Raw genomic sequence first — 56,822 nt, 5'->3', positions numbered from 1 at the left:
CCTCGACGCCGTGCGCCCAGTCGTCGCCCAGCAGCTGGGTGAAGCTGTGGCGGCGCAGCTGGTCCATCACCTCGTCGTCGCGGCCCAGCTCGATGGCCGCGGAGACGTCGCGGTGGCGGATGATCCGCCCGACCCGGCGCACCATGTCCTCGGCGGTCTCGGCCATCTTGGTCATCGTGTCGATGATGCCCTCGGGCACCGCCACGTTGGGCACCCGCAGCCGCGCGATCTTGGCGACGTGCACCGACAGGTCGCCCATCCGCTCGAGCTCGGTGACCATCCGCAGCGCCGCGATGATGACGCGCAGGTCGCCGGCCACCGGCTGCTGCAGGCTCAGCAGCTCGAAGGCGGACTCCTCGACCTTCTCGCGGGCCCGGTCGATCTCGACGTCGTCGGTGATCACCTGCTCCGCGACCGCGGCATCGCCGCTCATCAGTGCCTCGGTGGATCGACGGACCGCGACCTCGACCTGGCCGCAGATGGCGGTCAGGTCGTCGAAGACGGCGTCGAGCTGCTCATGGAAGACGTCACGCATGGGGCAGAGCCTAGGCAATGGAAGGGGCGAGCGGGTGTCCGGCCGTCGCGGCGCGGTGAACGCGGGATGAACGTTGCGAACGCAGGGCTCGCCGAAGGGGCCCCCGGTGACCGGCTGCGTACGATCCTGCACGTGGACCCGACGCTGCAGGCCTTCCTCGCCGCCGTCGTGGGGGCGTTCGTCGCCGGCGCGGCCGTGCTGGCCTGGCACGTCAGCGACCGGCAGCAGCACACCGTGCCCGCGGCGCCCGAGCCGGTGCTGCCCTACGGGATCGGCTCGGTGCTCTCGGTGCTGCGCAGCTCGGCGGTCGTGGTCGACGAGGCCGACGTGGTGCTCAAGGCCAGCGCGCCGGCGTACGCGCTCGGGCTGGTGCGGGGCTCGCGCCTGGTCTCCGAGGCGCTCGCCGAGCAGGTCAGCGCCGTACGCCGCGACGGGCAGATCCGCGAGACCGAGATCTCGATGACCCGCCCCGGGGCCCCGGCGCGCCACGTCACCGCGCGGGTCGCGCCGCTGGGCTCGCGCCTGGTGCTGGCGCTGGTCGAGGACCGCACCCGTGAGCGGCGGATCGAGGAGGTCCGCCGCGACTTCGTCGCCAACGTCTCCCACGAGCTGAAGACCCCGGTCGGCGCGATCCGGCTGCTCTCGGAGGCGATGGTCGACGCCGCCGAGGACCCGGAGGCGGTCAAGCGGTTCGCGGGCCGGATGGGCACCGAGAGCGACCGGCTCTCCAAGCTGGTGCAGCAGATCATCGAGCTGTCGCGGCTGCAGGCCGACGACCCGCTGGACGCGCCGGTCGCGGTGCACCTCGACGACGTGATCCGCTCGGCGGTCGACGCCTCGGCCATCGACGCGGCCGCCAAGCGGATCCAGGTCGCGATCGGCGGCACCAGCGACGTGCAGGTCTTCGGCAACGAGAAGCAGGTGACCGCCGCGGTCTCCAACCTGGTCTCGAACGCCGTCTCCTACTCCGACCCCGACTCGACGGTGCTGGTCACCACGCGCGTCGACGACGGGTCGGTCGAGGTCTCGGTGGTCGACCAGGGCATCGGCATCCCCGCCGACGAGCTGGACCGCATCTTCGAGCGCTTCTACCGCGTCGACCCCGCCCGCCACCGCTCCACCGGCGGCACCGGGCTCGGCCTGTCCATCGTCAAGCACGTCGCCGCCACCCATGGCGGCGAGGTCCGGGTCTGGTCGGCGGAGGGGCAGGGGTCTACGTTCACCCTGACCCTGCCCCAGCACTTCGGGTCCGAGAGGAAAGAGCAGGAGGACAGCCCGTGACACGGGTACTGGTCGTCGAGGACGAAGAGAGCTACAGCGACGCGCTCGCCTACATGCTGCGCAAGGAGGGCTACGAGGTCGCGATCGCAGCCGACGGCAACGCCGCGCTGGTCGAGTTCGACCGCAACGGCGCCGACATCGTGCTGCTCGACCTGATGCTGCCGGGCATCCCGGGCACCGAGGTGTGCCGCACCATCCGGCAGACCTCGAGCGTGCCGGTGATCATGGTCAGCGCCAAGGACGACGAGGTCGACAAGGTGGTCGGCCTCGAGCTCGGCGCCGACGACTACGTCACCAAGCCCTACTCGCCGCGCGAGCTGGTGGCGCGCATCCGCGCGGTGCTGCGCCGCGGCACCGAGCCCGAGGCGGCCCCGGCCACCCTCGAGGCCGGCCCGGTGCGGATGGACGTCGAGCGGCACGTGGTGACCGTCGACGGCAACGAGCAGCGGCTGCCGCTCAAGGAGTTCGAGCTGCTCGAGATGTTCCTGCGCAACCCCGGCCGGGTGCTGACCCGCGGCCAGCTCATCGACCGGGTCTGGGGCTCCGACTACGTCGGCGACACCAAGACCCTCGACGTGCACGTCAAGCGGCTGCGCGCCAAGCTCGAGCCCGACCCGGGCGAGCCGAAGTACCTGGTCACGGTGCGGGGGCTGGGCTACAAGCTCGACCTGTGAGGTGGAGCGGGGCCTCGTGCAGGACCCCGTGCGGTTTCCCCGGGTACCCGGGGAACCCGTAACCCGCGTGACCTGGCGTCATGGGTCATCGTAGGCTTCGGTCGTGACGACGACCCGCGCCGAGAGCACCCCGGTTTTCCCGCCCGCCCCCGACGCCGATGCGGGTACGCCGCGCTGGCTGCCGCTGGTGGCCGTCGCGGTGACGCTGGTGTTCTGGGCCTCGGCGTTCGTGGCGATCCGCCACCTCGGCGCCGACTTCTCCGCCGGCCCGCTCAGCCTGGGCCGGCTGCTCGTCGGCGCGCTGTGCCTGGGCGTGGTCGCCACCGCCACCCGCGGCGTACCCCGCCCGACCCGGCGCGAGTGGGTCTCGCTGGTGGCGATCGGGGTGCTGTGGTTCGGCATCTACAACGTCGCGCTCAACGAGGGCGAGCAGCGCGTCGACGCCGGCACCGCCGCGATGCTGATCCAGCTCTCGCCGGTGCTGGTGGCGCTGCTGGCTGCGGTCTTCCTCGACGAGCGGTTCACCGCCTACCTCGGCATCGGCCTGGCCCTGGCCTTCGGCGGCGTCGCGCTGATCGGGCTCTCGACCTCCCAGAGCCAGGGCCGCGACCTGCTCGGCGTCTTCCTGGTGCTGCTCGCCGCCGTCGTGTACGCCGTCAGCCTGATCCTGCAGAAGCCGCTGATGAAGCGCCTGGCCGCCGTGCACGTGACCTGGCTGGCCTGCACCGTCGGTGCGATCGTCTGCCTGCCGTTCCTGCCCACCCTGGTCGAGGAGCTGCGGGTCGCGCCGACCTCGTCGGTGCTGTGGGTGGTCTACCTGGGCATCTTCCCCACCGCGATCGCCTTCACCACCTACGCCTACGCGCTGACCCACATGAGCGCCGGCAGCCTCAGCGTCACGACCTACCTCGTGCCGCCGATCACGATCCTGCTCGGCTGGGCACTGCTCGGCGAGACCCCCGCGGTCGCGGCGTACGCCGGTGGGGTGCTGGCGCTGATCGGTGTCGCGGTCGCGCGGCGCAAGCCACGGCGGGTCGAGCACCCGCCGGCGCCGGCCTGAGCCGGGCGGGCGCGGGCACGTCCCTGACCTCACAAACCGCCCACCCGCGTGTCGCGGTGTCGAAGGTCGGGGACTATCCCCGCGGGGCGAGCTCCACGACCCAGCCGTCCTGGCCCTCGGTGACCTCGCCGTCCACGATCCCGGCGCTGCCGGGCACCGGGGCGACCGGGCGCTGCTGCACCCGCTGCGACCACTCGACGTACAGCTCGTCGACGACCAGGGCGCGGCGCCCGTCGATGCGCAGGCTCACCCGGGCGCGGCGCGGCGAGAGCCGCTCGAGGTCGTGCAGCACCCGGCCGGGCCGCTCGTCGGCCGACGGCTTCTCGTTGCGCGAGCCGACGGCGCGCAGGCGGGCGTCGCGGGGCACCCGCACGACCGCGGACAGCTCGGCGTACGACGTCTGCGTGCCGCGGCACACGAGGGCCACCCGCGCCTCGCCGGCCCCGGTGGCGCAGGCGCCGTGGGCGCTGCGCTCGGCCCGCACGGCCGGCACGCTGCGCACGGTGCGGCGGGTGATGGTGCGCCGGGCGATCTCGGTCGACCCGATCACCGCCACCGAGTGCCCGCTGACCGGGTCGATGGCGACGGCCGCCAGCAGGTAGCGCCCGGTGGGCAGGCTGGCGCGGCGCCGGTTGCCCTTGCCGCCGTCCCAGGCCCAGGTGGCCGGCCCGGCGCCGAGCACGGCGCGCCGCTCGGTGACCACGCGGTTGCGGGCGACGTCCCAGGCCAGCAGCACGACGTCGGTGGGCGCGGAGAGGCGGAAGACCAGCTCGGCGGAGTCGGCGAACCCGTCGCGCACCGTGGGGTAGAAGACCGGGCTGACCCGGGCGGCGGTGAACGCGACGCGGTGCCAGGCCGAGAAGCCGACGCTGGCGCTCGGGCCCGCCGCTGCGGGGCCCTGCGCCGGTTCGTCGAAGGGGCCGTCCCCGGGACCGCCGAAGGGGTCGTCGGGCCCGTCGCCGGGCTGCTCCTCGACGGGGTCGGCGACGGGCTCAGCGTCGGCACCGGCGGTCGGGTCGAGCTCGGCCGTGGCGGTGCAGTCGGTGGCCGGCGCCTCGAGTGGCGCGACCTCGACCTCGACGCGGCCGCTCGGGGCGCTGAAGGTGATGTGGTGCTCGTACCCGCTGGAGGGGCACACGACGCTGAGTCGTCCGTCGTGGCCGGCCGCGCCGCGCGAGACCTCCACCACGACCGGTCCGCTCCAGCCGGTGGCGACGCGCTGTCCGTCACCGGGGGCGCTGATGGCCACCTCGGGGGCGGAAGGCGTCTCTCCCGCGGCCCCCACCACGGGAGAGACGCTCAGGAGGAGAGCGGCCACGGCGAGCCGGGACATCGAACTCGCACGCACCTGCATCCTCCCCGCCGACGCGACTGGAAGCGTCGTCGGGACGATGGTGCTGGTCGGCGAGGGTCCGCGTCATACCCCACATCAGGTATGTCGCTCCCGGGGGTCAGTCGGCGGCGGTCTCCCGGTCCGGATCCTGCTCCGACTCGGCCTCGAGCCAGCCCCGGAACGCGTCGAGGTTGCGGGTCGACTCACCGCGCAGGGTGCGCCACTCCCACTCCTTGCGGATGGAGGAGGCGAAGCCGAGCTCGAGGATCGCGTTGAACGACTCGTCGGCGTAGGTCAGCACCGAGCCCAGCAGCCGGTCGAGCTCGCCCTCGTCGACCACCGACAGCGGCAGCCGCGCGTCGAGGTAGATGTCGCCGGTGCGGTCCACGGCGAAGGCGACGGCGTACAGGCGCAGGTTCTTCTCCAGCAGCCAGCGCCACACGCGCTCGTGGTTCTCGTCGGGGTTACGGCACACGAAGGCGTGCACGCCCAGCGCGTGGGCGCCGACGTCGAGGCGCACGGGGGTCTGCAGCTTCTTCTCGCCGGGCAGCGCGAAGGAGAACAGGCCCGGGCTGGGCTCCTGCGCCTCGATCTCGTTGGTGGCCAGCCACGCGCGCACCACCTCGGCGGCGCGCTCCTGGTCCTGGCTGGTCGGGGTCTGCATCTGCTCGTCGCTCATGCGAGGGCCTCCTGGCGCATCATCCAGCGGGCACGTTCGTAGCCACCGAGCATGGCCTGGGCGGTGGCCTCCCACGAGAACCCCTTGGCCTGCAGCACCGCGCCCGAGCGCAGCCGCTGGGCCAGCACCGGCTCGGTGAGCACCCGGGCGATCGCGTCGGCCCAGTCGCCCGCCTCGTGGCCCTCGACGAGCAGGCCGCTGTGGCCGTCGCGCACCACCGTGGTCAGCCCGCCGACGGCCGCGGCCACCACGGGGGTGCCGGTGGCCTGCGCCTCGGCGGCGACCAGCCCGAAGGACTCGTTGTAGGACGGCACGGCCACCAGCGTGGCGGCGGCGTACCAGCGCGCGAGATCGGCCTGGGCGACCGGCGGCACGAAGCGCACCACGTCGGCCAGGCCCAGCTCGTGGGCCAGCGTGGCCAGCGCGTCGGGGTGCTCGAGGCCGCTGCCGGAGGGGCCTCCGACGACGGGCACGACCAGCCGCTCGCGCCGGCCGGGGTCGCGGCGCAGCAGCTCGGCGACCGCGCGCAGCAGCACGTCGGGGCCCTTGAGCGGCTGGATGCGACCGGCGAAGAGCAGCACGTCGGCGTCGACGGGCAGCCCGAGCTCGCGGCGTACGTCGGCACGCTCGCGGGGGCGGAAGACGTCGAGGTCGACGCCGGGGTGGACCACCTCGACCCGCCCGGCGTGGGCGTCGTAGAGGTTGATCAGCTGCTTGGCCTCGAGGTCGGTGTTGGCGACCAGCAGGTCGGCGGCGTCGACGACCTGCTCCTCGCCGATGACGCGGGCCTGCGGCTCGGGGGTGTCGCCCTCGGCGAGCGCCTCGTTCTTGACCTTGGCCATCGTGTGCATCGAGTGCACCAGCGGCACGCCCCACCGGTCGCGGGCCAGCGCGCCGACCTGCCCGGAGAGCCAGTAGTGGCTGTGCACGGCGTCGTAGTGGCCCACCGGGTGCGCGGCCTCGGTGCGCAGCACCTCGCGGGCGAAGACGCACAGCTGGCCGGGCAGCTCGGTCTTGGTCAGCCCCTCGAACGGGCCGGCGTGGATGTGGCGCACCCGCACCCCGTCGTGGGCCTCGACGACCGGCTCGAGCGCGGAGGAGGTGGCGCGCGTGAAGATGTCGACCTCGGTGCCCTGGGCGGCCAGGCGGCGGGCGAGCTCGATGACGTAGACGTTCATCCCGCCGGCGTCGCCGGTGCCGGGCTGGTCGAGGGGGCTGGTGTGCAGGCTGATCATCGCGAGGCGCCGCACGGGGCGCTCGCTTCGGTGCTGGCTGCTCACGCAGTCCTCCGTCCGTGTGTCTGCCGGTCCCGTCACCGGGCCCTCGTCGCTCAACCCCTCCGGCCGCCCGATGATTCCCCCAGGTCGGGTAGGTGGGGTGCGGGGTGGGTCTGCGGGCGCAGTGGTGGTCGGGCTGGCGGGAGTTTCATCGGCCGGCCGACGGAACTGGCGGGTGGCCGATGAAGTTTCATCGGCCCGCCGGGAGCTTCATCGGTCGGCCGATGAAACTCTGACAGGCGTCAGCCCGCGTGCGCCCCACCCGTACGGCGTCGCCCCGGCGCCGGTCGGGCCGCCCGGTTCGGCCGGCCCCGGCCGGGGGCGGGCAGCTCGGGGTCGTCGCCCGAGCTGTCGTCGCGGCGACGACGCCGCACCTCGCGGGCCAGCAGCAGCGCGCCGAGCACCGCGGCCACTGCGCCCACGACACCGTCGACCGCCTCGGAGCCGCCGGCGCCGGCGAGCCCGCCGACGACGGCGAGCAGCGCCACGCACAGCACGGCCAGGCACACGCCGACGACCAGGCGCAGCGGGGTCGCGCCCCGGTCGACCAGGCCCGCACCGACGGCGACGGCCGCCAGGCCCAGCAGCACCGCGCCCGGCCACCATGCGAAGGGGCCCAGCCCGGCCCAGGCGAGCAGCCACAGTGCCCCGCCCACCAGCGCCGCGAGCGCACCGCTGACGGCGGCGGGCGTCGTACCCCTGTCCACAGCAGACCCCTCTCAACTGGTCGGCGCCCATCGTCCCAGGCCCGCGGGGGCTGCGCCACAATGTGGCCCATGAGCAGCCCCCTCGCCGTCGTGACCGGAGCCAGCAGCGGGATCGGGGCCGCGACCGCGCGGCGTCTGGGCGCGGAGGGCTTCCACGTGGTCTGCGCGGCCCGGCGGGCCGAGCGCGTCGAGGCGCTGGCCACCGAGATCGGCGGCACCGCCGTCGTCTGCGACGTCACCGACGCCGAGTCGGTCTCCGCCCTCGCTGCGCGGGTCGACGAGCTGGCCGGCGAGATCGGGCGCTCGGGCCTCGACGTGGTGGTCAACAACGCCGGCGGCGCGTTCGGCTCGGCGCCGGTCGCCGAGGGCGACGCCGAGCAGTGGCGCGCGATGTACGACGTCAACGTGATCGGTCTGATGCAGGTCACCAAGGCGCTGCTGCCGTCGTTGATCGCCTCGGGTGCCGGCGTGATCTGCAACGTCGGCTCGACCGCGGGCCGCATCGCCTACGAGGGCGGCGCCGGCTACACCGCCGCCAAGCACGGCACGCAGGTCGTCACCGAGACGCTGCGCCTGGAGCTCTTCGACCAGCCGGTGCGGGTCTGCGAGGTCGCGCCGGGCATGGTGCGCACCGACGAGTTCGCGCTGGTGCGCTTCGAGGGCGACCAGGAGAAGGCCGACGCCGTGTACGCCGGCGTCGCCGAGCCGCTGGTCGCCGAGGACGTCGCCGACGCCATCGCCTGGGTCGTCACCCGCCCCCCGCACGTCAACATCGACGAGCTGGTCATCCGCCCCCGCGCCCAAGCCGCCCAGCACAAGGTCCACCGCCAGACGTGAGCTTGCGAACGTCTGGTGCGGTGGAGATCGAGCGAGCCCACGGCCGAGGAACGAGGCCGTGACAGGCGTGTCGAGATCCACCGCCAGCGCAAGAGATCGACCGGTAGGCGGTGCAGGACTGACCGGTGGGTGGTGCAGAACTGACCGCTCGTCCGGCCGTGAGAGACTGCGCCGGTGCAGACCATCGGACTGATCGGCGGGATGAGCTGGGAGAGCAGCGCCGCCTACTACGAAGCCCTCAACACCGGTGTGGAGAAGCGCCTCGGCAACCTCCACTCGGCCCGCACCGTGATGACCTCGGTCGACTTCGCGGAGGTCACGGCCCTGCAGGAGGCCGAGGACTGGGACGCCGTCGCCGCGATCCTGGTCGAGGCCGCGCAGGGCGTCGAGCGCGCCGGCGCCGACTTCCTGATGCTGTGCACCACGACCTTCCACCGGGTCGCCGACCAGGTCGCCGCGGCCGTCGACATCCCGCTGCTGCACCTGGCCGACGTGCTCGCCGACGCCTGCGTGGCCAACGACGTCAAGGAGGTCGGCTTCCTCGGCACCACCTTCGCGATGGAGCGCTCCTTCTTCACCGACCGGCTGCGCGAGCGCGGGCTGACGGTGCACGTGCCCGACCCCGACCACCACGAGACCGTCAACCGGATCATCTACGACGAGCTGTGCCACGGCCGCGTGGTCACCAAGTCGCGCCGCACCGTGGTCGGGCTGATCGACGAGCTGTGGGACGCCGGCGCCGGCGCGGTCATCCTGGGCTGCACCGAGCTCGAGCTCCTCGTGCACCAGTCGGACGCCAACATCCCGATCCTTGGTTCCACCAGCCTGCACGTCGAGGCCGCCCTGGCCCGCGCCCTGGCCTGACCTCCGTCTGACCGGAGGTTCGGGCCGACTCGGCGGGAAGTTCGGGCCGGGTCAGCGGGAAGTTGGGGCCGGGTCAGCGGTGGCCCAGGTCGAGCACGAGCTCGACGAGGCGGGCCAGGTCGGGGGTGAGCGCCTGCTCGCCGACCTGGGCGCAGTCGCCGCAGACGTCGAGGTCGTAGACGAAGCGGTCGGGCTGCGGTGCCGGCTGGTGGGCCGCGACCGCGGTGACGTCGACGCGCGCGGCGAGGCCGCGCAGCTCGGGCACCCGCGGGTCGTCGGAGGCGAGGTCGACGTCGGCCTCGGCCGGCACGCCCACGAACCCCCCGGTACGCCGCACCCGCACCACCCCGGTCGCGGGCGGTGCACCCGGCCCACCCTCACCCGGCTCGGTGCCGCCCGAGGTCCCCTGCGTCCCGGCGCCGGTCGGCGCGACAGCCCGTGGCTCGACCCCGACCGCGTCCCAGGCCGCGGCGACCGCCTCGGCGTGCGCGCCGGCAGTCGCGAGGGTCGCGGCCGCGAAGCCGGCGAAGTCGGTGCGGGGGCCGACGAGCCCGCCGGTCAGCGCGTCGTACCAGACCTGGCCGGCCCCGGCCCAGGTCGTGCCCCGGGGCCCGGGGTCTGCGGCACCGATGGCGAGCGCGGCGAGGTGGAACGCGCGGTTGGGGATGCCGGAGTTGAGGTGCACCCCGCCGTGGTCGTCGGTGGTGACGACGAAGTCGTCCATGTGCCCGGGCTGCGGGTCGCGACCCAGCCGCGGGTCGTCGTAGGCGGAGCCGGGCTGGGCCATGTCGCGCAGCCCGCGGGCCTGCACGCCGGGCAGGAAGAGGCCCTCGCCGACCAGCCAGTCGCCCTGGTCGGGGCGCTGGTCGAGCATCCGCTGCTTGAGGCAGGCCGCGACCATGTCGGAGACGTGCTCGTTGAGCGCACCGGGCTGGTCGGCGTACACGAGTCCGGCGGTGTGCTCGGTCAGCGCGTGCGCGAGCTCGTGGCCCAGCACGTCGACGGGCTTGGTGAACCGGTCGAAGACGACGCCGTCGCCGTCGCCGAAGACCAGCTGGGTGCCGTCCCAGAAGGCGTTGGCGTAGTCGCGGCCGTAGTGCACCGTCAGCGAGACCGGCGCCCCGGCGCCGTCGTAGGAGTCGCGGCCCCACGCCTCGGCGAGCAGCGCCAGCGAGGCGGCGATGCCGGTGGCGGCCTCGTCGACCGCGGCGTCCCCGACCGCGGGCACGCCGGCCGCGCGGACCGGGCGGCCGGGCAGCGTGGTGGTCGACCCGGCGTCGTGCACGGTCCAGGCCGGCAGGCCCGGGGTGGTGATCAGCGCCGCGGCCGGCGAGGGCCCGGCCAACCGGGCCGCGCGCAGCGCCTCGTCGACGGCGAGGGTGGCGTCGTACCCCAGCGCCCGCTGCAGGTAGGGCGGGACGAAGCAGTGGCGGGGCTCGCGCGGGGGTCCGAGAGTCATATGCCCAGCCAACACCCGGGCGCCGACACTGGGAAGACCCTCACGAGGAGGTCCGGGGGGACCCTCAGGCGGGCGCCCGCTCCGGCGGGAAGCCGCCGGTGGCGACGGGACCCCACGAGACGGGGGTGATCCGCAGCAGCGACTTGCCCTGGCGGCGCATCGCGGCGCGGTACTCCTCCCAGTCGGGGTGCTCGCCCGAGATGCAGCGGAAGTACTCGACCAGCGCGTCCTCGGCTTCCCGGGAGGGCATGTCGAGCACCTCGGCGGTGCCGTCGACCTGTACGTAGGGCCCGTCCCAGTCGTCGGAGTGCACGAGCACCGTGGCCTCGGGGCGCCGGCGCAGGTTGGCGGCCTTCGCGCGCTGCGGGTACGTCGAGATGACCAGGCGCCCGTCGGCGTCGACCCCGCCGGTCACGGGCGAGACCTGCGGGCGGCCGTCGGCGCGCAGCGTCATCAAGGTCATCTTGTGGCGGGGCCGCACGAACTCCAGCAGCCCGTCGAGGTCGACACGGTCGGTGGTCGCGATGGAGGCCATGCCCGCGACGATAGCCATGCCCCGCCCACCCGCAAGGGGCTCGGGGCGAACCGCCGCGCCTACCTGCAGCGATGCCCCACACGTGGGTCGTGGGGCCATGCTGGGAGCCATCGGTGGCGACGCCACCGAGGTAGCGATGGACGGCAAGGAGCTGGTGGTCCGATGACGCACGCGAAGCACGTCTCGCCCGAGCGGGAGCGGCCGGTGGCCAGCGGCGTCACCGACGAGGCCCTAGCCTCCCTCAAGCGCTGGAACATCGGCCTCACCGTGCTGCACGCCGCCCAGGCGGTGGCGGTGCTGGTGCTGGCCAGCGGCTTCGCGATCAGCGTCACCTCCTCGTTCCCGCAGGGCCCGCCCGGTACGCCGCCGCCGGCGCCCGAGGCGCTCTTCGACGTGCGCATCGGCTGGGCGATCGCGGCGTTCCTGCTGCTCGCCGCGCTCGACCACGGACTGACCGGCACGGTGCTGCGCGGGCGCTACGAACAGGATCTGCACAACGGCATCAACCGGTTCCGCTGGGTGGAGTACTCGGTCAGCGCAACGCTGATGATCATCCTGATCGCCTTCTACAACGGCATCACCGGCATCGAGGCGCTGATCGCGATCATCGGTGCCAACGTCTCGATGATCCTCTTCGGCTGGGTCCAGGAGGTGATGAACCCGCCCGGGCGCGAGCACACGACGATGCTGCCCTTCTGGTTCGGCACCCTGGCCGGCATCGCCCCGTGGGTCGCGATCGTGGTCAACACCGTCGGCGCCGACACCGTGCCCGGGTTCGTCTACGGCATCGTCGGCTCGCTGTTCGTCTTCTTCATGAGCTTCGGCGTCAACCAGTGGCTGCAGTACAAGCAGGTCGGCCCGTGGCGCTCCTACGCCTTCGGCGAGAAGGCCTACCTGGTGCTCAGCCTGGTCGCCAAGAGCCTGCTGGCCTGGCAGATCTTCGGCGGCTCGCTGGCCGGCTGAGGCGGTTTGACACGCGTGACGGAGTCCCCGGCCAGCCGGGTACTCCTGCGCTTGTCAGGGGTTGCAACACCCCACAAGTGACGGAGTCCCCGGTCGGCCGGGGACTCCTGCAGGTCGCACGAATCGGCGTACGACGCCGCCGTCGGTAGAATCGTCGAGGCCGGAACCGGCCGTTTCGTCAATCGAAAGCGACGCCGCTCCCGCATGACTGGACAGACCACTCGTATAGATCTCCGCAACGTCGCCATCGTGGCGCACGTCGACCACGGCAAGACCACGCTGGTCGACGCCATGCTCCGCCAGGGCGGCGCGTTCACCGAGCACCAGGCCGAGGGTGTGGCCGAGCGCGTCATGGACTCCGGTGACCTCGAGCGCGAGAAGGGCATCACCATCCTCGCGAAGAACACCGCGATCCACTACGCCGGCCCGGCCGCCGGCGGGAAGCCGATGACGATCAACATCATCGACACCCCCGGCCACGCCGACTTCGGTGGCGAGGTCGAGCGCGGGCTGTCGATGGTCGACGGCATCGTGCTGCTGGTCGACGCCTCGGAGGGTCCGCTGCCGCAGACCCGCTTCGTGCTGCGCAAGGCGCTCAACGCCGACATGCCGGTGATCCTGGTGGTCAACAAGACCGACCGTGGCGACGCGCGCATCGCCGAGGTCGTCGACGAGACCTACGAGCTGTTCATGGACCTGCTCGACGAGAGCCACAGCCAGGACGCGCTCGACTTCCCGGTCGTCTACGCCTCGGGCCGCGCCGGTGTCGCGGGCACCGACCAGCCCGCCAACGGCGAGCTGCCCGACTCCCCCGACCTCGAGCCGCTCTTCCAGACGATCCTCGACACGATCCCCGCGCCGACCTACACCGAGGGCGCGCCGCTGCAGGCGCACGTCACCAACCTCGACTCCTCGCCGTTCCTGGGTCGTCTCGCGCTGGTGCGCGTGCACGAGGGCACCCTGAAGAAGGGCCAGACCGTCGCGTGGATGAAGCGCGACGGCGAGACCAAGAACGTGAGGATCACCGAGCTGCTGGTCACCGAGGGCCTCGAGCGCAAGCCCGGCGAGTCCGCGGGCCCCGGCGACATCGTCGCGATCGCGGGCATCCCCGACATCACCATCGGCGAGACCCTGGCCGACCCGGAGAACCCGGTCGCGCTGCCGCTCATCCACGTCGACGAGCCGGCCATCTCGATGACGATCGGCACCAACACCAGCCCGCTGGTGGGCCGCGTCAAGGGCGCCAAGGTCACCGCCCGCCTGGTCAAGGACCGCCTCGACCAGGAGCTGATCGGCAACGTCTCGCTGCGCGTGCTGCCCACCGAGCGCCCCGACGCCTGGGAGGTACAGGGCCGCGGCGAGCTGGCCCTGGCGATCCTGGTCGAGCAGATGCGCCGCGAGGGCTTCGAGCTGACCGTCGGCAAGCCGCAGGTGGTCACCAAGGAGGTCAACGGCAAGGTCCACGAGCCCGTGGAGCGCCTGACCATCGACGCGCCCGAGGAGTACCTCGGCACGATCACCGAGCTGCTGGCCTCCCGCAAGGGCCGCATGGAGCAGATGACCAACCACGGCACCGGCTGGGTGCGCATGGAGTTCCTGGTCCCCGCCCGTGGCCTGATCGGCTTCCGCACCGAGTTCCTCACCGACACCCGCGGCACCGGCATCGCCCACCACATCTCCGAGGGCTACGAGCCGTGGGCCGGCGAGATCCGCTCGCGCAACAACGGCTCGCTGGTCGCCGACCGCAAGGGTGCCGCGACGGCGTACGCCATGACGTCGCTGCAGGAGCGTGGCGTGCTGTTCGTCGAGCCGACCACCGAGGTCTACGAGGGCATGATCGTCGGCGAGAACTCGCGCGCCGACGACATGGACGTCAACATCACCAAGGAGAAGCAGCAGACCAACATCCGCTCCGCGACCTCCGACAACTTCGAGAAGCTCATCCCGCCGAAGAAGCTGTCGCTCGAGCAGTGCCTGGAGTTCTGCCGCGACGACGAGTGCGTCGAGGTGACCTCCGAGCAGGTCCGCATCCGCAAGGTGGTGCTCGACGCCAACTCGCGCGCCAAGACCGCCTCGCAGGCGCGCAAGGCCAACAAGTCCTGACCCCAGGAACGGCCCGGCACTGACGCCGTACGCCGCAGCGCCCCGCTCCCCTCGTGGGAGCGGGGCGCTCGCCGTTGCGGCGTGCGTGGCAAGGTGCGGGCCATGGCTGGTGACTTCTTCCTCGAGGCCTCCCTCCCCCTGCTCGTCGAGACCGTGGTGGCGCTGGGCGTCCTGGTGCTCGGCCTGGTGGCGTTGCGCCGCGGCCGCGCTGGTGCGTGGTTCCTCGTCGCGAGCGGAGTGCTGTGGGGCGCGGTGCAGGTCGTCTACGCCGTCGAGCTGGTCGCGGTCGAGCTCGGCACGCAGGGGCTGGGGCGCCTGCTCTACGAGCACGGCCTGCTGGTGCCGCTGCGCTACCTGCGGCTGCTGGGCGTGGTGCTGCTGCTGCCGGCGCTGGCCGCCGCCGTCGCGAGCGGCCGACCCGGGGGCCGGTCGGCAACCACCGACCAGGGACGATCGGGGGCGTGAGCACCGCACCCTCCCCCGCCTCCCACATGGGCCCAGACATCGCGCCCGACCTGCTGAACCTGCGCGACGTCGGCGGGCTGCGCACCACCGACGGCCGCACGGTGCGGCCCGGGGTGCTGCTGCGCTGCGCGACGCCGGCGTTCGTCGACGAGGAGCAGGTGGCGCGGCTGGTCGACGAGCTCGGGGTCGCGACCCGGGTCGATCTGCGCAGCGAGAAGGAGGCGGCCGAGGCCACCAGCGCAGCCTTCGACGCGGTCGCGGTCGAGCACCTCGAGGTGCACGCGGGCGAGGCCCGCTGGGACTTCGACTCCGCCCATCAGAGCGAGTGGGTGGCCGCGCACTACCTGCGCTTCACCGAGCACTCCCCCGAATCGCTGGTCGCCTTCGCGCGGCTGGTGGGCGACCCGGGGCGCAGCGCGGTGCTCGCGCACTGCACCGCCGGCAAGGACCGCACCGGCACCGCGGTCGCGCTGACCCTGGCCGCGGTGGGGGTGCACGAGGACGACGTGGTCGCCGACTACGCCCGCACCGAGCAGGCGATGCCGCTGCTGCGCGAGCAGTTCACGCGGCTGCCGTCCTACCAGGAGCGGCTGGCGGCGCTGCCCGCCGAAGCGTTCGGCTCCACGCCCGAGACGATGCGGCGCTTCCTGCGCCTGGTCGAGCAGACGTACGGCGGGGCGCGGGCCTACCTGCGCGCCCACGGGCTCACCGACGCCGAGCTGGCGGGTCTCGAGCGGCACCTGCTGGGGCCGGACCGGGGATAGTCCCAGGCGTTCCACACATCCGACCCGCGTGTCGCGGTGCGCAAGGTCAGGGACTATCCCGGACCGTCTGTGCCCAGCAGCTCCTGACGCCGCCCCACCAGCACCGCCTCACGCGACTCGGCCTGCAGCAGCCGGTCGACCAGTCGGCGGCGCACCTCGCCGACGGCTCCGCGCGCCTCGGCGACCCGGGCGGCGGCCTCGCCGATCCGCTCGCGCACGGCCCAGTCGCTGAAGATGTTGTCGAACCAGACGTCGAAGGCCCGCACCAGCTGGGTGATCTCGACGCCACCGACCGGCTCCATGCCGACGTCGGCGAGCTCGACGCCCAGGTCGGAGAGGGCGTCGTCGGCGCGGCGCATCAGCGCCTGCGCCTGGTCCATCCGGTCGTACTTGACCATGTCGGTGAGCAGCCCGCCATCGAAGAACGTGTCGGCGGTCGACCAGCCGCGCGCCGAGCTGAGCAGGTTGTCGGCCTGGGCCAGGGTGTCGAGGGCGATGTCGCAGGCCTCAAGCGCCTCGCCCAGCTCGGTCGTGGTGGAGCGGATCGCGCCGAGGTCGGCGGCCACCTGGGCCAGCTCCTCGGCCTGGGGCGCGCCGGTCGCGAGCAGCCACGCCTGCTTGGCGTCGAGGGCCGCGCTGCGGCGTGCGGCCACGTCGCCCAGCGCGTCGTACGCCGCTCGCAGCGACGCACACGCCTCACGGGCCCGGTCGCGGCGCAGCTCGACCACCGCGACGGTGTACTCGGCCTGCTGCTGCTCGGCGCGCTCGCGGTCGAGGTCGGACTCGCGGCTGCCGCGCAGCCCGGCCCAGATGCGGGTGGGGCTGAAGGTCTCCAGGCGCTCCACGTCGGCGCTCTCGTCGGCCAACCGCGAGCGGGCCTCGGCCACCTGCGCCTCGGCGTCGGCGAGCTCGGCGTCGGCGGCCGCCAGCCGGTGGGTCAGCCGGGCGTGCTCGGCCGCGGCCTCGAGGGCCGCCTCGAGCTCGGCCTGGACGCGGTGCGGGTCGAGCGCGGGGTCCGACGTGGGCTGGCTCACCCGACCACCCTAGTGAGCCCTGATGAGGGAGCGACCGCCTAGGTTCGGGTGGTGAGCCCCCGCACCGTCCCGCAGGTCGGCGCCGTCCCGTCGCGGGCGCTGCTGCCGACGCTGGCGCTGCTGACGACGATCACCGCGGTGGTCAGCAGCCTGGGCGCGCCGCTGGTGCCCAGCGTCGCGGCGGCGTACGACGTCAGGCTGGGCACCGCGCAGTGGTCGCTGACCGCGGCGCTGCTGGCCGGGGCGGTGGCGACCCCGGTGGTGGGCCGGTTCGCGAGCGGGCGGCTGCGCCGGCCCACGATCCTGGTCGGCCTGGGCGTGGTGACGCTCGGCACGGTGGTCTCGGCGGTCTCGGCCGCGCTGGGCGAGGGCTTCGGGGTGCTGGTCGCGGGGCGGGCGCTGCAGGGCGTCGGGATGGCGCTGCTGCCGCTGGCGATCGCGGTGGCCCGCGACGCGCTGCGCACCGAGCGGCAGGACCGGGCGATAGCGCTGCTGTCGGTGACGACGGTGGCGGGTGCCGGGCTGGGCTACCCGCTGACCGCGCTGGTGGCGCAGCTCGGTGGGCTGGGGGCGGCGTACGCACTGGGCACGCTGATGACCGGGCTGACCTGGTTGCTGGCGTGGCGCCACCTGCCCGGCAGCGCCGACGAGACCCCGGCGCGGGTGGACTGGTGGGGAGCGCTGCTGCTGAGCGTGGCGATGCTCGCGGTGCTGCTCGCGGTCACCGAGGGCGAGGTGTGGGGCTGGACGTCCGCGCGGGTGCTGGGCCTGGCCGTGGTCGGGGTGCTCGGCCTGGCGGTGTGGGTGCGCGCGACGCTGCGCAGCCCGACCCCGCTGGTCGACCTGCGCCTGGCGACCCGACCGGGCATCGCCGCGCCCAACCTGGTGGCGGCGGTCGCGGGGCTGGGCATGTACGCGCTGCTGACGCTGGTGGTGGTGCTGGTGCGCGCCGACGAGCCGGGCTTCGGGCTCGACCGCTCGGTGCTGGTCGCGGGGCTGATCCTGGTGCCCTACTCCCTGATGAGCGTGCTCGGCAACCAGCTCGCCACCCAGGTCCGCCGCCGGCTGGGGCCGCGCTGGCTGCTGCCCATCGGCTGCTCCATGTTCCTGGCCGCGACGCTGGGCCTGGGCCTCTTCCACGACCACCTGTGGCAGGCGCTGGTGGTGATGGCCCTCGGCGGCGCCGGATCGGGGTTCACCTTCTCCAGCCTAGCGGTGCTGATGGTGCCGCACGTGCCGCGCGCCGAGACCGGCTCGGCGGTGGCGTTCAACCAGGTGCTGCGCTACCTGGGCTTCACCGTCGGCAGCGCGCTGAGCATCGCGCTGGTCGCGGCGTACGGCGGTGGCGCGGGCGGGTTCCGGGCCGCGCTGCTGACCCTGGCCTCAGTGTGGGTGGTGGCCGGGGTGGGCGCGGTGGTGCTGGACCGGGCCACTCCTCGTCCACAGGTCACCCTCGACGAGCCGCTCTCCACAGGCTGAACGTGCCCCCCGCCACCGGGCCCGCGGGGCGAGCAGGGTCGGGCCATGAGCCGATGCCCGAAGCCCACCCGCCCCTACCGGTCCATCGCGAGCCAGATGTCGCCGGAGCACCACGAGGCGTTCGCCGCCTCCCAGGCCGCCGAGCGCCGCGGCGACTGGGCCGCGGCGCTGCGCCACTACCGGCAGGTGCCGATGTTCCGCGACTCCACCTACGGCGATCAGCTGGAGGTGCTGGCCGCGCTCGGCGACGACGCACCGGGCTGGCTGGTGGCACGCTGGCTGACCGTGGTGGCGCGTCGCCACAGCGTCGACCAGCACCGCTCGAAGCTCGCCCTCGAGGCCGGCATGGCCCTGGCGCACCCGCACGGGGTCGACCTCGAGGCGCTCGACCTCACCTACCCGGAGCAGGCGACCTCCCAGCTGTGGGGCCGCGACTGGATGGTGCGCCAGCTCGAGGTCTACGAGCTCCGCGGGCTCCACGACCTGCTCCTGCCCATCCCGCCACCCGTCGGCCTCGCCCCTGGGCTCGTGGAGCGCGCCGGGCCGGTGACCCGGTGGAGCCATGCCGCGATGGGCGGCTACCGGGTCGGTGGGGTCGACGACGAGGTGCGCACCCTGCACGACGCGCGCACCGGGGCGCCCCGCGAGGTCCTCGACCTGGGGCTCGGCGAGCAGGTGCCCGAGGGCGCCTACGTGCTGGGCCGGCTGGTGCCGATCGACGACGAGCCCGGTCTGGTGCTCGAAGGCCGACCGCTCGTGGTCGACAAGCCGACCGCTGCCGCGGTCGCTGGCAGGCCTCCGGGGTGGGCGGAGATCCTCGGCACCCGCATCGCCAGTGGTCGCCTGCCCGCGGGGTGCACGCTGCAGCCCGACGCGTCGCTCACCGCCGACCTGCCGCACCGCTCGTGGGTCTCGCTGCTCGGCCTGCCGATGGGCGAGCGGCCGGACCAGCGACCCGACACCCTCGTCGGCCAGGCCGTCGCCACGGCCCTGCGGATGGCCCGCGACCACCCCGAGCGGGTGCTCGACCACCGGCACCGCATCGCCGAGCTGATGCTCGACCCGCTGCTCAATCACGAGCGGCTGGCGCGGTTCGCGACGCCACAGCACCTGCTCGCCTGGGACGACCTGGCCGCCGCCGTGCCCCCGCTGGCCCGCGCCCGCTGCCAGGAGATGGCGGTCTGGTGCGACGCCGCGGGCGAGGCGGCCGGCTGAGCGCGTCCCGAGCACAGCGCGTCGCTCAGGACGGTGGCATGACGTCGACACGGAGCGGGGCGCAGAGGTCCACCAACCAGTTGAAGTCCGTGCCGACTGCGAGCACCCGGCCGTACGTCGGGTCCTGGGCGAGGGCGTCGCCCGCCCGGTCCCCGAAGATGACCTGGGCCTGCGTGTCGTTGCACCGGCTCGACATCCACTCGAGCCCGTCGTAACCGGCCGCGTGCGCCGCGCGCGCCCAGTGGACGGTCTGGGCGTAGACCCCCGGACCGTGCACGTCGACCACATCGGTGTCGGTGACACCGAGCCGTCGCAGCCCCAGTCCGTGGAGGGCCGCCAGGCGCAGGTCGCGCTGCACCGTCAGGCGACCCATGACCCGGCGTGCGTAGTCGTCGTGGCTCAGCACGCCTCCGGTGGCCGGCACGTCGCGCAGCAGGGTCTCCGCGACCGCCGCCTCCTCGCTCATCGCGGTGTAGAGGACCGGCACCACCGGGTCGCCGAAGAAGGCGAACCGGGACGGCCCTCCGACACCGGGGTTGAACTGCGCCACGGTGAACGCATTGTCGTGGACCCGGTAGAGACGTGTCCCGGCGCGCAGCACGGACACCGCGGGCGTGAACGGGTCGGGCGGTCGGGGCAGGGATCGGCGAGCAGCCCTCACCAGGCGGTTCCGAACGCGGAACTGGCCGCCTCCGCCACCGCGGTCGGGTCGTCAGCGAGGTAGGCAGCAGGCGGGACCCCGTCGAAGAAGCTGCTCGGGCTGCCGAGCCACTCGACCAGGCCACGCTCGGAGCGGCCCGCCGCCGCGGCCGTCTGGACGAGGTCGCCGATCACCGCGAGCGGGCGACCGTCCGCGTCGAACTGGAAACCGGGGAAGTAGAGGCGGGCACCACGCTTGAGAGCCACCAGCCTCCCCTCGGCACGCGCCTGGAGGGCGGCGTTGCCGGGGCGCCCGGCGCTCGAGCCGAGTCGCCGCCCCGCGGCTGCCGAGTCGAGGAGCCCGAACTGCGCATCGATGCGGTCGTACAGGTTCTCCTGTGCCTGGGTGGCACGCGCCAGCTGGGGCGACGCCCCGCGGGCGACGGCGTGCATCGCAGGACCCAGGGCAGCCACGGACGCCAGCATCTCCTCGTGGACCCGCGCCAGTCGGTCGGCCTCACCCCTGAACTCGACGAGATCGTCGTCGGCCGTGCGTGCGTGCGTCGCCATCGCCCACCTCCAGAGCATCTAGTGTAGCCATGCGTTTCGTGCAGCACCACAGCATGCACGGAACGCATGCGCGATGACGCCGCGGCGGCCCGGTCCGCCGCTCTCAGCCGGCTGTGCCGTCCGGCCAGCGCTCGAGCGCCCACGCCCAGTCGATGCGCTCCTGCTCCAGTCGCACCCGGTCGGCGTACCGGTCGCCGACCAGGTCCTCGTACGTCGCCTGCTCGGCGTCGGTGAGCCGCGTCAGCGCCGCGGTGGTCGGGCTCGGCTCGCTCCCCCACCGCTCGCGGTGGGCCAGCAGGGTGTCGCGGTCCATCAGGAACGAGGTGGTCTGCGGCAACCAGGCCCGCAGCCGGTCGAGGATCGCGAACCCGTGGGTGTCGAGGTCGCCCCAGTAGTGCACCGGCACGTCGCGCAACCAGGGCAGCGACCCCAGGCGCGAGACCCGGAAGCCCTCACCGAAGACCGCGACGCCGCGCGGTGGCAGGGGGGCGGCGAGGAACGTCGTCTCGTTCTCGAGCACCACCGCTGCGGCGGGCGCGACCGGGAGCGCAGCCAGCTGTTCGACCGGCGCGGTGACGTCGCGCAGCGCGGCCCACGACGACCCCGGGAGCAGCGCCTCGCCGAGCCGCAGCCGCACCCGCGCGGATCGCACCCGCAGGCCCAGCGCCTCGACGAACTCGTCGGCCGCGCCCGGCACCCCCAGCACCGCGGCCAGGAGACCCCGGTGGCGCTCGACGAGCTTGGTGTCCACCCCGGGGGCGCTGACCTCGCGCAGGAAGCGCCCCGATCCGCGCGCCGCGCGCAGCCACTCGAGCGCCGCCAGCAGCCCCGGCCAGTGCGCCTCCTCGACGCCGAGCGCCGCGTGCGGCTGCGCGAGCGCCCAGGAGCGCAGGTCCGGATCTCCGGCGAGCAGGCCGACCAGCCGCGCGTGGCGTCCGGCCTCGTCGGCCACGTCCAGCAGTCGCCACGCCTGCTCGTAGCCGGTGACGACCGCCCGCGCCGGGAGCTCGTTGCGACCCACCGTGCGCACCCCGACGGGCTCGCGGACGAGCTCGTAGCGACCGGGCGCCGCCCGCTCCAGGCGCTCGGCCCAGCGGCGTACCCGCTCGAGGTCGGCGCCCAGCTCGCGAGCGCGAGGACCGCGCAGCCGCACCTCGACCGGCTCGAAGGGCCGACCCTCGGCACGGGCGCGCAGCAGCTCGCCCGAGCGCCACCGCGGCCGCAGCCGCGCGGCCACGTCGTCGGGCGTCGACCACTCAGCCACGCGCTGCCCACCCGCCGCCGGCCTCCCGGCGGGCGCGGTACTCCTCGATGCTCAGCGTCTGCACCCGCGACTCGCGGCCGTCGCGGTTGTCGACGAAGCCGATCGAGCGCACGTACGGCTCGATGACGTGCACCTTCTGCAGCGGGGTGACGATCAGCAGCTGGAGCCCGAGGCGGCCGAAGAGCGACAGTGCGTAGCGGGTGGAGAGGTCGGAGCCGCGCCCGAACGCCTCGTCGATGACCGCGAAGCGGAAGGCGCGCGAGCTCGTGGTGCCCCACTCGAGACGGAACTGGTAGGCCAGCGAGGCGGCCAGGATCGTGTAGGCCAGCTTCTCCTTCTGCCCGCCGGACTTGCCGTCGGAGTCGCGGTAGTGCTCCCACTCCTGCCCGCTCTCGCGGTCGAGCTCGGCCGCCGAGAACGTGTGCCAGCTGCGCACGTCGGTGACCCGCCGGGTCCAGGCCCGGTCGGCCTCGGCGTGGCCCTCGCGACCGCGGAAGCGGTCGATGATCCGCTTGACGTCGACGAAGCGCTGCTCGGAGTACTGGTCGCTGTCGCCCTCGAGGACTCCGCGGGTCACCGCGCGCAGGTCGTCGCGGAACTGGCGGACGTCGGTGTTGACGGTCGGCTCGACCACCAGCCGGATGAAGCGGCCCGGGGAGTAGTCGATGGCGCCGAGCGAGTCGTTGATCTGCTCGACACGGTCGCGGATGTCGTCGGCCTGGCGGCGCAGCCAGGTGGCGAAGCCGGCCAGCTCGCGGATCGTGTTGGTGTTGAGCTGGTGCTTGAACTCCTGCTCGAAGCGCGGCAGGTCGTCGCGCCGGACCCGGTCGCGGAACGCCCGGAACTCCGACGCGGCCTCGATCGAGGCGTCCATCTCGGTCGTCACCGCCGGCCACTGGTGCTTGATCGCCGTCATCTGCTGCTGCGCGGTCGTCGCGATGCCGTTCATCTGCTGCTGTAGCCGGTCCATCGAGCGGGTCAGCCCCTCGGCCGCGTCGCGGGCGGCCCGGTCGCAGTCGTCGGGGTCGACGACCGGCGCGCCCAGGCGCGCGGCGAGGCCGGCGTACTGCTCGCGCGCGGCGACCAGCACCCCACCGGCGTCCTCGACCTGGCCCCGCGCTGCCTCCAGCCGGCGCACGGTGCGCGCGAGCTGCGACTCCAGGCCGCCGAGCCGGTTCTCGAGCGTGGAGCGCTCCTTCTCCGCCTGCGCGATCTGGGCATCGACGGCCACGAGCGCCCGGTCGATCTCGGCGAGCCGCGACGAGCCGGCCAGCAGCCGCTCGCGCTGGCGGTCGGCCTCCCCGGCCTGCCCCGCGGGGGTGGCGGCGTCGAGCTCGGCCCAGGAGTCGAACTGGGTCAGGCTGCTGAGCGCCTCGGCCGCGCGGCGTACGTCGTCGCGGCGGGCCTCGACCGTCTCGACGTCCCGGTCGAGACCGGCGAGGCGGGCCCGCACCTCGTCGAGCGCGGCCTCCAGCGCCTCGACCTTGCGGGCGTTGGAGCGGCCGAGGATCCACGAGCGCGGGTCGTCGACGCGCGAGCGGTCGTCCTTCTCGTGCCGGCTGCCCTGGCGCACCTGTCCCTCGACGGTGACGGCCTTGTCGGCCTCGAGCAGCTCGGCCAGCGAGTCGACGCAGCGGTGGTCGGCGCGACGGACCAGCTCGCGCTCCAGGAACGTCTCGAAGCGGCCGGGCTCGACCTCGAGGGTGTCGACGAGCCGCAGGTGCGCCACGGGCGGCTCGGGCTGCAGGCGCACCTGCCGCTCGGGCACGCGGTGGTAGACGACCCGGGTGCGCAGGTGGTGGGCGTTGACCCAGGCCGCGACCTCGCGGTAGTGCTGCTGGGGCACGAGCAGCGAGAGCCCGAACCCGCGCAGCACCCGCTCGGCCGCGCCGCGCCACACCGCGTGCTCGTCGCGGACCTCGACCAGCTCACCGACGAAGGGCACCTGCTCGGCCTCGATCCCGAGCTCGGCGCACATCCGCTGGCGCAGCTCGAGGCTGGCGCGCGGCAGGTTGGTGTGCCGCCCGGCCAGGCTGGCCAGGTCGGCCTCGACCTCGCCCGCCTCCTCGCGTGCCCGCGAGCGGTGGCCCATCACCTCGGCCAGCTCGACGTCGAGGGCGCGCTGCCCCGGCCTGGTCGCGTCGTACGCCGCGGCCACCTCGTCGCGCCGCTCGGCGAAGGAGGCGGGTCCGTCGACGCCCGCGAGCCCGACGGCCTCCAGCAGCCGGTGGTGGCGCTCGGCACGCTGGCGGCGCGCCTCGGCGAGGGTGCGCAGCTCCTCGGCCTCCCGCTCGAGCTCGCTGACACGGTCGCCGCCGGCGGAGGCGCGCTCCCCGATCAGGCGGCCCTGCTGGCGGCGCGCCTCCTCGAGCCGGCCCCGCACGTCCTCGGCGTCGCGACGACACCCCACCAGCGTGCTCTCGAGGTCGGCACCGGTCGCCTCGAGGAGCTCGGCCTTGCGCTCGGTGAAGTAGAGGCCGACGGCGTCGCGCTGGCGACCGGCGGCCCGCCGCTCGGTCTCGAGCGCGGCGTGCTTGTCGCAGTTGACCAGCAGCGGGTCGAGGGCGGCGAGCTGGTCCTCGGCGCGGCGTACGGCGTCGTGGGCGCGGGTGAGGTCCTCGAAGTGCGCGACCACCGTGGCGATCCGGTCGCCGGCGTCGGAGGGCTCGAGCATGTGGGTGCGCACGAAGTCGTTGAGGTTTCCGACCGACTTCATCGACACCGTCTGGTGGAACAGCTCCAGCGCCTGCTCGGAGGCGATCCCCAGCAGTCGGCGGACCTGGCGCCCGTAGGCCGGGAAGTCCTTGTCGACCTGGGCGCCGCCGTCGCGCAGCCGCTTGCGCAGCGCGTTGAGGTCGCTGCCGAAGCCGGCGAAGTCGGTCTCGATGCCCAGCCCGGCCTCGGCGGTGACGAAGAAGCGCTCGGGCTGGCCGGTGCGCTCGCGCTGGGTGAAGACCTGGGCCAGGGTCACCGGGTGCTCGACGTCGTCGTTGGCGAAGACACCCAGCACCACCGAGTAGGAGCGGTGGTCGCGCAGCCCCACCGGACGCGAGGTGCCGCTGCTCTCCACCCGCTCGGACTTGTAGTGGCCCTCGACGTAGCTGCGCAGCGAGCGCTCCCGCGCCTCGGCACCGGCGGCCTTGTTGTAGGCGATGCGGTGCGCCGGCATCAGCAGCGTCGTCACCGCGTCGACCAGGGTGGACTTGCCGCTGCCGATGTCGCCGGTGAGCAGCGTGTTCTCGCCGTCGAGGCGCAGCCTCCAGACCCGCCCGTCGAAGGTGCCCCAGTTGAGCACCTCGAGCCGGTGCAGCCGCCAGCCGGCCCGCTGCTCGCCCCCACCGAGCTCGACGGCGGAGAACAGTGCCTCGCTCATCGCCCGCACCTGCTCACGACACGCCCCCGCGGTACTCCTCGAGCCGGCCCGCGAAGTCGGCCAGGGTCTGCGCGTCGACGTACGCCTTGAGGATCCGTCGTACCTCGAAGACGTCGCGCTGCCCGCGCAACCGACGCAGGAACCCCAGGTCGACGACCTTGGTGATGGTGGCGTCGACCTGGTCGAGCTGGCGGGCCTGGTTGGGGCTGTCGGCCAGGAACAGCGAGACCATCTCGGCGATCTGCTCGCGGCTCATGATCAGCCGCGCCTCCTGGCTGGTCGACTCCCACTCGACCATCCGCTTGCGCAGCAGCACCAGCAGCAGGCTGACCGGGTAGGACAGGCTGCGGCGCTGCACGAGGCGGGGAAGTGCGTCCTCCTCGTCGCGCGAGCGCAGGTAGGCGTAGCCCTCGGTCTCGTCGAGCACGACGTCGACGCCGATCGTCGCGAAGTGGTCGCGCACGGGTGCGCCGTGGCGCAGCAGGCCCTGCCACACCGCCTCGTGGCTCTCGCGGTAGACCACGCCGCGCATCAGCGTGATCACGGCGGTGGAGACCGCCAGCTCCGACTCGCTCCTCATGGCCTCATCCTCGCCTCACCGTCGCTGCACCGTCGCCTCCGGCATCCGTACGCCGCGCTCGCCGAGCTCGTCGTCGTGCCAGGTCACGGTGACCTCGCGCCGCTCGTCGAGCTCGACGGCCAGGTCCTCCTCGGACAGGGCGAGGTAGCCCATGAGCTCGGCGAGCCCGTCGCGCAGCGGGTAGAGCTCGATGATCTCGTGCAGCAGCGCCGAGCTGCGCGGGGGGACCACGGTGCGCACCTGCTCGGCGAGGCGCGCGGTGTCCACGAAGGTCTGGTCGTAGAGCGCGGTGGTGTCGAGGTCGTCGACCTCGGCGGCCGGCAGCTCGGAGTCGACCTGGCTGGGCGGGCGCACGTCGTAGAGCGGGCGCTCGAAGGGCAGCGCGATCGCGAGCTGGGGCTCGTCGACCTCGAGACCGATGGTCGGGGGCGCGGCGCGCACGTCGAGGGCGGCGGCCTCGATGGCGCGGACCAGGTCGAGGACGCGGCGGTTCTCCACCCACACCTGGTCGTCGAGGAAGCGGCGCAGCTGCTCGGAGAGGCTGCGCACGGTGGCCTGGGTGCGCTCGGCGGCGTCGTACCAGTCGTGGTGCACCCGCCGCACCCGCGGCTCGACGTCGACGGCGTCGAGGCCCTGGACCCGCGCGAGCAGGTCGCTGAGCTCGTCCTGGCGGTCCTGGGAGAGCAGGAAGTCGTAGAACGCCTGGAAGCTGCGGCCCTGGTCGGAGGAGGCGATGTCGGCGCGGTCGCCGACGAGGGAGGCGAGCAGCTCGCCCTTGGCGCCCTCCCAGGTGGCGATCCGCTCACGGGCGGCCCGGTCGAGTGCCCGGAAGTTCTCCTCGACCTCGCGGAAGTCGGCCAGCAGCTCGCGGGCGGTGCTGGAGAAGAACTGGTAGCGCTCGCGGAGCCCGGCGCCGTCGAGCACCCGCACCTGGCCGGCCTCGACCTCGGCGATCTCGCGGTCGGTCTCCTCGCGACGGCGGCGCAGCTCGGCGAGCCGGGTCGCGGGATCGACCTCGGCGCCGTGCACCATCTGGCGCAGCAGGTCGACCAGGGTGTGCAGCCGTGACTCGGTGCCGATGCTGCTGCGGGCTCGCAGGCCGGTGACCCAGCCGTAGGCCTTCTCGAGCGCCGGTGTCGCGTCGTAGTGGACCTCGTCGACGCCGGCCGGGTAGAAGCGTCGCAGCCAGCCGGCCTCCGGCGCCGACCAGTCGTCGAGATAGGCCTTCGCGTCACCGGTGTGCTGCTGCTCGGCCCCCCGCCCGGCATTCGCGACGTGCAGGAAGTCCTCGAGGGACCCGGTCAGCTCGGACTGCGCCAGGGCGCCGGAGTTCTCCTCGACGAAGACGCGCCCCAGGAACCCCAGGACCAGCGGTGCGTTACGGGCACGCAGCAGGCGCCAGGCCGGGTGGGTGTCGGCGAGCAGACGGATCTCGTCGATGTCCACGCTCACCCTCCTCGACGACGACCGCTCGGTGCCGGCCCGAGGGTAGCCGCAGGCAGGGACTGTCGGTGGCCCGACGTACCGTGAACGGGGTCAGGTCAACGCACCGCTCGGGAGGGTCAGATGAACGCACAACGAGCCGGCTGGTACGCCGACCCCCACGACCAGGCCCAGCTGCGCTACTGGAACGGCAGCGCGTGGACCGAGCACCGGTCCCCGAAGCACGGAGGACCCACGCCGGCTCAGGACGGACCCACCGGGCGGTGGTACTTCGTCATCACGCTGGCTAGCCTCGGGCTGCTCGCGGCCGTCCCGTTCTTCCACGCCGCATCGCGTCTGGACCGGCCGCAGACCCGCAAGGTGGGCACGGCGATCGCGGCAGTCAGCATCGTGGGGTTCGTGCTCATCGGCCTCTCGCCGACCGACGAGGCAGGCGACCCGACCGGTTGGCTGTCGAGCCTCGGAGCGGTCCTCATGATGTCGGTGATGCTCGTGGCCCCGCTGCTGCTCTTCGGGCTGCGCCGCGAGGTCTACCGACCCTCCTCGACCGCTGCTCCGCTCCCGGCCACACCACCCAGCGGCAACCAGGGCGCGATGGCCACCGTGGAGCAGGCACGGCGTCGCCGCGACGAGGCACGCAAGCTGGCCGCCACCGATCCGATGATGGCCCGCGAGCTCGGCATCGGCCGTCCCGACGTGGAGCTGGGCTACGACGACGGCGGGCTGCTCGACCTCAACACGGCCACCCCGGCGCAGCTGAGCACCGTGTGCGGGTTGCCGCCTGCAGTCGCCCACGAGGTCGTGACGGCCCGCTCCGGCCTGGGCCGGTTCCTGGTGGTGGAGGACGCGATCGTCTACGGCCAGGTCGGCGAGGAGCACGCGCCGACACTGCGCGACCGCGGGCTCGTCATCACCGACCGCTGACCAAGCGCGCTCTCCGGCTCAGCCGCGCAGCACCTTCTCCATCGACTTGCCGCGCGCGAGCTCGTCGACGAGCTTGTCGAGGTAGCGGATCTTCTGCATCAGCGGGTCCTCGACGTCCTCGACGCGCACCCCGCAGACGACGCCGGTGATGAGCGTGGCCTGCGGCGGCAGCGAGGCGGCGGCGAAGAACTCCTCGAAGGTCGTGCCCGCCTCGAGGTGCGCCTCGACCTGCTCGCGGTCCAGGCCGGTCAGCCAGTGCACGACCTCGTCGAAGTCGGCGCGGTTGCGGCCCTTGCGCTCGAGCTTGGCGACGTAGTGCGGCCACACGTCGGCGATCGGGGTGGTGAAGATCCGGTGCACGTCCCCACGCTATGTCGAGGGGGAACCGGGTGGGGCGGGTGTCCGGGCCGGCGGGAGTCTCAAGACCGCGGGCCCGGGCATCCGCAGGACCAATATGCACCAGCTCCCGGCGGGCGGCACCTGCCCACGCCCGGAATACCCGAACTTGGGGAGGCGGTGTTCACGCGACCCCTCCCCAACAGAACTGACACGTGTCAAGATCGGCTCCGTGCTCCTCGACATCCAGCTCGACGCCCGCCCCGACCAGGCCGCGACGCGTGCCGCCGAGCTCGCCACCACGGGGGTGGCCGGGCTGTTCACCTTCGAGGGACCGCACGACGTCTTCCTGCCGCTCGCGGCCACGGCCAGCAGCGGCGTCGACGTCGACCTGATGACCAACGTCGCCATCGCGACGCCGCGCTCGCCGATGCACCTGGCCCACGCGGCGTACGACCTGCAGCTGATGAGCGGGGGCCGGTTCCGGCTCGGACTGGGCAGCCAGATCCGCCCCCACATCGAGAACCGGTACGGCGCCACGTGGTCGCGCCCGGCGGCGCGGATGCGCGAGGCGGTGCTGGCGACGCGGGCGATCCTGACGGCGTGGCAGGACGGCACCCGTCTCGACTTCCGCGGCGAGTTCACCAAGCACACGCTGATGCCGCCGACGTTCGTGCCGGGCCCCAACCGGCACGGCATCGCGCCGGTGCTGCTCGGCGCCCTGGGCCCGCTGATGACCCGCGCGGCCGGCGAGGTCGCCGACGGGTTGCTGGTGATGCCGTTCCACAGCCACCGCCACGTGCGCGAGCGGACCCTGCCGGCGCTCGAGGAGGGGCTGGCGGCGCGCGAACCCGGGCGTCCGCGCGCGGACTTCCGGCTCTACCCGCAGGCGATCGTGGCGATGGGGTCGACCCCCGAGGAGCAGGCCGCGGCCGACCGGGGCGTGGGCGGGCTGCTGGCCTTCTACGGCTCCACGCCGGCGTACCGCTCGGTGCTCGAGGTCGAGGGCTGGGGCGAGCTGCAGCCCGAGCTCAACGCGCTCTCCAAGACCGGCGCGGTCGCCGAGATGATGGCGCTGGTGACCACCCGCCACATCGAGACCCTGGCCGTGCGCGGCACGCCCAGCGAGTGCGCGGCCGAGCTCAAGCGGCGCTTCGGCGACCTGGCTGAGCGGGTCTGCTGCTACTTCCCCGGGTACGACGTCCCGCCCGCGCAGCTGGGCGAGCTCGTCGCCGCGCTGCGCGACTGAGCCGGGTCGACCCGGGCTGCTCGCGCCAGCCACCCGCAGGGGTGTCGTCGGCCGGGTGAGCCGGGGCGGCCCGCGGCGGGATGCACTAGGTAAAGCCCCGAGGGATTCACCACGCCCGGGTGGTAGCTCTCCACCCGACTCGGGGTGGACGGGGTGCCGGGGCCCCGGCCCGGGCAATGAGTCGGGGCCCCGGTCCGCACCGCACGCGCAGGACCCCCGCACCCTGGTGGGTGCGGGGGTCCTGGTGCCTCGTGCGACCGCGCTGCGTGACGCGTGACCGAAGTCAGCGCGGGGAGCGGGAGACGATCAGTCGCCGACCTTCTTGGCAGCCTCGGTGGTGGCCTTGGCGGCGTTCTCGGCGGTCTTGGCGGCGGCGGTGCCGGTGGCCTTGGCCGAGGACTGCGCCGGGGCGGCGGCCTTCTTGGCGGTCGTGGTGGTCGACTTGGCGCCGGCCTTGGCGGCGGTCGAGGTCTTCTTCGCAGCGGTCTTGGTCGCGGTGCTCGACTTCTTCGCGGCCGTCTTGGTCTGCGTCGAGGCCTTCTCGGCGGTGGTGTCAGCCGCCTTGGTGCCCTGGGTCTTGGTGGTCTTCGCCTTGGCCGTGGTGGTCTTGGCCGAGGTGGCGGTCGCCTTGGTCGACTCCTGGCGACGGATGCGGGTCACCAGGGTCTCGCCGCGCTTGGCGAGGTCGGTGTAGGTCGCGGTCGCGGTGCCCTGGACCTTGCCCGGCAGGGCGAGGGCCTCGTTCTGCAGCTCGGCGACGCGGGCCTCGATGGCGGCGCGGCGGGCCTTGGCGTCCTCGGTGAGGGCGTCGACACGGGCGTTGACCGTGGTGACGGCCTGCTTGCGCAGGGCCTCGGGCTTGAGCTCGATGTCGGTGACCGACTTCTGCACGTCGGCGACGCGGGTCTGCACGTCCTTCTGCACGCCGGAGATCCGGGTCTGCACGTCCTTCTGCACGCCGGAGATCCGGGTCTGCACGTCGGTGACGTAGTCGCGCACGGTCTCGACGACGAGGTCGGCCACGCCGGCACCGGCGTACAGGCCCTTAGTCGCCTCGGACTTGATGTCGAACTTGGTCTTGGCCATGTCGGCTCCTTCGGTTGGTTCCCGGTGGATGCCGGGCGTTCGGGTCGCGCCGCTCAGGCGAGCGGCGTACGTCGGGTGGTCGCTCAGTCGTCGTCGTTGACGGGCTCGACCGGGGCGGCGACCCCGGCCTGCGCCTCGTTCATCGCGAGGAACGACTGGTAGACGTCGAGCAGCGACTGCTTCTGTCGCTCGGTCAGGTGCGGGTCACCCAGCACGGCGAGCTCCACCGAACCGCCGACGCCGTCGTCAGGGCTGACGATGCCGGCGCGGATGTAGAGCTGCTCGGCGGAGATCCGCAGCGCTCGGGCGAGCTGCTGCAGCACCTCGGCGGACGGCTTGCGCAGCCCGCGCTCGATCTGGCTCAGGTAGGGGTTCGACACGCCGGCCTGCTCGGCGAGCTGCCGCAAGGAGAGCTGCGCACTGGTGCGCTGCTCCTTGAGGTAGTCACCCAGCGTCCCGACTGCGTTCGAGACCTTTCCCTTTGCCATGTCCCCCATAGTGCTTGCTCCTGCTAGCGCTTGCAAGTGCTAGCGGGTGTGTGACGAGTCACTACCGATCAGTAACCATCGAGAAACAGCGGGATTCCCCGCGCTAGCACCGCTAGCGCAGTCGAATCGAGCATGCAATAGCGCTAGCGCCCCACCGCTGGTTGAGCAGGCGCAGCACCACCTCGCCACCGCTGGTTGAGCAGGGAGGAGCGCCAGCGACGACCGTCGCCGAAACCCGGTGACCACCGAGCAGACCGCACCCCAGACCCACCCCCATCGCTCACACGAGGTACGTCGACCAGGCCACCCCAGGGCCGCGCGTCTACTCTCTCCCGGTGCAACGCCGACGCCTGATCGCCATCGCGGTCTACCTGGTGGTGTCGATCCTCGCGCTGCTCCTGGTCGCCGGCCACGGACCGTGGACCGGCCGCGTGCTCTTCACCGTCAGCGACAGCCACGGCATGCACAGCGGCGACGTGCCGGTGCTGCTGCTGTGGCTGGCCGGCATGGCGTGCAGCGTCGCGCTGTGGCGCGACGACTCCCCCTGACCGTCCCCGTTGGTCGAGCAGCGAGGAGCGCCAGCGGGCACCGTTGGTCGAGCAGCGAGGAGCGCCAGCGACGAGCGACGCCGAGACCCCGCAAGAACCGAGCAGACCTCTCCTACGTCCGCCGATGGAAGCTGACCTGGTTGTCAGCACCGACTTCGACCTCGTACTCCGGATCATGGATTCGCCGATGGTGGAACGGGCACAGCAGCCGGCCCCGCTCCACCGCGGTCCTGCCCTGGTGCGACCACAGGTCGTCGTGGTGCGCGTGGCACATCGCCGGCGGGGCGTCGCAGCCCTGGGCGGTGCAACCACCGTCCCTGGCACCCAACGCGATCCGCTGCGGGCCGGTGAAGAGCCGCTGCGACCTGCCGACATCGAGCGGCTGACTCTTCCCGCCCAGCACGGCGGGCACGACGCCGGCCTCGCACGCCAAGCGGCGTGCGGTCGCGGCACTGATCCGGTCACCGGTGTCGAGCGTGGCGGCCGCCAGGCCGTCCTTGAGGGACTCGAGGGTCATCGTCACCACGACCGTCGCGTTCACGCCTCCCGCCTGGGGCAAGCTGTGGGGGTCGAGCCGCTCGACGAGCTCCACGAACGCCGCACCCAGCCGCTGCGCCGTCGGGCGACGTACCGGCACCGGCGCCTGCTCGTCCTGCTCGTCCTGCCCGTCCGCGTCGTCGGCGGCACGGTTCGCGATCTGGTGCTTCGGCGAAGCGAAAGCGAGCAGTGCCCGCTCCAGCATCTGCCCCACCAGCAGCGGCACCGTGAACGATCCCTTGATCCGGCCGCGCCCGTCCTCGCGCATCCGGAAGACCGACGACTTCTCCGCCTCGCGCTCCTCGCGGTCAAGCTGCTCGGCCTCCCACGCCTCGGCCACCTCGGGCGCGACTACCTCGAGAATCCGACGGCCCAGCACCCGCAGCGCCTTGGCGTCGTGGACCTCCGCGAACGCGACCAGCGCCTTCGCCGCCTGCTCCAGCACGCCGGCGTCCAGGTCATCGGGCAGCTCATCCAAGGCAGTGCAGATCACCGACGCCTGCTCCGCGATGACGTCGCCGCGACCCAGCGCCTCCCGCACCACGTCGTACCGACCGAGCCCCGCAGCCAGCCGCACCTCACGGAACGACTCCCGCTTCGTCGACCGGGTGGCATTCGAGTGCCAGACCGCCACCGAGGGCGACGCATTCGTCTCTGCCACCGCCACGGTCTCGGCGTGCGACAGCAGACGCGAGCGCACCTCCAAAAGCCGCGCCTCGACCCGAGAGATGTCGACCAATGCCTCCGCCGTCGCGGCTTGGCCCATCGACCAGGTCGGCACCTCGGCCACCTCGTCGAGCACCGAGTGCATGCGCGCGACCGCCCCGTTGATGGGGTGCGCCGCGGTGGTGGCCATGAGAGAAGCCTCCCAGGCACCACCGACAAAGAAGCAGGTCAGAAGTGGTTTTCCACAGGCTCCGGGAAAATTATTCTGATTACTTCTTCAACGATGCCGCAACTCTCACCGACCGGTCGTCCGCAGGAGTCAGCGCGCGACGCGCACCCTCACCACAGCGCTCTTCGCCGAGGTGCCCACGTCGCTGACAGCTGCGACCCTGATCTTGTAGTTCCCCGGCCTGGCCTTCCGGATCACGACCCTCGTCCGCGTCCCGGTGGTGGTGACTGACCGACCTTTGCTGACGGAGACGACATAGCCGCTGATCGGGCTCCCGTTGTTCTCGGGGGTTGTCCACTTCACGACGAGCTTGTCGCGCTTAACCTTGACCAACGGCTTCGCCGGTCGACCCGGGGCACCGGCTGGCGTGACCGACTCGCTCGATCCGGAGGCTGACGACGTACCGATGTCGTTGGCGGCAACCACCGTGAAGGTGTAGGCGATCCCGTTCTGGAGCCCCTCGACCTCGGCCTGGGTCACGGTGCCAGCGACTGTCACAACGCGGCCGCCGGGCGAGGCGGTCACCGTGTACGCCGTCACGGCCGAGCCGCCATCACTGGACGGGCCCGACCACGACACTGTCGCGACCCCGTCCCCCGCGACCGCACGCACCTCGCGCGGAGAACCAGGAGCGGTAGCGGCCGCCGTCGGCGTCACCGCAGCAGACCGGGCGGAGGCCTCCGAGGACCCCACCCCGTTGATCGCCACGACGGTGAAGGTGTAGGCGATCCCGTTCTCGAGCCCCTCGACCTCCGCCTCGGTGACGTCGCCGTCGACCCTGACATTCCGACCGCCGGGCGCGGCAGTGACGAGGTACGACGTCACTGCCGATCCACCGGCCGAGGCCGGCGCTGCCCAGGTCACCCGAGCCGAGGAGACGCCCGGCTGGGCGGTCACACCTCGGGGCGCACCCGGTGCGGCAGCCGGGACCAGGACGTCGTCGGTCCAGGACGACCAGGCGCTCGGACCCGCCGAGTTGAGAGCACGCACGCGGAAGCGCACCGGGTCGTCGGCGTCACGGTCGGGGAACGACAGCACGGTGCTGACGTTGCTCGGACCGGCATCGACACGTCGTACGTCGCCGTCGGGGCCGGTCTCGACCTCGTAGCCGGTGATCACATTGCCACCGTCGTCGGTGGGCTCCGCCCACGTCAGCGAGACGCTGCGGCCGGGTCCGACCTCGACCGCAGGGCGGTCGGGGGCGGCCGGGTTGCCGACCACGACGCCGTCGACGGACAGGAAGGACGTGCTGTTCTGCGCCTGGTCCTCGAGGGGGTAGACCGAGAGCCGGTAGTCCCCCGAAGGCGTTCCCGAGGGGACCTGGATGCTTGCGCGGTAGGTGCCGTCGTAGGCGTCGCCCGACGCGCGGCCCAACGACGTGAACCCGAAGGACCCGTTGCCGGTGCGCTTGGAGAAGGTGACCACGACCGGGAACCCGCTCTCCCTGAGACCGCTGACGTCATCGGTGATGCGCAGCTCGACCTCGACCCGGCCGCCTGTGGCGGCGACGCGTCCGGGCGTGACGCTCGAGCTCGCGAGCACCGGGGCGGTGGTGTCGGCCACCGGCGTGACCGGGCTGGAGGGCGCCGACGCAGGCGAGGCTCCGTAGCCGTCACGCGCGACCACGCTGAACGTGTAGGTCTTGCCGTTCGAGAGCCCCGGCACCGTGCAGGCGTGCGTAGTGCTCTCGCAGGCCGCACCTCCCGGGGACGCGGTCACGAGGTAGGACCGGCTCGAGTCGGTGGCGGTGTAGCCGAAGTCGTGAGCCCACGACACCCGCGCCGAGTTCACCCCAGCCCGTGCCACGACGTCGGTGGGTGCCACGGGCGCGGCCCGGGGGGTCACCGAGAGTGACCGAGGCGAGGGCGCGGAGTCGCCCACCTTGTTGGTCGCGACGACGACGAAGCTGTACGACGTCCCGTTGTCCAGGTCTCGCAGCGTCACCTCGGTGACGTCGCCGGCCACCGTCGCGACGGCACCACCCGGCGCAGCCGTGACCGTGTACCCGGTCACCGGAGTCCCGTTGCCACCCACCTTCGACCACGACACCGCGACCGAACCGTCACCAGCCGTCACCGTCGGCTTGCCGACCTGATCCGGAACGCCCGCAGGCGTGACCTCATCCGAGGCCACCGACCGAGCAGAGGCCCCCGCCACGTTGGTGGCCACCACGGTGAACGTGTACGCCGTCCCGTTGACCAGGCCCTCAAGAGTCGCCCGCTCGACGTCGCCGGAGACGCTCTCCGAGGCACCGCCGGGAGCAGCCGTCACCGTGTACCCGGAGACCGCAGACCCGTTGCCACCCACCTTCGACCACGACACCGCGACCGAACCGTCACCAGCCGTCACCGTCGGCTTGCCGACCTGATCCGGAACACCCGCAGGCATGACCTCATCCGACGGCGCCGACGCCGGACTGTCACCCACGGCATTGGTCGCGACCACGGTGAACGTGTACGCCGTGCCGTTGACCAGACCATCCAGCGTGGCACTCGTCGCGCCCGCACCGACCGTCCTGGTGGCACCACCCGGCGCAGCCGTCACCGTGTACCCGGTCACCGGAGACCCGTTGCCACCCACCTTCGACCACGACACCGCGACCGAACCGTCACCAGCCGTCACCCTCGGCTTGCCGACCTGATCCGGAACCGTCAGCTCAACAGCGCTGATTGCGACCTCGTGCGTCCGGCCAAGCACGGTCGCGTCGCTCGTGTTGGTCCAGATCCCCACACCGGTCCGGGGGTCCTGGTAGTCGACGTTCTGGGTGGGCAGCCCGTCGTACGACCAGTCCTTGCCACCCGCCGCACTGTCGACCTGGGGCGTACGCAGCAGAACACGGCCGTCGGAGTCCGAGAGGCCGCTGGTGCGCAGGGACATGAGATTAACGCTGACATCGCGGAAGAGCCGGTGCGCCCCGTTCGCCTCCCAGCTGTAGCGGAACCAGGTGTTGCCGCTGACCCGAGCCCCCTGGATAGGACGCGCGTTCCGGTCTACGACACGCACCGTGCGCTCGTCGAGGGTCGGCAGGACCACGTCACCCAGGTTCTCGTCGCGCCATAGCGTCCAGCTGGTCGTCTCGATGGCGACGTGGGAGGTGGGGGCGACAGGTGCCTCGACGTGCAGGCTACGAGAACCCGAGCGCATGGCCAGGTTGAAGCGGCCCTCGGCGTCGGTAGTAGAGGTCGGCGAGCTGGTGCCCGAGTTGCGCAGTGTGGCGCCCACGACGGGGATGCCGGCATCGTCGACGAGTCGCCCCTGAACGGTGTGGACCGCGTCTTGGTACGGCGTGAGGGGCGCGGACGGCGCCGAAGCCGGTCCGGTCCCGACCGCGTTGCGTGCGGTGACGGTGACTCGGTATTCCTCACCGTTGGTCAGGCCGCTGATGGTCGCCCGCTCGGTTCCGCTCGGCACCACGACACTTGCACCTCCCGGTGAAACCTCAACCAGGTAGTCCAAGACTTCAGCGCCGTTGTCAGCCGGGGCCGACCACAAGACGATCACCGACTGGTCCTGCCCTGCACCGTGTACCCCCGTCGGCGCGGAAGGGGTCCCGGCAGGGACGACCTCGCTGGAGGACTCAGACATGGGGCCTTCGCCAACGACGTTGGTCGCACTGACAGAAATCGTGTAGGTCGAGCCGTTATCCAAACCCTCCAAGGTGGTGCTGAGAGTCCCGGCGGGCACAGTCTTTGTGATGCCGCCTGGGGCAGCTGTGACGGTGTAGTTCGTGAGGGGTGATCCGTTGTCATGGGGGTCGGCCCAGATCACACTCACAGACTCGTCGCCACCGGATACGGAGGGAGCCGCAGGCGCCTCGGGCCTCCGCAGGACAAGACCGTCCAGCGATGTCGTGTGCTTGTTGCCATCCACGTCAGATCGGCTCGTGTCGCTGAAGTACGAGCCGGTCTTCGAGTCGTTGTACTGGAGGTCATAGACCGGCAGGCCAGACGGCGATGTGCTGCTGGGCTCAGCAGCCGCATCCAGACGCGGCACCCTGACCGCCACCTCACCGGCGGCATCGGTTCGCTTCTGCAACCGATGTTTCGCATCGCGATACCCGATCTCACCGAATGCGGCACTGTCCCCGTCGAGCCACTGTGGGAACACAAAGGCTTGAGCGGAAGGACTCCGGCTCACCCAGACTCCCGAGACCGGCACCCCGTCACTGTCGACAACCTTGATCGTCCGCTTGACCAGATCCGGGAACCGGACCGTACCAAGATCCTGCGACTGCGAGACCACGAACTCCTCAGTGCTGAACCACAGGTAGTCCTCGAAGTTCTGACCTCCGCTACGCGCCATAGTCAGCTCCTGCGGCCCGCGGTTGACCAAGAGCCGAAAGCGACCGTCCGCATCGGAGCGCACGCGAGAGCCTGCCGCGCTGCCAGACACCTCGATGTCCGCCAACGGCTCACCGGCTGCGTCGACAATCGCGCCCGTGAGGTAAGCGGGCGCAGGCAGAGTCGTCGTGTGAATGGCACCGTCGACGCTAGATCGACGGGTATCACCGGAGAAGTAGGCCCCCGTCTCCTCGTTGCTGTACTGCAGACCGTAGACCGGCAGGCCGGACGGCGATGTGCTGCTGGGGTCAGGAGCCGCATCCAAACGCGGCACCATGACCGCCACCTCGCCGACGGCATCGGTTCGCTGCTGCAACCGATGGTTCGCATGGCGATAACCGACCTCACCAAACGCGGCACTGTCACCGTCGAGCCACTGCGGAGACACGAACCCATCAGAAGGCCCCCGGTATACCGAGACTCCCGAGACCGGCACCCCGTCACTGTCGACAACCTTGATCGTCCGCTTGACCAGATCCGGGAACCGGACCGTACCAAGATCCTGCGACTGCGAGACCACGAACTCCTCAGTGCTGAACCACAGGTAGTCCTCGAAAGCCTCCCCACGAGAACGAGTCAACGTCATGTACTGGGATCCCAGACGGGCCGGCAGTGCGAACTTGCCATCCGCATCAGTATGCGCTTGAACGCCACCGTTCATTCCGATTCCGATATCCGCCATCGGCTCGCCCGCGGCGTCGACAAGCGATCCGGAGACCACGATTTGCGATTCCGCCGCGGCCACGCTGGGCGATAGCCCAGTGATGACCAGCACGCAGCCGAGAAGCAGGAACAGAGCACGAACGGGCGCAGCGCGCACCGGACCCCCAAGAAGAGAAGCACCACCGGACTAGACAGGTAAAAGATAGCGCCGGACGCCCCTGGAGCTCGCATTCACACGTATGCCTGTGATAGACGACGGTCCGACTCCGTCTCAGTTCTGAGGGCGCGCCGCAAGGCGCTGCCATCGCATGCGCTTTGGCCCAGGAGTACTGCTCGCTGCTGCGACATTCTTTCGAGATAGACCGACTGCTCGACCCTCCCCGACCGCACCTCAGCCCGAAGCCGGCTCAGGTCAGCTGCAGCGTCGTGACACAGGTGGGGTCGTCGGGGTCCTGGGTCGTGATCGGCGCCGTCCCGGTGCGCCCGTCGTGGGTGATCGTCAGGGTCGCGTCGAGGTCGCGCGGCACCCACAGACCGACGAACCCGTTGTCGTAGGTCCGGCGGGTCTCGTCGACGAGCACCTCGCCGTCGGCGGTGGTCAGTGTGACGTCGACGCTTTCATCGTCCAGCTCGCCGACGCAGGTGGTGAGGCTGTGGAAGTGGCACTCGTGGGTCTGGTCCACGTAGGGCGCGACCGAGACGTAGACCCGGTCCTCGGGCATCGGCAGCCGTGCCTCGCGACCCTGGTCGTCGGTGACGACGACAGCGTCCGGCTGCACGGAGGCGATCAGGTTGCTCGGGCGCTCGGCCAGGGTCATCGTGTCGAGACGCTCGATGAGCTGGGTGGCGTCGAGCCCCTCGAGACCCTGGTCGGCCAGGAGCCCGGCGCCCGCGGAGGCGTCGGCGGAGGTCGATTGCGGCGAGGAGTCCGCACCGGCGCAACCAGCGAGCGCCAGCACCGAGACGACCGCAGCAGCGGCCAGCGGACGCAGCCGGCGGGGTGCGGTCGGGTGGCGCACGAGTAGTTCCTCTCAGGCGGGCGGGTCGTGCGGCCATCCTCCCGGATCGGCCAAGAGCGCCGGCCGTCCCTACACTCACCAGGGTGGGTCGACGTCGAGAAGCACCGGTCGCGGCGATCCTGGTCGCGCTGCTGGCGGTCGGGGTCGTGGGCGGCACCGGCTATGCCTGGTCGCGCTGGAACGACCAGGTGGCCACCGACACCGACGTCGAGTCGGTCGTCGATCCGGGCTCGCGCGACGAGGACCTGCCCGACGCCCCGGGCCTGCCGACGGCGGAGCCCGAGCCGGAGCAGCCGGCGTACGAGCCGCCGACCTTCTCGACCCTGACCCCGACCGCCAACCGGCCCCGCCCGGTGCTGCTGCTGGTCGGCGACGGCTGGGCAGCCGGTGACGGCGCCTCCGGCGACGACGCGTCGTACGCCGCTCGGCTGGGCAACGAGCTGGGCTGGGACGTGCGGGTGGTCGCCGAGCCCGGCGCGAGCTACGTGTCCCCCGGAGAATCAGGCGCCACGGTCTCCGACCTGTGGTCCGACGCCCCGCTCGCCGAGATCGACCCCGACGCCGTGCTGGTGCAGGCCGACTACGCGGGGCCCGACCCCGACGTCGACGCGGTGACCTCGGCGATCGCCGAGTTCGGCGACCGGATCGCCGCCGACCTGCCCGACGCGCCGATGGTCGCGATCAGCTCGTTCCGCCCCGACGGCGTCAGCGCGAAGGACGAGACGGCGATGACGCAGGCGTGGCGCGCGGTCGAGGACACGCTGGTGCTGCGACCGACCAAGCAGGGCTTCGCCGACCTGCCCACCGGTCCCGCCGGCAACCCGCTCGACGCGGGCCACGAGCTGATCGCGACCAGCCTCGAGGCGGCCTTCCGCGAGGCCGGGCTGGTGCCGGGCGGCTAAACCGTCACGACTCCGCCGGCTCCGAGGGGTCGGGCTCCCAGCGCAGCAGGTCGCCGGGCTGGCAGTCGAGGACCTCGCAGAGCGCCTCGAGGGTGCTGAACCGCACCGCCTTGGCCCGCCCGTTCTTGAGCACCGCCAGGTTGGCGGGGGTGATCCCGACCCGGTCGGCGAGCGTGCCGACGGCCATCTTGCGGCGCGCGAGCATCACGTCGATGTCGACGACGATCGGCATCAGATGACCCCGTCGAGCTCGGCCTGCAGCTGCTTGGTCTCGTCGTCGAGCGCGACCGCCTGCGCCAGCAGGGTCCGCATCACGTAGACCACCAGCGCCACCCCCGCGACCACCAGCGCCAGCCCGCAGACGATCCCGACCACCCCGGGCGCGATCTCGTCGCCGGGCGTCGTGCGGTTGGCGTACGCCGCCAGCACGGCGAGCCCGAGCACCACCACGGCTCCGGCGCCGATGGCGGCGATCACGCGGTCGACGTGGCGGAAGGCCGCGAAGGAGAAGACCGTGCCGTGGCGCACCATCGTCAGCAGCCGCCAGATCTCCACCCCGATCACCTGCAGCGCCACGACGCCCACGACCAGGAGCACCACGAGCGGGATGCGAAGGTCGGCGCGGTCCTCGCCGCGGTCGAGCCAGAGCTGGAAGCCCAGCAGGGCCTGCACGCCCAGCGAGCCGACCAGGGCCAGCCCGATCACGCCTCGCAGGACCAGGACCACTCGTGAGTTCATCGCGGGCTCCTCTCGACCAACAACGTATATCTATCGTAACTCGATAGATAGAGCGGCAGTCAAGAAGAGCCCCCTTCCTACGCGCGGAGGCGCCCGGAGTCACCGCGCACGAGGCGTTGGGCCAATCCCGTAGGCGTTCGGGTGTTGCAACACCCCAACGCCTACGGGTTCCCCGGGTACCCGGGGAAACCGCGCGGGTGCCTCAGTCGAGCTCGACGTCAGCCTCAGCCAGCACAGCGGCCGGCGAGCTCCGCAGGATCGGGATCAGCGCGGTCATGCCGACCAGCGGAAGCACCCCGAGGATCGCAAGCGCCCACGGCAGCCCGGTGACGCCACCGAGCCCGCCGACCATGGCGGAGCCGACGGAGCCACCGGTCATGAAGACGAGGGTCGCGATGCCGAGGGCGACACCGCGCACGTGCACCTGCACCGCCTCACCGACCGAGGCCGAGAGCGCGGGCTGGCCGGCGCCGAAGGCGAAGGTGACCAGGATCAGCACCAGGGCGAGCAGCACAGGAGAGAGCACAGCGGAGCCCCACGCGGCGAGGAAGAGCGCCGCCGACGAGGCGACAGCGCCGATGGCCAGCGTGCGCACCGCACCGATCCGGGTGAGCAACGGCCCCGTGAACCGGGGCATCAGCACCGCCACGACCGAGGACGGCAGCAGCAGCACCCCGACCTGCCAGGGCTCCCAGCCGGCCTCGCCGACCAGCACCGCAGGCACCGCGATCAGCAGCCCGAACCAGGCGGCCGGCACCGCCGCGGCGGCCAGCGCCGAGCGCACCACCACGGGGTTGCGGATCACGTCGCGGGGCAGGAACCCGTCGGGTCGGCGCCGCACCTGCAGCGCCACCAGTGGGGTCCCGAGCCCGAGCAGCAGCAGCCCGACGAGCGCGATCACCAGACCGGTCGAGGGCGACTGGATCAGCAGCACCAGCCCGGCGGCGGTCAGCGCGACCAGGATCGCGCCGAGCACGTCGAGGCGCGCCCCGCTGCCCTCGGTGGTCAGCGCCCGCCACACGAACGGGATCACCAGCGCGCCGAGCATCGGGATGGCCATCACCGCGCGCCACCCGAAGGCAGCCTCGGTGAGCCCGCCGAGCAGCGGGCCGAGGCTGGTCACGGCGGCCGCGGTGCCGGCCAGACGGCCGAGGGCCAGCCCGCGCACGGCGCCGTCGTACCGGCCGCTGAGGATCGCCACCCCGAGCGTCGGGACGGCCGCGGCGCCCGCGCCCTGCACGAGCCGGGCGAAGAGGAGCACGCCGTACGTCGGCGCCAGCGCCGCCAGCAGCGCGCCACCGGTCATCAGGCCGATGCCGACGAGCAGCGGGGTGCGGATGCCGACGAGGTCGGAGAAGCGGCCGTAGAGCGCGGTGGTGACCGCGAACATCAGCGCGTAGAGGCTGATCGTCCAGGCGGTGGAGCCGACGCCGATGCCGAAGTCCTGGCCCAGCGCGGGCAGCGCGACGGCGGCCGCTGCCGAGCCCATCCCGGCGACCCCGAAGAGCACGCCGATCAGCATGGACACGCGGCGTGAGTCGTCGATGGGCACGATCTCTCCCAACTCCGCGGCACGGCTCCGCATTCCCGCCACCCTCGCACCGTCCTTCGACCCGGGAAAGAAAAATCCTGGAATTTCCCGGGTCGGATGTGTGGACCGCCGACTCCAGGGAACAGAACAGGTGGCGCCAGGCCCGTCGCGTACACACCCCCCAGTGGCGACGGGTCTGGCGTCCTCACGTCCCGCCAGACGCTGACGGGCGATCAGCCAGCCGGCGGCGGGCCGCCGACGAACGGCAGCACCACCTCGCACCCGACCGGCGTACGACGACGCGGGTCGAGCGCGTCGAGCACGTGCCCGGCCGCGACCGGGTCGGCGGCGACTTGGAAGTGCTCGGCGTAGTCGGTGGCGCACTCGTCCTGCACGACGATGTTGGTCATCCCCCGCTCGATGCCCGAGGTGTAGGGCACCACCAGCTGGTCGTAGCGGGTCATGATGTTGGTGTAGTCGATGCCCTCGACCGCGACCCCGCCGCGACGGATCCTGCGCACGAACCGCGAGTCGGGTGAGAACTGCCCGCACGCCACGCAGAACGGCACCGAGGAGTCCACCGGCGCGCCGAAGGCACCGCCGGTCAGCGCGGCGGCGCCGGCGACCTGGGTGCCGTGCCACAGCGGCGCGATCGAGACGTACCGCCTGACGTGCTTCGCGCCGCCGAGGAACTTCACGTACCAGCTCGGCATCAGGGTGCCCTGGGAGTGCCCGACCAGGTCGACCTTGCGGGCGCCGGTGGCGCGTCGTACGTCGGCGACGAAGCGCTTGAGCTCGCGCGCGCTCGACTGCATCCGCCGCATCCCGCCGAGGGGCTCGGTCGCCGGCCCGCCGATGTCGTCGACGCCGTAGGTGAGCGCGAAGACGCAGTAGCCCTCGTTGGCCAGCAGCGGCCCGTAGGTCTGCCAGTTGGTGGACTGGTTGCCGAAGGTGCCGTGCACCAGCACCACCGGGCGCGGGTGCCGCCGGGTGGGCCGGCAGTCCCAGTCGTTGGTGCCGGGCGCGTCGGTCTGCGCGCCGCCAAGCATGGCGTACGGCAGGAAGTTGTAGGGCACCGGGTAGCGCTCGGCGGCCACCGCGCCGGCGGGCACGAGCGCGCCCGCGAGACCCAGGGCGGTGAGGAGCACGACCAGGACGGCGGGGAGGCGACGCATGCCCTCCCAACGACCCGCGGGGGCGCCGGTGACGCACCTCCCGGAGCCGGTCTCAGTCGTCGGGCTGGCGCTGCGGCAGCTGCACGGTCACGGTGGTGCCCTCGCCGGGGGTGCTGGTCAGGGCGACGCTGCCGCGGTGCGCCTCGACGATGCCGTGCACGAGCGCGAGGCCCAGGCCGGTGCCGGGCACCTGGCCCGACGTGGCGCTGCGGCTGCGGTAGAGCCGCTCGAAGACCTTCTTCTGCTCCGCGGGCTCGATGCCCGAGCCGGTGTCGGCGACCGTGATGACGACCGAGTCGGCGAGCGCGCTGACGGTCACGTCGACGCGACCGCCGGCGGGGGTGAACTTCACGGCGTTGGCGACCAGGTTGTCGACGACCTGGGTGAGCCGGTGCCGGTCGCCGCGCACCGTCGGCAGGGCGTCGGCGTCGCCGACCACGTGCAGCGCCACGCTCTTGCGACGTGCGTCGCGACGTCGGTCTGTGACGACCTCGGTGGCCAGCGCGAGCACGTCGACGTCCTGCAGCCGCAACCGGATCTGGTCGAGGTTGCCGACGGCGAGGGTGAGCAGGTCGGTGACCAGGCGCAGCTCGCGGTCGGCGTTGGCGCGGACCTTCTCGAGCATGTCGCGCCCCAGCGGGCTGAGCGTGTCGTGCTCGAGCTCGTCGAGCAGCTCGGCGTAGCCGATGATCGAGGTCAGCGGGGTGCGCAGCTCGTGGGTGACGGTAGCCAGCAGCTCGTCGCGCAGCCGGTCGGCCTCCGCCTCGAGCCGCAGCCGCTCGGTGATGTCGCGCACCGTCGCGACCGCGAGCCGGGTCTCGCCGAACGGCACCGAGGCCAGCGAGATCTCGGCGGGGAACTCCACCCCGTCGCGCCGGTACGCCGGCAGCTGCAGCAGCCCCATCGGCCGGTGGCTGTAGCCGTTGCGCCGCCCGGGATGGGTGGCGCGCAGCCGCGGCGGCACCAGCACCTCGATGCGCTGGCCCTCGAGCTCGTTGGGCCGGTAGCCGAAGACCGGCTCGACCTGGGTGTTGGCGGCGGTGATCACCCCGTCCTCGCCGACCACGATGACCGCGTCGGGCACCGCGTCGAGGGTCGCGCGCAGCAGCTCGCTGCTCGTCGCCACCGCGTGACCGTCCCCCGCGCCCATCGGCGCCATCTTCTCAAGCAGTCGGCTCGTGCGGGGCGGAGTCGGCAGGACCGGGGGTGAAAAGTCGAGCCGGCGGCCGCTCGAGGGTCGGTACGCCGCGCTCGAGCGGCTCGGCGCCGCCCTCACCGGGGCGGAACTGGCGCAGCGCCACCTCGGCCCCCAGCGAGCCGGCAGACGACTCGTCCCCCGGCTCACGGGCCAGCATCGCCGCCAGGATCTGGGTGGCCATCGCGCCGAGGTCGAGCAGCGGCTGCTGGTGGTGCGAGCGCAGCCCGAGGTCGACCTGGGCGATGGCCTCGATGCCGTGCAGCCGGGCGGTGTCGACCAGGGCGGCGAGCTCGACGGCGTACCCGGTCGGCACCGACAGCGACTCGAAGAGCGAGCGGCGCACCGCCCACTCCCCGGCCAGCGGCTGCACCAGGCCGGCGAGCTCGGGGTGGCGCAGCGCCAGCCAGGGCCGGGCGACGAGCTCGGTGACCCGCCCGCCCTGCAGGCCGTCGGCGCCTGGGCGCTCGTAGAAGCCCTTGACCAGCGAGACCTGCGGGCGGGTGAGCAGCGGGCCGAGCAGGCCGGGCACGAAGTGGGTGTCCCAGTCGAGCAGGTCGGCGTCCATGAAGACGATCAGGTCGCCGGTCGTGACGAAGAGCGACTTCCACATGGCCTCGCCCTTGCCGGGGTGGCTGCCCAGGTCGGGCCGCACCTCCCGGGAGCGGTGCACCGAGGCGCCCGCGTCGGTGGCGACGGCGAAGGTGGTGTCGGTGGAGTCGGAGTCGATGACCACCAGCTCGTCGACGAGCGCGACGGTCTCCATCAGCGCCTCACGGGTGCGGGCCACCACCTCCCCGACGGTGCCCTCCTCGTTGCGCGCCGGCACCACCAGGCTGACCCGGTGCTCGCCCTTGGCCTCGACGAGTTCAGCCAGCGACCAGTCGTCCCACCGCGCGGTGGCGATGTGGGACTGAGAGCTTGAGGTCACCCGGCGAGACTAGTCAGGACCTGCCCAATGGGCTGTCGTCAGGCGCCGGTCTGGGCGACGTCGCCAGGGTGGCGATGCCGTGCCCACCGACGCTCGGCCTTCGCAGCCTTGCGTGGGTCGCAGAAGTGCTCGATGAGCTCTTCGAGAGTGGCCTCGTCAGGAGTGCGAGACCGATGCCACCACCACCGTCGTGCGTCCATCCCTCATGGAACGACCCAATCGCATCGCCGGTCGTCACCAGGAATGGGTACTCGGCCGGTCCGAGGAAAAAATTCAAGCGCTCCAGCGCATGACCCAGTATTGCACTCCGAACGGGTCGTCGGCGTAGTCCACCTCGGGCGCCAGACCCGGCGTCAGCAGGTCCCCGAGCCGCACGAATCCAGCCACATTCCCGACCATCAATTCCTCAGCGAGACTTGGGTCGAGCGCACGCAGCGCGTCAACGTCCCCCGCTCGCAGCGCCTTCTCGAGCTCCGCGTCGTACGCAGCCGCCCGTTCATCGAGGTGCCCCGGAGCCTTCTCCGACCGCCGCGCCGACCCGTTCGCCACCACCAACACCGACGACGCACCAACGCCGGTTGAGGAGGTTGCGCTAGCAACCGTCTCGAAACCACCGTCGCGCCGTTGGTCGAGCAGCGAGGAGCCCCGGCGACGACCGTCGCCGAGACCCGGTGACGCACCCAGCGCCTCAGCCACCCGCCTCCCCTGCGGATCAGCCACGACCAGGACGTCTTCCCCCAGCCACTCGACCGCAGCCAGACAAGCACCCCGCAGCTCAGCGATGGGATCGGTCCGCCCCGCGTACGCCGGCAGCAGCGCCAGCACCCCCGGCACCAGCGCGACCTTGACCCCGGGGCTCATCACACCCAGGACGATAGCCAGGCCGACCCACCCCGCATGCGCTTGACCCGGGCCGCGACCTCCACTGAGGTCCTCCCATGGCGTCGAACTGGTCCTGGCAGTGCTCCCGCGGTCACGAGGCACCCGACAAGGCCGAGACCTGCCCGGTCTGCGGCGACACCGACCTCGACTGGCGGAGCACCGGCACGACTAAGGAGTGGGAGGTCGGCGCCCTGCTCTACATCGTGCTGGGCCTCGGCCTGGTCGCGGCCGGCCTCGGCATGTGGGTCAGCGCCGTCGACGGCACCCTCGTGGTGCTCGGTGGGGTCCTGCTCGCTGGCGGCATCTTCTCCGGGACCGTCGGAGCAGTCGCCGAAGGCATCCGGATGTCACGCCCCGACTGAGGAAGCGCAGCCGACAGGCAGCCGACAGACAGAGCTAGCGAGGCCGGGCCGTCAACCGCGCCGCGAGCACGCCACCGATGGCACCGAAGAGGTGCCCCTGCCAGGAGATGCCGGGTTGCCCAGGCAGCACGCCCCACAGGATCGAGCCGTACATCAGGAACAGCACGATGCCGAGCACGATCTGCCCGGGCCGCCTGGCGAAGAAGCCACGCAGGACCAGGTAGGTCAACCACCCGAAGACCAGCCCAGAGGCGCCGATGTGACTGGTGCCGGAGCCGGCGACCAGCCACGTGCCGAGGCCGGCCACCACCCACACGATGCCGGTGGCCAGGAGACCTCGTCGCACGTCGCCAACCAGCACCAGGAAGAACAGCAGCAGCGCGAGCCCAGAGTTGCTGACCAGGTGCGGCCAGCCGCCGTGCAGCAGGGGTGCCAGCAGCACCCCGACGAGGCCCTCGTCGGTACGCGGGCGGATGCCGTTGTCGTCGAGCGTGGCACCGGGCGTGAGCTGGTCGGCGATCTCGACGACCCACAGCAAAGCCACGAAGCCCACCGCTGCGAAAGCCGCGGTGGGCCACGTGCTTCGCTTCGAAGTCGCCGTCGAGCTGCTCATGCAGCCAGCCTAGACAGGCGAGGGTCAGCCAGCCTCTCGGACGGCATCGACGTTCTCGCGGTACCAGCGAACGGTGGCTTCGAGACCCTCACGCAGCCCGATCTGGGCCTCCCAGCCGGCCTTGCGGAGCTTCGTGACGTCCAGGAGCTTCTGGGGCGTCCCGTCGGGCTTCGAGGTGTCCCATTCAGTGCGACCCTCGAACCCCGTCACGGCGGCGATGGTCTCGGCGATCTCCTTGATCGTGACGTCCCGGCCGGTGCCCACGTTGACCTGGTCGGGGCCGTCGTAGTGGTCGAGCAGGAACAGGCAGGCGTCCGCCATGTCGTCGACGTGGAGGAACTCGCGGCGCGGGGAGCCGGTGCCCCAGTTGGTGACGGTGTCGGCTCCGCTCTGCACAGCCTCGTCGTAGCGGCGGATCAGCGCGGGCAGCACGTGGCTGCCGGTGGGTGAGAAGTTGTCCCCTGGCCCGTAGAGGTTCGTCGGCATCGCGGAGATCCACGGCAGGCCGTGCTGACGTCGCACTGCCTGCACGCCGAGGATGCCGGCGATCTTGGCGATGGCGTAGGCGTCGTTGGTCGGCTCCAGGTGCCCGGTCAGCAGCGAGTCCTCGGTGATGGGCTGGGCAGCGTGCTTGGGGTAGATGCACGACGAGCCCAGGAACAGCAGCCGCTCGACCCCGACCTCCAGTGCGGCGTCCATGACGTTGGTCTGGATGCGGAGGTTCTCGGAGAGGAACTCCACCGGGTAGGTGTTGTTGGCCAGGATGCCGCCCACCTTGGCCGCGGCCAGCACCACGTACTCCGGGCGCTCAGCGGCGAAGAACTCGAAGACGGCGTTGCGGTCGCGCAGGTCGAGTTCAGCCGAGGAACGCCCGACCAGCGAATCGAAACCGGCACGCTCCATGCGCCGCCAGATCGCCGAACCCACCAGCCCGCGGTGGCCAGCGATGTAGGTCCGCCGGGTTCGGTCCAGGGGCCCCACGATGGTCGCCTCAGACACCGGTGATCCCGGGAGCACCCACCACCGGCCAGTTGGGGAGGCCGACCTTGTCGTACCAGGGCCGACCCTCGTGCTCGAGCGCCTCGATGTCGGCGTCGACCATGATGCGCGCCAGCTCGTCGGTCTGCACCTCGGCCTTCCAGCCAAGCTTCTCGTACGCCTTCGACGCATCGCCGACCAGGGCGTCGACCTCGGTGGGGCGCAGGTAGCGCTCGTCGAAACGCACGTACTTCTCCCAGTCCATCCCCGCGTGCTCGAACGCGGTGGCCACGAAGTCGCGCACCGTGAAGTTGCCACCGGTCGCGAGGACGAAGTCGTCGGGCTCGTCGGCCTGCAGCATCCGCCACATGCCCTCGACGTACTCGGGCGCGTAGCCCCAGTCACGGATCGCGTCGAGGTTGCCGAGGTAGACGTGCTGGTCGAGACCGGCCTTGATGCGCGCCACGGCCCGGGTGATCTTGCGGGTCACGAAGGTCTCGCCGCGACGGGGCGACTCGTGGTTGAAGAGGATGCCGTTGGTGGCGTACATCCCGTAGCCCTCGCGGTAGTTCCGCGTCACCCAGTAGGCGTAGGCCTTCGCCGCCCCGTAGGGCGAGCGGGGGTAGAACGGGGTCTCCTCGTTCTGCGGCGGCGGGGTCGCGCCGAACATCTCCGAGCTGGACGCCTGGTAGTACTTGCAGTCGACCCCGGCCAGGCGCACCGCCTCCAGCAGGCGCATGGCGCCGATGCCGGTGGTGTCGCCGGTGTGCTCGGGCTCGTCGAAGCTCACCCGCACGTGCGACTGGGCGCCCAGGTTGTAGACCTCGTCGGGGTTGATCTGGTGCAGCAGCGTCACCAGTCGAGCACCGTCGGAGAGGTCGCCGTAGTGCAGGAAGAGCTTGGCGCCCTCGGCGTGGGGGTCCTGGTAGAGGTGGTCGATGCGCCCGGTGTTGAACGTGGAGGCACGGCGGATGAGGCCGTGCACCTCGTACCCCTTGCCCAGCAGGAGCTCGGCGAGGTAGGAGCCGTCCTGGCCGGTGATGCCGGTGATCAGTGCCCGCATGGTGATCCTTTGCTTTGTGTTGGTGGCGCGACGGTATCGCGTCCCTCGCCGCGACTCCTCTTTGTGATGGCGCCGCTGGGCCGATGTGTAAGGGCCGTCACTGGCGGCCCCTACTTGATCGAGAACGCCTCGTCGTTGGTGTCGTAGAAGACGTTGCCGAGCGCCTCGATCTTGAACCACGCGTCGTCGGAGGTGACCTTCGGCAACCGGACCCGCACAGCACCGTCGTTCTTCGTCTTGCGAGCGACGTTGCTCCAGGTCTCGCCACCGTCGGTGGTGAGCTTGACGCGCACGTTCTTGGCCAGCGAACGGGTGCGGGCGACGTCCCAGGCCACGCGCACCTTCTTGCCGCCCTGGAGGGCCCGGCCGTCGTCCTGGGTCTTGACCAGGAACGGGCCGGCCTTCTTCTTCATCCGCAGCTTGACGTCGTCGTAGGAACTGCCGCCGCCCTCGGTGAAGCCGTCGCGGGCGGTGAGCCGGAAGACCAGCTTGTGGTTGTTCTCCGACGCGGTGCCGCGGTAGTCGCGGGTGGGCAGGAACTCCGAGAAGCAGTCCAGCTCGCGGTCGGTGACGATGACGGTCTTGGCCTCTTCCTCCTCCTCGGTGTCGATGCGAGGCGTCGGGCAGGCGCCCGTCTTGGCGTTGGTGGCGCCGCGCATCACCTGGCGCAGGTCGGGGAAGCTGCGCTTGGCGCTGCTGTCGGCGCTGTTCTGGCCGGGCGAGGGGCTGAGCAGCGCCGCCTCGTTGGTGACGACCGCGTTGTCGCTGAACACTCGGAAGAGCGGGCCGAAGATCTTGCGGTTGCTGGTAAGCGCGGTGCCCAGGCCCGTGTTGTCCTGCTCCCACAGGAAGGTCAGGTCGTCGCCGTCCTCGTCGGTGGCCCGTCCGGAGAGCTCGAAGGGGGTGCGTGCCGGGATGACCCGGTTGCGCCCGGCCTTGACGACCGGCTTGTGGTTGGCGGTCACCGCGATCTGGTCGCCCCGGTTGGCAGCAGGGCCACCCTTGGCGGTCTCGCCGACGAAGGCGGTCACGCCCGCGCTGCCGGTCACGGCCAGCGAGGTGTAGTTCTTGCGCTCGCCGTTGCCGCTGCCGTAGGGGTCGAGCTCGTCGTTGAAGATCACCTGGAAGCCGGCTTCGCTGGGCACCCCGGGGTTGGCGATGGCCTGGCTGAAGTCGCCATAGGCGTCGTAGCCCCAACGAGCGATCCGCACGTCCACGTCGGTGACGGCCTCGACAGCCGCCTCGACGCCGGCGCGGTTGTAGTTCTCGCCACGGGTCACGGTGCGCGACTCGTCGCCGAAGCTGATCTCGAGGCTGTCGCCCGGGCTGTCGAAGTCCCGCAGCGAGACCGTCTGCACCTCGTAGCCGCTGCGCACCCGCTCGGTCACGAACGAGGTGACCTCCTCGACTGTGAGCTGCGAGAAGTAGGGGTCGGTGTGCGGCTGCAGGTCGTCGGTGCCGCAGATGCCGGCGTAGGCCATCACCGAGGAGCCGGAGCCGGGCTCGACCGAGGCGTCGGCGATGTTGCCGCCACAGGCGCCCTGGGTGCCGTTGAAGGTGTGGTTGGCCGCGAACTGGTGGCCGATCTCGTGGGCCACGTAGTCGATGGCGAAGAAGTCGCCGCGCGGCTCGGGCAGCCCCGTGCAACCGCCCGAGGAGTAGTCCTGACCCACGACGCCGAGGTAGGCGACACCGCCGCCGTTGACGCCGAGCACCAGGTGGCCCACGTCGTAGGCGTCGGCGCCCACGACCTGGCCGAGCACGGTGCGCATCCGCCCCAGCGCGCCGGGGCTGCAGAACTCCAGCATCCCGGGCACGTAGTCGTCGGCCTCCGGGTCGTCGCCGACCGGCGGGTCGAAGCAGGGCGCGGAACCGCAGGGGCCGTCGGCACCCTGCGCCTTGGCCGCGGTGTCGAAGTTCAGGTCCTCGGTGCCGTCGATGAGCACCATCCGGATGCCGAGGTCGTCGTTGTAGACTTGGTTGACCCGGTTGATCAGCGTGAACTTCTCGGCCAGGACGTTGTCGGTGCCGAAGTAGTCCGCGTACGACGGGTCGTTGGCGATCGCGATCCGGTAGGTCCGGCGGGTGACCAGCTCGCCGGCCTCGGGGTCGGCGTTGTCGGTGCCGACGCGGGACGCGATCTCGCGGGGCTCTTCCTGCTCGAGCAGGTCGGGCACCGGGGCGGCGGCGTCCTTGGCGTAGTAGCTCAGGTGGGCGGTCGTGCCGGCCTTGTCGTACGCCGGGTCGACCAGGTAGTCACCGCCCGGGCCGCGCACCGAGGCGTGCAGGCCCAGCGGGGTCACGTCGAGCACGACGCTGCGTCCGGGGGTGTCGAGCGACTGCCCGGCGTAGCTGCGCAGCTCGGGGTGGGCGGCGGCCAGCGCCGGCTCCATCACGGTGGTGCGGTGCACGCGGAAGCGCTCTGCCTCGCCCTCGGGCGTGGGCAGCTCGAAGACCTCGCCGCGTGCGGCGGCCCGCTTGGGCGCGCTGGTCAGCGCGGCCCGTGCGGCCTGCAGGTCGATCCGCACGGCGGCGAAGTCCTCGGCCTCGACGCGCACCCGGTCGCCGCTGGGCTCGAAGTCGGGCAGCACCGAGAAGATGTCGTCACCGTCGGCCGTGGAGCGCAGCGTGGTGGGCGCGGCAGCGGCGGAGCCGGTGGTGGTGAGTGCGGGCAACAAGCCGGCGGCCAACGCAGTGGCGGCCAGCACGGCCAGGCGGGAGCGAGTCATGAGGTCCGTCTCGTCGAGGTGGTGGCTCCCCCGAGGACCGTCCGGAGCCGATCGTCAGTGTGCTTGATCAGTTCTTGACGCGCCAGCGTCCGAGCAGCGTGCCGTGGTCCTCCAGAAGAAGGGTCAGGTCGAGCTCGGTCTCGACCGGCGCGCCCTCGGTGATCCGGCCATAACCGCCGCCAACGATCTGCGGCACAGTGGTGGCGGTCAGCTCGTCGACGCAGCCCTGGAAGACCAGGTCGCGCAGCAGGTGCGGGCCGCCCTCGCAGAGCTGGTGCACCCAGCCGCGGTCGGCGAGCTCCTTCTTCAGCAGCGCCAGGTCGACGCGGTGCGAACCCAGCGTCAGCACGTGCTCCTCGCCGAGCAGCTCGCGGGCAGCGTCGACGCCGTCGGAGCGCGAGCAGGTGGCCAGGTAGACCGAGCCGGCGGGCGCGTCGCGCAGCGACTCGGGCACCTGCGCCTTGCGGCTGACCAGCACGATCGGCACGTCGGCGGGTCCGTAGGCCTCGGCCTTGGCGGTGCCGGCACCCACCACGATCACGTCGGCGAGACCGCGGAGCACCCGGAAGACCCGGCCGTCGGCGTCGTTGTTGATCGAACCGGAGTCACCGGCTGCACCGGTGGCGGAGCCGTCGACGGTGCTGACCATGTTGCAGCGCATCCACGGCTTCGCCGCGCTCGCCTCCGCGGCGTAGAGGTTCGTCAGGTCGTCGTCACTGACGTCGTCGTTGCTCTGAGCACCGATCAGGACTCGCATGGGCCTACTCCATCCCCCAGGGCTGCACGCCGACCGGCGCGTCGACGCGCCCTTACTGTCTCAGGCAGCTTCTTTGCCACATCGCGCAGGGTGGGGTGCGCGCTTCGGATCAGGAGCCGAAGGCCGGCTTCTCCTTGGCCAGGAACGCGCGCACGCCCTCGGCGAAGTCGATGCCCGTGTAGACCTCGCGCAACAGGTCGGCGTCGCCCGCGGGCGAGGCCTCGAGCCGGCGGGCTCGGTCGAGCAGCTGGCCCTTGGTAGCCCGCAGCGTCACCGGCGAGGCGGCACGCAGCCCCTCGAGCAGGGTGGCGAGCTCGGCGTCCAGGTTCTCGGTCACGGCCATCAGCGCCCCCACCGCGTACGCCCGATCGGCGCCGACGAGCCGCGAGGCCAGCAGCATCTCGCGGGTGATCGGCTCGCCGAAGACGGTGGCGCAGCGGTAGACGATGGAGGCGGCCAGCGCGTTGCCGAGGGTGCGGGCGATCGGGTAGCCGAACCGGGAGCCCGCCGAGGCGATCCGCAGGTCGCAGTGCGTGGCCACGGCCAGTCCCCCACCGACGCAGACCCCGTCGATCGCGGCGATCGTCACCTGGGGCAGCGCGAAGAGCGCCTCGAGCAGCTCGCGGATCCAGTCCTCGTAGGCGACCGGGTCCTGCTCGAGGAAGTCGGAGATCTCGTTGCCGGCCGCGAACGCGCGGCCCCCGGCGCCACGCAGGACCAGCACCCGCACGTCCGGGCTCTCGCGCAGCTCGGCGCAGAGCTCCTTGAGCGCCGCGTACATGTCGCGGGTGAAGGCGTTGTGGCGATGCGGCCGATCGAAGGTCACCTCCACCACTCCGTCGGTGCGGGTCACCTGCAGGTCGGGGGTCTCCTCGCTCACGGCGGTGAGCGTACGGCGCCGTCCGGTCGTGACCAGCCAGAGTCCAGGTCGCGGCCACGGGCGGGTGAGACTTGTTGCATCCATGAGCGACCTGTGGGATTTACATCCCGTTCACGACGAAGATATGCAACGCGCCCGCACCTCACGGTAAAGTCCGCCAGGTCCCGGCCAGTCTCGACCGGTGACGGCAACAGCACCATGGGGAGCCTGTGTGACCACCACGTCCGAGAACACTCAGACTCTGACCTCGGCTTCCCCGCACCGCCTGCTGCGATACCTGCCGGCTTCGGCGCTGCTTATCGACGCACTGTTGGTAGCCGTCGTCGGACTGGTCGCCATCGTGGGCCGTCGCGAGCTCGACGTCTTTGCGTCGTCCGCCCAGGTTGAAAGCCAACTTGCGGTTGCCGGTCCCCTGATGATCGCCGGATGGATCGCCATGCTGGCGATACTCGGCGCCTACCACCGCGACGTCTTCGGCGCAGGGACCGACGAGTACCGACGCGTGCTCAACGCAAGCCTGCTGGCGGCCGGGGTCACCGGCGTCGGCAGCTATCTGGTCAAGTTCGAGCTCTCCCGCGGCTTCTTCATCCTCGCCTACGGGCTGGGCGTTCCTGCCCTGCTTTTCGGTCGCTTCGCCCTGAGACGGGCGCTGCATAGCGCCAGGCGGCGCGGCCTGCTTCGTCAGCGGGTCCTGATCGCCGGCTCCCGTTCCCACATCGACGAGGTCGCTCGGGTGCTGGCCCGCGAGCCCTGGCTCGGCTACGAGGTGATCGGGGCCTTGACCCCGGAGTACGACCTCAGCGAAGAGACAGCCACCGGGCTGCCGGTGGTAGGCAACGCCAATGAGGCGACGACGCTGGCCAAGGCCTACAGCGCTGATTCGATCTTCTTCACCGGCGGCGCCGTCGGGTCGTCCTCACAGTTCCGACAGGCCGTCTGGGACCTGGAGCACGAGTCGATTCAGGTCGTCATCGCCCCGAGCGTCACCGACATCTCCAACGAGCGCATCAGGATTCGGCCCGTCGGCGGCCTTCCGCTCATGCACATCGAGCCTCCCACGTGGACCGACGCGTCGCGCTGGGGCAAGCGCCTGTTCGACTCCCTCGGTTCGCTGGGGCTGATCCTCGCCTTCTCACCGGTCTTCTTGCTGGCCGCCACTCAGGTCAAGTTGCATGATCGTGGGCCGATCTTCTTCAAGCAGACGCGCATCGGCAAGGACGGGCGAGAGTTCCAATGCTTCAAGTTCCGCACCATGGTGCAGAACGCCGAGTCGATGGTGGCCGAACTGCAAGAGCAGCAGGGGCAATCAGCTCTGCTGTTCAAAATGAAGGACGACCCTCGCATCACCCCGCCGGGTCGCTGGATGCGTCGCCTTTCTGTCGACGAGCTTCCTCAGTTGTTCAACGTGCTGCTTGGTCACATGAGCCTCATCGGTCCCCGCCCGCAGGTCGCTCGCGAAGTCGCTCTATATGACGACTCGATGAGTCGTCGCCTGCACGTGCGGCCCGGCATGACCGGCCTGTGGCAGGTCTCGGGACGGAACGACCTCACGGCCGAAGAAGCCATTCGGCTCGACCTCTACTATGTCGACAATTGGTCCATGCTTCAGGATATTTCGATCCTCGCTAAGACGCTCGGCGCGGTGCTCAGCAGCCGCGGCGCCTACTGAAGTCGAGCGGCCTCTTCTCGTTCAGACGATCACCATTCAGCCGGCCTCGCGAAGCCGGTCGGCGTTGTCGCGATACCACTCCACCGTCAACTCGAGTCCCTCTCGTAGGCCGATGCGCGCTTCCCACCCGGCCTGACGCAGCGTGGTGACGTCGAGCAGCTCTTGCGGGGTGCCATCGGGCTTGGACGTGTCCCACTCGGTGGCACCGTCCAACCTGACTTGGGTCACGTCGTATCGACGGATCAGCGCCGGCAACACGTGGCTGCCGGTCGGGGCGCCCGGCCCGTCCAGGTTGGTCGGCATCGCCGAGATCCACGGCAGGCCGTGCTGTCACCGGACGGCCTGCACCGCGAGGATGCCTGCGATCTTGGCGATCGCGTAGCCATCGTTCGAAGGCTCGAGGTGGCCAGTGAGCAGGGAGTCCTCCGTGATCGGCTGCTCCGCCAACTTCGGAGATGCACGACGAGGCTAGGAACAGCAGCCGCTCGACGCCGACTGCAAGGGCAGCGTCCATGATGTTGGTCTAGATGCGCAGATTCTCGGAGAGGAAGTCCACGGGGTACGTGCTGTTCGCCAGGATGCCGCCGACCGTGGCAGCCGCCAGGACGACATGGCGCGGTCGCGCGTCGTCGAAGAACGCGAAGACCGCGTCGCGGCCCCGTAGGTCCAACTCGGACGATTTCCGCCCGATCAGCGACGCGAAGCCGTCCCGCTCCATGCGCCGCCAGATGGCCGACCCGACAAGTCCACGGCGACTCGCGACGTACGTCGGCGCCGTCCGGTCTAGGTGTTCTCCCCACGGAGGTTGGGTACGCGGTCTGCGGGGGTCTTGCCGGCCAGTAAGGTGTGGCCTCGGTGGTGATTGCAGGGGTGGCGGAAGCCGGGGAAGGCTGCGGCGCGTTCTGACTCGGACAGGTAGGGCTGGGCGTAGGCCCATCCCTCGAGCATGGTGAAGCGCCCGAGGTTCTCGGCCGTTCCTCTACGGGGTGCGGCTCTCGGTTGAGAGCAGCGTAGTGGGCTTGCTCGTACTCGACGGGCGGGATGTTGCCGAGGGTCGAGTGGAGCCTGCGGTTGTTGTACTTATGCAGGTGATCGTGTCAAGGCCCGTGTCATGACGCGTCGTGGTCGAGGCGCTCGAGGAGGCCGTCGAAGATCTTCTGTCTAGCGACTTGGCCCTTGCTCTGGGCGTCGTCGCGTTG

Annotated in this window: 52 protein-coding genes and 1 pseudogene (1 of these 53 running past the window's edge); 17 read left to right on the top strand and 36 right to left on the bottom strand. The window is 71.8% G+C overall.

The annotated features are described in order from the left end of the window. A protein-coding gene (gene phoU, locus QWJ41_RS11655; RefSeq protein ID WP_302708395.1) for a phosphate signaling complex protein PhoU crosses the window boundary here: on the bottom strand, window positions 1-535 show its 5' portion. It extends 125 nt beyond the left edge of the window; the window shows 535 of its 660 coding nt (coding positions 1-535); the start codon lies at window positions 533-535; its stop codon lies off the left edge, out of view. Between the two features lie 132 nt (window positions 536-667). Here phoU and QWJ41_RS11650 point away from each other — a divergent pair, with 132 nt between their 5' ends. The 3 genes from QWJ41_RS11650 (at window position 668) to QWJ41_RS11640 (ending at window position 3,550) form a co-directional block, all read left to right on the top strand. Continuing rightward, window positions 668-1,816: a sensor histidine kinase gene (locus QWJ41_RS11650; protein WP_302708393.1), complete on the top strand. Its 1,149-nt coding sequence runs from the start codon at window positions 668-670 to the stop codon at window positions 1,814-1,816. After that, window positions 1,813-2,490 (top strand): response regulator, encoded by a 678-nt coding sequence (locus QWJ41_RS11645; RefSeq protein WP_302708391.1) that lies wholly within the window; start codon window positions 1,813-1,815, stop codon window positions 2,488-2,490. Before QWJ41_RS11650 ends, QWJ41_RS11645 begins: the two co-directional genes overlap by 4 nt. Before the next feature lie 103 nt (window positions 2,491-2,593). After that, window positions 2,594-3,550, top strand: a complete 957-nt coding sequence (locus QWJ41_RS11640; RefSeq protein ID WP_302708389.1) for a DMT family transporter — start codon at window positions 2,594-2,596, stop codon at window positions 3,548-3,550. Window positions 3,551-3,623: 73 nt separating this feature from the next. On the opposite strand, the gene QWJ41_RS11635 is transcribed toward QWJ41_RS11640, so the two are convergent. The 4 genes from QWJ41_RS11635 to QWJ41_RS11620 form a co-directional block, all read right to left on the bottom strand. Next, window positions 3,624-4,898: a hypothetical protein gene (locus tag QWJ41_RS11635; RefSeq protein WP_302708387.1), complete on the bottom strand. Its 1,275-nt coding sequence runs from the start codon at window positions 4,896-4,898 to the stop codon at window positions 3,624-3,626. Window positions 4,899-5,001: 103 nt separating this feature from the next. After that, a complete protein-coding gene (locus QWJ41_RS11630) occupies window positions 5,002-5,562 on the bottom strand; it encodes a type III secretion system chaperone family protein (RefSeq protein WP_302708385.1) in 561 nt (186 codons plus the stop codon). Continuing rightward, window positions 5,559-6,842 carry a D-inositol-3-phosphate glycosyltransferase gene (gene mshA, locus QWJ41_RS11625; protein WP_439117321.1) on the bottom strand — a complete coding sequence of 428 codons (1,284 nt, stop codon included), beginning with the start codon at window positions 6,840-6,842 and terminating at the stop codon, window positions 5,559-5,561. The genes QWJ41_RS11630 and mshA overlap by 4 nt, the downstream gene beginning before the upstream one ends. A gap of 239 nt (window positions 6,843-7,081) precedes the next feature. Beyond that, window positions 7,082-7,546: a hypothetical protein gene (locus QWJ41_RS11620; protein ID WP_302708384.1), complete on the bottom strand. Its 465-nt coding sequence runs from the start codon at window positions 7,544-7,546 to the stop codon at window positions 7,082-7,084. A 69-nt stretch (window positions 7,547-7,615) separates the two neighbouring features. Between QWJ41_RS11620 and QWJ41_RS11615 the strand changes: the two genes are divergently transcribed. Then, a complete protein-coding gene (locus QWJ41_RS11615) occupies window positions 7,616-8,383 on the top strand; it encodes an SDR family NAD(P)-dependent oxidoreductase (protein WP_302708382.1) in 768 nt (255 codons plus the stop codon). A gap of 174 nt (window positions 8,384-8,557) precedes the next feature. Beyond that, on the top strand, window positions 8,558-9,247 hold the full coding sequence (locus tag QWJ41_RS11610) for an aspartate/glutamate racemase family protein (RefSeq protein WP_302708380.1): 690 nt from the start codon (window positions 8,558-8,560) through the stop codon (window positions 9,245-9,247). A 73-nt stretch (window positions 9,248-9,320) separates the two neighbouring features. Here the strand turns inward: QWJ41_RS11610 and QWJ41_RS11605 are convergent, their stop codons facing one another. Then, the gene (locus QWJ41_RS11605; RefSeq protein WP_302708378.1) at window positions 9,321-10,706 is read right to left on the bottom strand and encodes a protealysin inhibitor emfourin; all 1,386 of its coding nucleotides are present in this window, start codon (window positions 10,704-10,706) and stop codon (window positions 9,321-9,323) included. 64 nt (window positions 10,707-10,770) lie between these two features. Then, a complete protein-coding gene (locus QWJ41_RS11600; RefSeq protein WP_302708376.1) occupies window positions 10,771-11,241 on the bottom strand; it encodes a PPOX class F420-dependent oxidoreductase in 471 nt (156 codons plus the stop codon). A gap of 162 nt (window positions 11,242-11,403) precedes the next feature. Between QWJ41_RS11600 and heR the strand changes: the two genes are divergently transcribed. The 4 genes from heR (at window position 11,404) to QWJ41_RS11580 (ending at window position 15,536) form a co-directional block, all read left to right on the top strand. Then, a complete protein-coding gene (gene heR / locus QWJ41_RS11595; protein WP_302708374.1) occupies window positions 11,404-12,204 on the top strand; it encodes a heliorhodopsin HeR in 801 nt (266 codons plus the stop codon). Between the two features lie 204 nt (window positions 12,205-12,408). Then, window positions 12,409-14,307, top strand: coding sequence for a translational GTPase TypA (typA, locus tag QWJ41_RS11590; RefSeq protein WP_302708372.1), 1,899 nt, complete (start codon window positions 12,409-12,411; stop codon window positions 14,305-14,307). Window positions 14,308-14,409: 102 nt separating this feature from the next. Continuing rightward, window positions 14,410-14,772, top strand: coding sequence for a hypothetical protein (locus QWJ41_RS11585; RefSeq protein ID WP_302708370.1), 363 nt, complete (start codon window positions 14,410-14,412; stop codon window positions 14,770-14,772). After that, the gene (locus QWJ41_RS11580; protein ID WP_302708369.1) at window positions 14,769-15,536 is read left to right on the top strand and encodes a tyrosine-protein phosphatase; all 768 of its coding nucleotides are present in this window, start codon (window positions 14,769-14,771) and stop codon (window positions 15,534-15,536) included. Before QWJ41_RS11585 ends, QWJ41_RS11580 begins: the two co-directional genes overlap by 4 nt. Window positions 15,537-15,589: 53 nt before the next feature. Here the strand turns inward: QWJ41_RS11580 and QWJ41_RS11575 are convergent, their stop codons facing one another. Continuing rightward, a complete protein-coding gene (locus tag QWJ41_RS11575; protein WP_302708368.1) occupies window positions 15,590-16,570 on the bottom strand; it encodes a hypothetical protein in 981 nt (326 codons plus the stop codon). A gap of 51 nt (window positions 16,571-16,621) precedes the next feature. Here QWJ41_RS11575 and QWJ41_RS11570 point away from each other — a divergent pair, with 51 nt between their 5' ends. After that, window positions 16,622-18,049 carry an MFS transporter gene (locus QWJ41_RS11570; RefSeq protein ID WP_302708366.1) on the top strand — a complete coding sequence of 476 codons (1,428 nt, stop codon included), beginning with the start codon at window positions 16,622-16,624 and terminating at the stop codon, window positions 18,047-18,049. A gap of 45 nt (window positions 18,050-18,094) precedes the next feature. Further along, window positions 18,095-19,264: a hypothetical protein gene (locus tag QWJ41_RS11565; RefSeq protein WP_302708364.1), complete on the top strand. Its 1,170-nt coding sequence runs from the start codon at window positions 18,095-18,097 to the stop codon at window positions 19,262-19,264. A gap of 25 nt (window positions 19,265-19,289) precedes the next feature. Here QWJ41_RS11565 and QWJ41_RS11560 read toward each other — a convergent pair whose 3' ends face one another. The 6 genes from QWJ41_RS11560 to QWJ41_RS11535 form a co-directional block, all read right to left on the bottom strand. After that, complete coding sequence (locus QWJ41_RS11560) at window positions 19,290-19,871, bottom strand: RES family NAD+ phosphorylase (protein WP_302708362.1); 582 nt, start codon at window positions 19,869-19,871, stop codon at window positions 19,290-19,292. A 50-nt stretch (window positions 19,872-19,921) separates the two neighbouring features. Next, on the bottom strand, window positions 19,922-20,473 hold the full coding sequence (locus QWJ41_RS11555) for a hypothetical protein (RefSeq protein WP_302708361.1): 552 nt from the start codon (window positions 20,471-20,473) through the stop codon (window positions 19,922-19,924). A gap of 103 nt (window positions 20,474-20,576) precedes the next feature. Further along, entirely contained in the window at window positions 20,577-21,737 is a 1,161-nt protein-coding gene (locus QWJ41_RS11550) for a Wadjet anti-phage system protein JetD domain-containing protein (protein WP_302708359.1), read from the bottom strand. Then, window positions 21,730-25,110: an ATP-binding protein gene (locus QWJ41_RS11545; protein ID WP_302708358.1), complete on the bottom strand. Its 3,381-nt coding sequence runs from the start codon at window positions 25,108-25,110 to the stop codon at window positions 21,730-21,732. Before QWJ41_RS11545 ends, QWJ41_RS11550 begins: the two co-directional genes overlap by 8 nt. Before the next feature lie 13 nt (window positions 25,111-25,123). Further along, window positions 25,124-25,690 (bottom strand): DUF4194 domain-containing protein, encoded by a 567-nt coding sequence (locus QWJ41_RS11540; RefSeq protein ID WP_302708356.1) that lies wholly within the window; start codon window positions 25,688-25,690, stop codon window positions 25,124-25,126. 15 nt (window positions 25,691-25,705) lie between these two features. Next, window positions 25,706-27,136, bottom strand: a complete 1,431-nt coding sequence (locus QWJ41_RS11535) for a DUF3375 domain-containing protein (RefSeq protein WP_302708354.1) — start codon at window positions 27,134-27,136, stop codon at window positions 25,706-25,708. 120 nt (window positions 27,137-27,256) lie between these two features. On the opposite strand from QWJ41_RS11535, the gene QWJ41_RS11530 reads away from it, so the two are divergent. Further along, window positions 27,257-28,057, top strand: a complete 801-nt coding sequence (locus tag QWJ41_RS11530) for a DUF2510 domain-containing protein (RefSeq protein WP_302708352.1) — start codon at window positions 27,257-27,259, stop codon at window positions 28,055-28,057. A gap of 18 nt (window positions 28,058-28,075) precedes the next feature. On the opposite strand, the gene QWJ41_RS11525 is transcribed toward QWJ41_RS11530, so the two are convergent. Next, window positions 28,076-28,417, bottom strand: coding sequence for a DUF2200 domain-containing protein (locus tag QWJ41_RS11525; protein WP_302708350.1), 342 nt, complete (start codon window positions 28,415-28,417; stop codon window positions 28,076-28,078). 208 nt (window positions 28,418-28,625) lie between these two features. Between QWJ41_RS11525 and QWJ41_RS11520 the strand changes: the two genes are divergently transcribed. Further along, on the top strand, window positions 28,626-29,642 hold the full coding sequence (locus QWJ41_RS11520) for a TIGR03617 family F420-dependent LLM class oxidoreductase (RefSeq protein WP_302708349.1): 1,017 nt from the start codon (window positions 28,626-28,628) through the stop codon (window positions 29,640-29,642). Between the two features lie 306 nt (window positions 29,643-29,948). On the opposite strand, the gene QWJ41_RS11515 is transcribed toward QWJ41_RS11520, so the two are convergent. Both QWJ41_RS11515 and QWJ41_RS11510 read right to left on the bottom strand, forming a co-directional pair. Beyond that, complete coding sequence (locus tag QWJ41_RS11515; RefSeq protein WP_302708347.1) at window positions 29,949-30,728, bottom strand: hypothetical protein; 780 nt, start codon at window positions 30,726-30,728, stop codon at window positions 29,949-29,951. An 83-nt stretch (window positions 30,729-30,811) separates the two neighbouring features. Then, window positions 30,812-31,216: a helix-turn-helix domain-containing protein gene (locus QWJ41_RS11510; protein WP_302708345.1), complete on the bottom strand. Its 405-nt coding sequence runs from the start codon at window positions 31,214-31,216 to the stop codon at window positions 30,812-30,814. Window positions 31,217-31,551: 335 nt separating this feature from the next. Between QWJ41_RS11510 and QWJ41_RS11505 the strand changes: the two genes are divergently transcribed. Then, a complete protein-coding gene (locus QWJ41_RS11505; protein ID WP_302708343.1) occupies window positions 31,552-31,764 on the top strand; it encodes a hypothetical protein in 213 nt (70 codons plus the stop codon). Window positions 31,765-31,876: 112 nt separating this feature from the next. Here QWJ41_RS11505 and QWJ41_RS11500 read toward each other — a convergent pair whose 3' ends face one another. From QWJ41_RS11500 to QWJ41_RS11490, 3 genes are all read right to left on the bottom strand, one after another. Further along, the gene (locus QWJ41_RS11500; RefSeq protein ID WP_302708342.1) at window positions 31,877-33,157 is read right to left on the bottom strand and encodes an HNH endonuclease signature motif containing protein; all 1,281 of its coding nucleotides are present in this window, start codon (window positions 33,155-33,157) and stop codon (window positions 31,877-31,879) included. Window positions 33,158-33,286: 129 nt separating this feature from the next. Beyond that, the gene (locus tag QWJ41_RS11495) at window positions 33,287-38,356 is read right to left on the bottom strand and encodes a fibronectin type III domain-containing protein (protein WP_302708341.1); all 5,070 of its coding nucleotides are present in this window, start codon (window positions 38,354-38,356) and stop codon (window positions 33,287-33,289) included. 250 nt (window positions 38,357-38,606) lie between these two features. Beyond that, entirely contained in the window at window positions 38,607-39,218 is a 612-nt protein-coding gene (locus QWJ41_RS11490; RefSeq protein ID WP_302708340.1) for a CueP family metal-binding protein, read from the bottom strand. 83 nt (window positions 39,219-39,301) lie between these two features. Here QWJ41_RS11490 and QWJ41_RS11485 point away from each other — a divergent pair, with 83 nt between their 5' ends. After that, window positions 39,302-40,120, top strand: coding sequence for an SGNH/GDSL hydrolase family protein (locus QWJ41_RS11485; RefSeq protein WP_302708339.1), 819 nt, complete (start codon window positions 39,302-39,304; stop codon window positions 40,118-40,120). A gap of 4 nt (window positions 40,121-40,124) precedes the next feature. On the opposite strand, the gene QWJ41_RS11480 is transcribed toward QWJ41_RS11485, so the two are convergent. The 7 genes from QWJ41_RS11480 to QWJ41_RS11450 form a co-directional block, all read right to left on the bottom strand. After that, entirely contained in the window at window positions 40,125-40,352 is a 228-nt protein-coding gene (locus QWJ41_RS11480) for a helix-turn-helix domain-containing protein (RefSeq protein ID WP_302708337.1), read from the bottom strand. Beyond that, the gene (locus QWJ41_RS11475) at window positions 40,352-40,858 is read right to left on the bottom strand and encodes a DUF2975 domain-containing protein (protein ID WP_302708335.1); all 507 of its coding nucleotides are present in this window, start codon (window positions 40,856-40,858) and stop codon (window positions 40,352-40,354) included. Before QWJ41_RS11475 ends, QWJ41_RS11480 begins: the two co-directional genes overlap by 1 nt. 202 nt (window positions 40,859-41,060) lie before the next feature. Then, a complete protein-coding gene (locus QWJ41_RS11470; protein WP_302708334.1) occupies window positions 41,061-42,410 on the bottom strand; it encodes an MFS transporter in 1,350 nt (449 codons plus the stop codon). A gap of 212 nt (window positions 42,411-42,622) precedes the next feature. Beyond that, entirely contained in the window at window positions 42,623-43,564 is a 942-nt protein-coding gene (locus tag QWJ41_RS11465; protein ID WP_302708333.1) for an esterase/lipase family protein, read from the bottom strand. Window positions 43,565-43,616: 52 nt separating this feature from the next. After that, entirely contained in the window at window positions 43,617-44,690 is a 1,074-nt protein-coding gene (locus QWJ41_RS11460) for an ATP-binding protein (protein WP_302708331.1), read from the bottom strand. A 37-nt stretch (window positions 44,691-44,727) separates the two neighbouring features. Beyond that, the gene (locus QWJ41_RS11455) at window positions 44,728-45,690 is read right to left on the bottom strand and encodes a glucosyl-3-phosphoglycerate synthase (RefSeq protein ID WP_302708329.1); all 963 of its coding nucleotides are present in this window, start codon (window positions 45,688-45,690) and stop codon (window positions 44,728-44,730) included. A 273-nt stretch (window positions 45,691-45,963) separates the two neighbouring features. Then, on the bottom strand, window positions 45,964-46,551 hold the full coding sequence (locus tag QWJ41_RS11450) for a class III extradiol ring-cleavage dioxygenase family protein (protein ID WP_302708327.1): 588 nt from the start codon (window positions 46,549-46,551) through the stop codon (window positions 45,964-45,966). Window positions 46,552-46,628: 77 nt separating this feature from the next. On the opposite strand from QWJ41_RS11450, the gene QWJ41_RS11445 reads away from it, so the two are divergent. After that, entirely contained in the window at window positions 46,629-46,934 is a 306-nt protein-coding gene (locus QWJ41_RS11445) for a hypothetical protein (RefSeq protein WP_302708325.1), read from the top strand. Window positions 46,935-46,968: 34 nt separating this feature from the next. Here QWJ41_RS11445 and QWJ41_RS11440 read toward each other — a convergent pair whose 3' ends face one another. The 6 genes from QWJ41_RS11440 to QWJ41_RS11415 all read right to left on the bottom strand — a co-directional run bounded on the left by QWJ41_RS11440 (window position 46,969) and on the right by QWJ41_RS11415 (window position 53,954). Then, window positions 46,969-47,547 (bottom strand): rhomboid family intramembrane serine protease, encoded by a 579-nt coding sequence (locus tag QWJ41_RS11440; RefSeq protein ID WP_302708323.1) that lies wholly within the window; start codon window positions 47,545-47,547, stop codon window positions 46,969-46,971. A 24-nt stretch (window positions 47,548-47,571) separates the two neighbouring features. Then, entirely contained in the window at window positions 47,572-48,528 is a 957-nt protein-coding gene (locus tag QWJ41_RS11435) for a GDP-L-fucose synthase family protein (protein ID WP_302708321.1), read from the bottom strand. 10 nt (window positions 48,529-48,538) lie between these two features. After that, entirely contained in the window at window positions 48,539-49,588 is a 1,050-nt protein-coding gene (gmd, locus tag QWJ41_RS11430; RefSeq protein WP_302708319.1) for a GDP-mannose 4,6-dehydratase, read from the bottom strand. Between the two features lie 110 nt (window positions 49,589-49,698). After that, window positions 49,699-52,317 (bottom strand): reprolysin-like metallopeptidase, encoded by a 2,619-nt coding sequence (locus tag QWJ41_RS11425; RefSeq protein ID WP_302708317.1) that lies wholly within the window; start codon window positions 52,315-52,317, stop codon window positions 49,699-49,701. Window positions 52,318-52,384: 67 nt separating this feature from the next. Continuing rightward, complete coding sequence (locus tag QWJ41_RS11420) at window positions 52,385-53,074, bottom strand: dihydrofolate reductase family protein (protein ID WP_193670692.1); 690 nt, start codon at window positions 53,072-53,074, stop codon at window positions 52,385-52,387. Window positions 53,075-53,183: 109 nt separating this feature from the next. Beyond that, window positions 53,184-53,954 carry an enoyl-CoA hydratase-related protein gene (locus QWJ41_RS11415; RefSeq protein ID WP_302708315.1) on the bottom strand — a complete coding sequence of 257 codons (771 nt, stop codon included), beginning with the start codon at window positions 53,952-53,954 and terminating at the stop codon, window positions 53,184-53,186. Between the two features lie 211 nt (window positions 53,955-54,165). On the opposite strand from QWJ41_RS11415, the gene QWJ41_RS11410 reads away from it, so the two are divergent. Then, window positions 54,166-55,623: a sugar transferase gene (locus tag QWJ41_RS11410; RefSeq protein WP_302708313.1), complete on the top strand. Its 1,458-nt coding sequence runs from the start codon at window positions 54,166-54,168 to the stop codon at window positions 55,621-55,623. 36 nt (window positions 55,624-55,659) lie between these two features. Here QWJ41_RS11410 and QWJ41_RS11405 read toward each other — a convergent pair whose 3' ends face one another. The 3 genes and pseudogenes from QWJ41_RS11405 to QWJ41_RS11395 form a co-directional block, all read right to left on the bottom strand. Beyond that, window positions 55,660-55,926, bottom strand: a complete 267-nt coding sequence (locus tag QWJ41_RS11405; RefSeq protein WP_302708312.1) for a Rossmann-fold NAD(P)-binding domain-containing protein — start codon at window positions 55,924-55,926, stop codon at window positions 55,660-55,662. Between the two features lie 220 nt (window positions 55,927-56,146). After that, window positions 56,147-56,341, bottom strand: a complete 195-nt coding sequence (locus tag QWJ41_RS11400) for an NAD-dependent epimerase/dehydratase family protein (RefSeq protein ID WP_302708311.1) — start codon at window positions 56,339-56,341, stop codon at window positions 56,147-56,149. A 65-nt stretch (window positions 56,342-56,406) separates the two neighbouring features. Then, a pseudogene (locus tag QWJ41_RS11395) lies at window positions 56,407-56,574 on the bottom strand (IS481 family transposase); the annotation flags it as partial. Window positions 56,575-56,822 lie beyond the last annotated feature (248 nt).

This window comes from Nocardioides cremeus (assembly GCF_030518195.1).
Taxonomy (GTDB): domain Bacteria; phylum Actinomycetota; class Actinomycetes; order Propionibacteriales; family Nocardioidaceae; genus Nocardioides; species Nocardioides cremeus.
This window is presented reverse-complemented; position numbering and strand designations above follow the sequence as displayed.

Coding starts and splice junctions, on each gene's coding strand:
- QWJ41_RS11425 (WP_302708317.1), bottom strand. CDS start 52,317: ATGACTCGCTCCCGCCTGGCCGTGCTGGCCGCCACTGCGTTGGCCGCC.
- QWJ41_RS11480 (WP_302708337.1), bottom strand. CDS start 40,352: ATGCCGATCGTCGTCGACATCGACGTGATGCTCGCGCGCCGCAAGATG.
- QWJ41_RS11465 (WP_302708333.1), bottom strand. CDS start 43,564: ATGCGTCGCCTCCCCGCCGTCCTGGTCGTGCTCCTCACCGCCCTGGGT.
- QWJ41_RS11450 (WP_302708327.1), bottom strand. CDS start 46,551: ATGAGCCCCGGGGTCAAGGTCGCGCTGGTGCCGGGGGTGCTGGCGCTG.
- QWJ41_RS11605 (WP_302708378.1), bottom strand. CDS start 10,706: ATGACTCTCGGACCCCCGCGCGAGCCCCGCCACTGCTTCGTCCCGCCC.
- typA (WP_302708372.1), top strand. CDS start 12,409: ATGACTGGACAGACCACTCGTATAGATCTCCGCAACGTCGCCATCGTG.
- QWJ41_RS11400 (WP_302708311.1), bottom strand. CDS start 56,341: ATGGAGCGGGACGGCTTCGCGTCGCTGATCGGGCGGAAATCGTCCGAG.
- QWJ41_RS11515 (WP_302708347.1), bottom strand. CDS start 30,728: ATGGCCAAGACCAAGTTCGACATCAAGTCCGAGGCGACTAAGGGCCTG.
- QWJ41_RS11585 (WP_302708370.1), top strand. CDS start 14,410: ATGGCTGGTGACTTCTTCCTCGAGGCCTCCCTCCCCCTGCTCGTCGAG.
- QWJ41_RS11440 (WP_302708323.1), bottom strand. CDS start 47,547: ATGAGCAGCTCGACGGCGACTTCGAAGCGAAGCACGTGGCCCACCGCG.
- QWJ41_RS11405 (WP_302708312.1), bottom strand. CDS start 55,926: ATGCCGACCAACCTGGACGGGCCGGGCGCCCCGACCGGCAGCCACGTG.
- QWJ41_RS11500 (WP_302708342.1), bottom strand. CDS start 33,157: ATGGCCACCACCGCGGCGCACCCCATCAACGGGGCGGTCGCGCGCATG.
- QWJ41_RS11530 (WP_302708352.1), top strand. CDS start 27,257: ATGAACGCACAACGAGCCGGCTGGTACGCCGACCCCCACGACCAGGCC.
- QWJ41_RS11510 (WP_302708345.1), bottom strand. CDS start 31,216: ATGGCAAAGGGAAAGGTCTCGAACGCAGTCGGGACGCTGGGTGACTAC.
- heR (WP_302708374.1), top strand. CDS start 11,404: ATGACGCACGCGAAGCACGTCTCGCCCGAGCGGGAGCGGCCGGTGGCC.
- QWJ41_RS11420 (WP_193670692.1), bottom strand. CDS start 53,074: ATGCGAGTCCTGATCGGTGCTCAGAGCAACGACGACGTCAGTGACGAC.
- QWJ41_RS11565 (WP_302708364.1), top strand. CDS start 18,095: ATGAGCCGATGCCCGAAGCCCACCCGCCCCTACCGGTCCATCGCGAGC.
- QWJ41_RS11555 (WP_302708361.1), bottom strand. CDS start 20,473: ATGGCGACGCACGCACGCACGGCCGACGACGATCTCGTCGAGTTCAGG.
- gmd (WP_302708319.1), bottom strand. CDS start 49,588: ATGCGGGCACTGATCACCGGCATCACCGGCCAGGACGGCTCCTACCTC.
- QWJ41_RS11445 (WP_302708325.1), top strand. CDS start 46,629: ATGGCGTCGAACTGGTCCTGGCAGTGCTCCCGCGGTCACGAGGCACCC.
- QWJ41_RS11540 (WP_302708356.1), bottom strand. CDS start 25,690: ATGAGGAGCGAGTCGGAGCTGGCGGTCTCCACCGCCGTGATCACGCTG.
- QWJ41_RS11615 (WP_302708382.1), top strand. CDS start 7,616: ATGAGCAGCCCCCTCGCCGTCGTGACCGGAGCCAGCAGCGGGATCGGG.
- QWJ41_RS11545 (WP_302708358.1), bottom strand. CDS start 25,110: ATGAGCGAGGCACTGTTCTCCGCCGTCGAGCTCGGTGGGGGCGAGCAG.
- QWJ41_RS11630 (WP_302708385.1), bottom strand. CDS start 5,562: ATGAGCGACGAGCAGATGCAGACCCCGACCAGCCAGGACCAGGAGCGC.
- QWJ41_RS11475 (WP_302708335.1), bottom strand. CDS start 40,858: ATGAACTCACGAGTGGTCCTGGTCCTGCGAGGCGTGATCGGGCTGGCC.
- QWJ41_RS11600 (WP_302708376.1), bottom strand. CDS start 11,241: ATGGCCTCCATCGCGACCACCGACCGTGTCGACCTCGACGGGCTGCTG.